Origin of the sequence: Aeromicrobium sp. Leaf291, from assembly GCF_001423365.1 — a bacterium.
Taxonomy (GTDB): domain Bacteria; phylum Actinomycetota; class Actinomycetes; order Propionibacteriales; family Nocardioidaceae; genus Aeromicrobium.
The window spans coordinates 624574-679624 of the sequence record NZ_LMNM01000002.1 but is presented as its reverse complement, the minus strand read 5'-3'; the positions used below and the strand labels follow the sequence as shown (position 1 = coordinate 679624).

The following is a 55051-nucleotide window of genomic DNA, read 5'->3' as shown; positions in this document are numbered from 1 at the left end:
GAGGACGAGGTCGACCATGCCCACGTGGGCGCGCTCGGCCAGGACGTCGCCCAGCAGCTTGCCGGCCACCGGCGCGAGCGGCTCCTCGACGAGGCGCGGGATGATCGCCTCCTCCACGAGCGCGGCCACGTCCTCCGGTCGCACTCGGGTGAGGGCGTGGGCCGTGATCTTCGACCCCTCGCGCACCAGCCGGGCCGCGTGGTCGCCGTCGGCCAGCCAGACACCCGTGCGTCGGGTCAGCTCGGCGGACTCGAGTCGTTCCTTGACGACCTCCGGGCGCAGGAAGTTCTCCGTGACGAACTCCTGCAGGCTGGCCCCGAGCGACGCCTTGCGTCGCGGGATGATCGCCGTGTGCGGGATCGGCAGCCCCAACGGGTGGCGGAACAGCGCCGTGACGGCGAACCAGTCGGCGATCGCGCCGACCATGGCCGCCTCGGACGCGGCGTTCACGTAGCCCCACGCACCGTCGCGCTCCCGCGTCAGCAGGAACACGATCGCGGCGACCACGAGCAGCGACGTCGCGACGACCCGCATCCGGCGCAGGCCACGACGGCGCTCCTCGTCGGCAGCGGGGTCCGACGACAACGCAGGTCCGGTGGGGTCGGTCAGGGAGGTGCTCACGGGCCGAGCGTAGGTGAGCGCGAGGGCGTCGGCCGGTCGAGAGCGCCGAGTCGCTGATCACGCTGCGTAGACTTCTGCCATGAGCTTCAACGAGGGCGCTCGCCTCGACACCAGCCAGGTCACCGGGGGCCGGGCCCGCGGCGGGGCCGTCATCGGCGGGGGTGTCGGCGGCATCGTCGTCCTGCTCATCGGTCTCTTCTTCGGCGTCGACCTGAGCAGCGTCACGGGAGGGTCGAGCAACCCGTTCGACACCAGCCAGGTCGCCGCCCAGGGCGAGGAGTCCACCGAGGACTTCAGCCAGTGCCGGACCGGCGCCGACGCCAACCGCGACGACACCTGCCGGATCATCGGCACCGTCAACAGCGTCCAGGACTACTGGAACGACGCCCTCCCCGCCGACGTCGGCCGTCAGTACCGAGCGGCGCAGACGGTCATCTACTCCGGGAGCACGCAGTCCGCGTGCGGCACCGCCTCGAACCAGACGGGGCCGTTCTACTGCCCGTCCGACGAGCGCGTCTACATGGACGCGACCTTCTTCGAGCTGCTCTCGAGCCGCTTCGGGGCCGACGACGGCGCGCTGGCGCAGGAGTACGTGGTGGCGCACGAGTACGGCCACCACGTGCAGCACGTCCTCGGCCTGCTCGGACGCGCGCAGGAGGGCAGCGGCGCGACCGGTGGCGGGGTGCGGGTCGAGCTCATGGCCGACTGCCTCGCCGGGGTGTGGGCCCACCACGCCGCGACCACCGAGGACGCGGACGGCAACACCCTGCTGAAGCCACTCACGCAGGCCGACGTCCGGTCGGCGCTGTCGGCCGCTGCCGCCGTCGGTGACGACCACATCCAGCAGTCCTCGGGCGCCACGGTGAACCCCGACTCCTGGACGCACGGCTCGAGCGAGCAGCGCCAGCGCTGGTTCCTGCGGGGCTACGAGGGCGGTACCGCCAACCAGTGCGACACCTTCGCCACCGACGACCTGTGACCGCGGCGCACACCCCGGGCCGCTCGCGCATCCGGGCCGAGGTCTGGCTGGTCCTGGGGCTGTCCCTCGGACAGTCCGCGGTGTACGCGGTGCTCAGCCTGGTGGCCGCCCTGACCCGCGGGCCGCTGCGCGACGCGACCGCCACCCTCAACTCCTCGCGCAGCGACCGCGAGTGGCTGGACGTGACCTACCAGCTGCTCGGGATCGGCTTCGCGCTCGTCCCCGTCGCGCTCGCACTCTTCCTGCTTGCCGGTGACGGCCCGGGCGTGCTGCGCAGGCTGGGGCTCACCGGCAGCAGCCGACGTCGCGTGGTGGCCGAGGGCATCGGCCTGACGGCCGTCATCGGGCTCCCCGGCATCGGGCTCTACCTGGCAGGACGTGCGCTGGGCGTCACCGCCGAGGTGCTCACCGTCCCCGAAAACGTGTACTGGTGGACGGCGATCGTGCTCGTCCTGGCCGCCTTCCAGAACGGCGTGCTGGAGGAGGTCGTCATGGTCGGCTACCTCTTCACCCGGCTCCGCCAGCTCGGCTGGGGCCCCTGGGCCGTCATCTGGACGAGCGCCGTGATCCGTGGCAGCTACCACCTCTACCAGGGCTTCGGCCAGGGCCTCGGCAACCTCGTCATGGGTCTGGTGTTCGGCTACTGGTACCACCGGACCCGCCGCCTCGCGCCCCTCGTGGTCGCCCACACACTGCTCGACGTGTTCGCCTTCGTCGGTGTCCTGCTGCTCGGCGACCGGCTGGGACTCCGTTGATGGGCGGGGGGATGAAGATCGAGGTCGCTCCCGGCCTGCCGATCGCGGACCGGGCCGACGACATCGCCCAGGCCCTGCGTGACCACCAGGTCGTGGTCGTCGCCGGGGAGACCGGGTCGGGCAAGACCACGCAGCTGCCGAAGATCGCGCGGCTCCTCGGCCGCGAACGCATCGTGCACACGCAGCCCCGACGGATCGCGGCCCGCTCGGTGGCGGCCCGCATCGCGCAAGAGTGCGAGGTCGAGCTGGGCCAGGAGGTGGGCTACGCCGTCCGGTTCGACGACCGCACGAGCGACGAGACGCAGATCCGGCTGGTCACGGACGGCCTGCTGCTGAGCGAGATCCACCACGACCGTGACCTGCGCCGCTACGACACCGTCATCGTCGACGAGGCCCACGAGCGCAGCCTCGCCATCGACTTCCTGCTGGGATACCTCAAGCAGCTGCTCCCCCGTCGTCCCGACCTGAAGGTCGTGGTCACCTCGGCGACGATCGACGTCGGTCGGTTCTCGGCGATGTTCGACGACGCACCGGTCGTCGAGGTCAGTGGCCGCACGTACCCGGTGGAGGTGCGGTACCGCCCCCTCACCGATCCCGACGACGGCATGCTCGACGGGATCACCGCGGCCATCTCCGAGCTCCCCCGCGAGGGCGACGTGCTGGTCTTCCTGTCCGGGGAGCGCGAGATCCGCGACGCCGCGGCGCACCTCGAGGGTCTGCGCTGGCGCCAGACGGAGATCCTGCCGCTCTACGGGCGGCTGGCGGCCCAGGACCAGGCCAAGATCTTCGCCTCGCACCCGGGGCGTCGCATCGTGCTGGCGACGAACGTCGCGGAGACGTCGCTGACGGTGCCGGGCATCCGCTACGTGGTCGACACCGGCTACGCCCGCATCTCCCGCTACAGCCAGCGGCTGAAGGTCCAGCGGCTGCCGATCGAGCCGGTATCGCGGGCCAGCGCGGCCCAGCGCGCCGGACGGTGCGGTCGTGTGGCGGACGGCATCTGCATCCGGCTCTACGCCGAGGACGACCACGACGGGCGGCCCGAGTACACCGACCCGGAGATCCTGCGCACCAACCTCGCATCCGTCCTGCTGCAGATGGCCGCCCTCGACCTCGGCGACGTCGAGGACTTCCCGTTCCTCGACCCGCCGGACCGCCGTGCCGTCGGGGACGGACGCGCGCTGCTGGCCGAGCTCGGCGCGCTGCAGGAGGGCCGGGACGGACGCCCGCGCCTGTCACGGCTCGGGCGGACGATGTCGCGCCTGCCGACCGACCCTCGCATGGCACGCATGCTCCTGGCCGCGGACCGCCAGGGCTGCCTCGCCGACGTGCTGGTGATCGTCGCCGGACTGTCCATCCAGGACCCGCGCGAGCGACCGGCCGAGCACCAGGCACGGGCCGACCAGCTGCACGCCCGCTTCCGCAGCCCCGACTCGGACTTCCTGTCCTGGCTCGTGCTCTGGGAGTACGTGCGCGAGCGACGTGACGAGCTCAGCAGCAGCGCGTTCCGGCGCCTGTGCCGCGACGAGCTGCTGCACTACCTGCGGATCCGCGAGTGGCAGGACGTGCACGCCCAGCTGCGCCGCACCGTCCGCGACCTCGGGATGAAGCCCGGGAAGGTGGGCGCCGACCCCGCCGACGTGCACCGTGCCCTGCTCACCGGCCTGCTGTCCCACGTGGGCGTGCGTCAGGAGGACTCCAAGGAGTTCCTCGGCGCACGCGGCGCACGCTTCATGGTGTTCCCTGGCTCCGCGCTCGCGCGCAAGCCTCCGCGCTGGGTGGTGGCCGGCGAGCTGGTCGAGACCGGACGTCTGTGGGGGCGCACCGTGGCCCGCGTCGAGCCGGAGTGGGTGGAGAAGGCCGCACCGCACCTGGTCAAGCGCCAGTACGCGGAGCCGCACTGGTCGGCACGCCGCGGTGCGGCCATGGCCAAGGAGCGGGTCACTCTCTACGGGATCCCGCTCGTCGTCGATCGGCTGGTCCCCCTCGGTCGCCACGACCCGGTCCTGGCGCGCGAGCTGTTCGTCCGGCACGCGCTGGTGCAGGGCGAGTGGCGCACGCATCACGGGTTCGTGAAGCGCAACGCCGAGCGCATCGAGGCCGCGGAGGCCGTCGAGGACCGCGTGCGGCGACGTGGGCTGCGGGTCGACGACGAGACCCTCTTCGCGTTCTACGACGAACGGGTCCCGGCCGACGTCGTCTCGGTGCGGCACTTCGACGCGTGGTGGAAGAAGACCTCGCGCGAGACCCCGGACCTGCTCGACCTCGACCCGGACTCGCTCCTGGCCGACGTCGGCGACCTGGAGCGGGACTTCCCCACCACGTGGACGTCGCAGTCGGCCGAGTACCAGGTGTCCTACGCCTTCGAGCCCGGCAGCGACACCGACGGCGTGATCGTCGACGTCCCGGTCGACGCGCTGCTGTCGGTGGACCCGGCCGAGTTCCTGTGGAACGTGCCCGGACACCGCGACGAGCTGGTGGTCGCGCTCGTCCGCTCGTTGCCGAAGCGTCTGCGCCGCGAGCTCGTGCCGGTCCCGGACCACGCCGCTGCGCTGGTCGAGGTGCTGGACCCCTCGGGTGGCCCGCTCCTGGAGCAGCTGGTGCGCGGCATCCGGCAGCGCACGGGCACCCTCGTCACGCCCGACGACTTCGACCTCTCAGCCGTCCCCGAGCACCTGCTGGTCACGTTCCGCGTGGTCGACGACGGCGCCGAGATCGCGCGGGGTCGTGACCTGGAGGCGCTGCGGGCCGAGCTGAGCGACGTCGTGCGTCGCGACCTCGAGCAGGTGGCCGCCGCGGCCGAGCGTACGGGCATCACGTCGTGGGACGTCGGCACGATCGAGCGCACCGTTCCCGCGGGCCAGGTGACTGGCTACCCCGCGCTGGTCGACGCCGGTGCCTCGGTGACTCTCACGGTGCTCGACACCGAGGCAGAGCAGCACGTGGCCATGGTGCGCGCCCAGGCACGGCTGCTGGCCCTGGGCACACCCACGACCACGCCGTCGCTCGGTCGCACCCTCGACCTTCGCCAGAAGCTGTTGCTCGCCTCCTCCCCGTACCGGGACGCCGCGGCCGTGCTCGACGACTGCCGCCTCGCGGCACTCGACGACCTGGTGACCCGGCACGGTGGCCCGGTGTGGGACGAGGCCGCGTTCGCGGCGCTGCGCGAGAAGGCCCGGTCCGAGGTGCACGACGCGACCGCCGCGGTGCTCCGCGACGTGCTGCGCGCCCTCGAGAAGCTCGCCCAGGTGCAGCCCCAGGGTCCGGGCGAGGCCGCGGAGGACGTGCGGGTGCAGGTCAGCTGGCTCGTCCACCCGGGGTTCGTCCGCGAGCTCGGGGTCGGCCAGGTGCGGCGTCTGCACGTCTACCTCGAGGCAGCACGGCGTCGGCTGGCCACTCCTGCGAACGAGCAGCTGCTGCGCGTGCAGGAGCTCGAGGCCGAGTTCCACGACCGGACCGACGGGCTCGGCGACCTGCGTCGGCACGCTGCCGACGTCGAGGAGGTGCGCTGGGCGCTCGAGGAGCTGCGCGTGAGCGTCGTGGCGCAGAACCTCGGGACGTCCCGGCCGGTCTCGGTCAAGCGGCTGCGGCGCATGCTCGACGACCTCGCCGTCTGACGACGACGCCCCGCGACCGAGGTGGTCGCGGGGCGTCGTGGTGGATCGGGTGGGGACGGGCGGTCAGCCGACGCCCATCAGGTCGATGACGAACACGAGGGTCTTGCCCGACAGGCGGTGGCCGCCACCGGCGGGACCATAGGCGAGCTCGGGCGGGCACACGAGCTGGCGGCGTCCGCCGACCTTCATGCCGGGGATGCCCTGCTGCCAGGCGCCGATGAGGCTCGTGAGCGGGAAGCGCGCGGACTGGCCGCGGTCCCAGGAGGCGTCGAACTGCTCACCGGTGTCGAACTCGACGCCGACGTAGTGCACGTCGACGACGCCGCCGGGCGTCGCCTCCGCGCCGTCGCCGACGACGATGTCCTTGATCTGCAGCTCGGTGGGCGCGGGGCCCTCGATGAAGTCCACTTCAGGCTTGGAGGTCATGCCGTCGATCCTCGCACACCGTGCCAGCGCCGCTGCGCGGTCCCGTGGGACGGTCAGTCCTCCACGCCGAGGGCGTCGTTGAGCCGGCCCAGGAGCTGTGCGAAGGTGCGCAGCTCGGTGGGCTCCCAGTGCTCCAAAGCGGCCGCGAGGCGGGCGTGGCTGTTCTCGCGGTAGGCGTCGACGCGGCGCGTGGCCTCCGGCGTCGCCTTCAGCACGTGGGCGCGCCCGTCCTCGGGGTGCGGCGTGCGGTCGACCAGCTGCATCGTCTCCAGCAGTCGGACCGCGCGGCTCACCGTCGACTTGTGCACGTGCAGCGAGTCCGCGAGCTCGGAGGCTCGCACCCCCTCGCCCTCGCCCGTGCCGGCGTCGACGACGGCGAGCAGCAGCACGAAGGTGCTGTAGTCGAGCTCCTCGTGGATCGAGGCCAGGTTGCGCAGCGAGCGCGCACGGACCTGCCGTACCAGCCGTGTCAGCTGGTAGTCGACGTCGAAGTCCGGCGGCAGCTCCCGATCCATGCGCACATCCTAGGTGGGGGTCCTACCGCGGCCTCCCCCGCACACGCCGAGGCCCCGTCACCGCGGTGACGGGGCCTCGGACCCGGGGACGTCGGGTCTCAGCGCAGCTGGGACGACGTGAGGTTCAGCAGTCGTCGAGCGACGATGAGCTGCTGGATCTGCTGCGTGCCCTCGAAGATGTCGAGGATCTTGGAGTCGCGTGACCACTTCTCGAGCAGCTCGGTCTCGCCGTAGCCCAGGGTGCCGGCGAGCTCGACGCAGCGCAGCGTGATCTCGTTGCCGACCCGACCGGCCTTGGCCTTGGACATGGAGGCCTCCATGGAGTTCGGCTTGCGGTTGTCCGCCAGCCAGGCCGCCTCGAGGGTCAGGAGCAGCGCCGCCTCGTAGTCGGCCTCCATCTGCAGGAAGGTCGCCGCCGCGTAGGACTGCGACGTCGCGGGACGGTCGTAGTCGACGACCACGCCCGCATCCTCGAGGAGCTCGCGGGTGAGCTCCAACGCGGCCCGCGTGACGCCGACGGCCATCCCGGCCACGAGCGGCCGGGTGTTGTCGAAGGTCGCCATCGCACCGGCGAAGCCCTGCTTGGTGTCGATCTCCTCGTTGCCGAGGATGTTCGCGGCCGGCACACGGCAGTTGTCGAGCACGATGACGGCCGTGTCGGACGCCCGGATGCCGAGCTTGTGCTCGAGACGCTCGACCCGGATGCCGGGCAGGGTCTTCGGCACCACGAAGCTCTTGATCGCCGCGCGACCGAGCTTGGGGTCGAGCGTGGCCCACACGACCACGGAGTCGGCCCGTTCGCCGGAGGTCACGTAGATCTTCTCGCCGTTGAGGACGTACTCGTCGCCGTCCTTGATCGCCGTGGTGCGGATGGCCGCGGAGTCCGATCCGCAGCCCGGCTCGGTGATCGCCATGGCCGCCCACGTGCCCTTGAACTTCTCGAGCTGCTCGTCGGTCGCGACGGAGGCGATGGCGGAGTTGCCCAGGCCCTGGCGCGGCATCGACAGCAGGAGTCCGACGTCGCCCCAGCACATCTCGATGACGGAGAGGACCGACGAGAGGTTGGTGCCGTTCTTGACGGCGTTCTTGCCCTTGCCCTTGATCTCCTCGTCCTCGGTGCGGCGGACGCCGGCCGCACCGGCGCCCTGGCCCTGGCCGGAGTCGCCCATGCCGTCGATCAGCGAGGCGAGCAGGTCGAGCTCCTTGGGGTAGGAGTGCTCGGCGAGGTCGTACTTGCGGGAGTTGGCGCGCAGGAAGTTGTCGGCGACCTCGTGGGCCTGCTGGACGAACCCGCGGAACTTCTTGGGGGTGTCGAGATTGATCATGATGTGGTCCGCCCTCAGACGAGGACTGCTCCTTCCAGGACTGCGACGGCCCGCAGGTCGCGGTACCACCGCTCCACCGGGTGCTCCTTGACGAAGCCGTGCCCACCGAGCAGCTGGACGCCGTCGGTGCCGATCTTCATGCCGTACTCGCTCGCCAGGCGACGGGCGAGGGCGATCTCGCGGGAGGCGTCGCGACCCTGCTCGGCGCGCGAGGCGGCCTTCAGCGTCACGAGGCGCATGCCCTCGAGCTCGATCGCGATGTTCGCCACCATGAAGGCGACGGCCTGACGGTGGGCGATCGGCTCGCCGAACGCCTCGCGGGTCTTCACGTACTCCTTGACGTAGTCGAGCACCGCGCGTCCGGTGCCGACGGCCAGGGCCGCCCACGCGAGGCGGGAGAGCCGGACGCACTCGCGGTAGTCGTCGGTCGAGCCGAGCAGCGCCGTCTCGGGGACCACGACGCCGTCGAGGCGCAGGCGGGTGAGCCCGGCCGCACGCAGACCCATGGAGGGGTCCGCGGCCAGCGAGATCCCGCTGGTGCCGGACTCCACGACGAACAGCCGCGGGCTGCCGTCGAGGACGGCCCCCACGACGAACAGCTCGGCCTCGGTGCCGCGCACCACGCCGGACTTGATGCCGTCGAGGCGGTAGCCGCCGTCGGTCGCGGTCGCCGTCGTCTGCAGCTCGAACGGGTCGAACAGCGTGCGCGCCTCGGCGATCGCGAGGGCGGCCGCCGGGACGTCGTCGCCGGTGAAGGCCGGCAGGTACGTCTGCTGCTGCTCGTCCGTGCCCCACAGGGAGATGGCCGTGGCGACGGAGGCGGGCGCGAGGCACGCGACGGCCTGGCCCATGTCGCCGTAGGCGAGCGCCTCGTTGACGAGCACGCCCGTGACGGCCGAGCGCTCTTCGGAGAGCCCGCCGAGGGACTCGGGGACGTTCAGCAGCGTGAGGCCGAACTCGGTGGTCTGGTCGAGCACCTCCTTCGGGGTGTCGTCGGCGTTCTCGGCGGCCTCGGCACCGGGGCGCAGGACCTCGGACGCGAACTCGCCGATGACGTCGACCATCATCTGCTGGTCCTCGGTGGGCGTCAGGTCGAACAGACCGCTGTCGCTCGTGGCGTCGAGGCGCTTCGGCTTGCCCGAGCCCTTGACCCGCTTGAACGTGCGGTTGGCGTTGGCCGCGACCTGGAAGCCGGACTTGGCGCCCTGGTAGACGGCGCGCTCGGTGGCCTTGCGCAGGCCGAGCTTGTCGATGGCCGGTGAGCTCGCGATGCGGTTGAGCACCGCAAGACCGATGCCCATGGGGTCTGGTCGGTTCGCCACGGGGTCTCCTTGACAGGGACGAAGGGTGGATCGGGTCGAGAGGGTTTCCCGCCCAGGACGGCTGGGGATGGTGCTGGTGGGGGTCGTGCCGGTGGTGCTGCGTCCGACCGTACTGTAACTGTGAGTTGCAGTACGACGTAGTGATCGTATCCGACGTCACAGGTCGGAGTCCACGCATCGGCGCCAGTGGGTCCGCGATACGTTGTGACGCGTGGCATCGCACCCCTCTTCCCGTCCACTTCCCGACGGCGGCACCGTCCTGCCGATCACCCGGTGGGGCACGCCGGTCATGCACCACGAGCTGAAGGACGTCACCGAGTTCGACGACGCCCTCGCCACGCTCGTGCGCGACATGACCGCGACCATGCACGCCGCGAACGGCGTCGGTCTCGCCGCCAACCAGGTGGGCGTCGACCTCAAGGTGTTCGTCTTCGACTGTCCGGACGACGACGACGTGCGCGTCACGGGCGTCGTGGTGAACCCGGTGCTCACGCTGCCCGCCACGGCGGACCGCAACCTCGACACCGCGGACGAGGGGTGTCTCTCGCTCCCGGGAGCCTTCACGGAGTGCTCGCGTCCCGACGTCGCGAGCGTGACCGGGTTCGACGAGACCGGCCGGCCGGTGGAGTTCCACGGCACCGGGCTGCTCGCCCGCTGCCTGCAGCACGAGACCGACCACCTGTTCGGCACGGTCTTCGGCGACCGTGTGCCGGCCAAGGCGCGCAAGAAGCTCCACAAGCGGCACGACGAGCTCGCCGAGGCCTACCCCGACGACTGGCCGGTCACCCCGGCGTCGATCGAGGAGGACTGACCGCTCCCTGTCGGTCCGTCACCGACCGCGCAGGTGCCAGCACGCCACGGCCACGGACGTCGCCACGTTCAGGCTGTCGATGCCGGCCGCCATCGGGATCGTCACGCGCACGTCGCTGCTGCGTTGCCAGTGCGCCGTCAGCCCCGGGCCCTCGGAGCCCACGACGAGCGCGAGCCGTTCGGGCACCTCGTGCACGTCCTCGAGCGAGACCGCGTCGTCGGCGAGCGTCATGGCGTAGGTCGTGAAGCCGTGCTCGGCGAGCAGGGCCGGCGTGGCGTACCAGTCGTCCGCACGGGCGTGGGGCACCGAGAACACCGCACCCATGGCCACCTTCACGGCGCGTCGGTAGAACGGGTCCGCGCACCGCGGCGAGAGCAGCACGGCGTCGAAGCCGAGAGCGGCCGCGACCCGGAAGACCGCTCCGACGTTGGTGTGGTCGACGAGGTCCTCCAGCACCACGACGCGGTGGGCGGCGGCCAGCACGACCTCGGGCGAGAGGGGTGCGGGTCGACGGATCGCGGCCAGGGCCCCGCGGTGCACGTGGAAGCCCGTGACCTGCTCGATCCGCTTCTCGTCCATGACGAAGCACGGCGCGTCGCTCGCGTCGAGCACGTCGGCGAGACCATCGAGCCAGCGTGGTGCCATGAGGAACGACGCGGCCTCGTGCCCGGCCTCGTGGGCTCGGCGCACGACCTTCTCCCCCTCCGCGAGGTAGATGCCGTGCTCGCTCTCGTGCGCCAGCCGCATCTGCACGTCCCGCAGGTCCAGGTAGTCGCCGAGACGGGGGTCGTCGAGGTCCTCGACGTGCTCGATCCTGGCCACCGCACCACCCTAGGCCGTGCGCCCCGCCCCGATCGCCCCGCACGACCGCCCTGCACGACCGGGGGGTCGTCGCTAGCGTGGAGGCATGAGCCTCGAACGCCCCGTCACCCCCGACCCCTACCCGCTGCTCCCGGCCGCCGCGCCCTTCACCGTCACCAGCGACGACGTGACCGACGGCGCCCCGCTGAAGGACGACCAGGTCAACGCGCACGGCGACACCTCGCCCCAGCTCTCGTGGAGCGGTGCGCCCGAGGGCACGCAGTCCTTCGTCGTCACGTGCTTCGACCCCGACGCGCCGATCGTCTCGGGCTTCTGGCACTGGACGGTCGTCGACGTCCCCGCCGACGTCAAGTCGCTGCCTGCCGGCGCCGGCGCCGACGACGCCTCGCTCCCGGAGGGCGCCTTCCACGTGCGCAACGACGGCGGGACCAAGGCCTTCATGGGTGCGGCCCCGCCCGAGGGTGACCAGCCGCACCGCTACTACTTCGTGGTGCACGCGGTGGGTGAGCCGACTCTGGGCGTCGACGGCGACGCCTCCCCCGCCGTCGTCGGCTTCAACCTGGCCTTCAAGACGCTTGGTCGCGCCATCCTGCACGGCACGTACCAGCACTGACACCGACGACGACGGCCCCGGAGCGAGGTGCTCCGGGGCCGTCGTCGTGCTGCGTGTCCGTCAGGACGTCGGGGTGGGGGGATCCGCCGGGGGCTCGTCGCCACCGAACGTCGGGACGTCGGGCTCCTTGGACGGGCTGACGCCGGGCTTCTCGGCCGCCCGTGCGGCCTCGAGTGCCGCCTGGACGGCCGCCTCGGTGCCCGAGGACGAGGTCCCCGTCTCGATCGGCTCGTCGAGGTCGACCCGCTTCTTGCTGCCGCCGCCGTCGACGGGCACGGTGCCGACCGTCCCGCCGAGGGTGCCGAGCGCCTTGGTGAGCTCGGCCGGGATGATCCAGGTGGAGGCGTTCTCGCCACTCGCGATCTTCGGCAGGGTCTGCAGGTACTGGTACGAGAGCAGCTTCTGGTCGGGGTTGCCGTCGTGGATCGCCTGGAAGACGGTCTCGATGGCCCGGCCCTCGCCCTGCGCGGTGAGGATGGCCGCCTGCTTCTCGCCCTCGGCCGAGAGGATCGAGGCCTGCTTCTGGCCCTCGGCCGTGAGGATGGCGGCCTGCTTCTGGCCCTCGGCCGACAGGATCCGGCTCTGGCGGTCACCCTCGGCGGTCAGGATCGCGGCGCGCTTGTCACGCTCGGCGCGCATCTGCTTCTCCATGGCGTCGATGATCGACGGCGGCGGGTCGATGCCCTTGAGCTCCACGCGGTTCACGCGGATGCCCCACTTGCCGGTGGCGCCGTCGAGCTCGCCGCGCAGGCCGGAGTTGATCTGGTCGCGGCTCGTCAGGGCGTGCTCCAGGCTCATGCCACCGATGATGTTGCGCAGCGTGGTCATGGTCAGCTGCTCGATGGCCTGGATGTAGTGGGCGATCTCGTAGGTCGCGGCCACCGGGTCGGTGACCTGGAAGTAGATGACGGTGTCGATCGAGACCGTCAGGTTGTCCTCGGTGATGACCGGCTGCGGCGGGAACGACACGACCTGCTCACGCAGGTCGATCATGTAGCGCACCTTGTCGATGAAGGGCATGACGATGTTGAGGCCGGCCGTCAGGGTGGTGCGGTACTTGCCGAACCGCTCCACGATGCCGGCTCGGGCCTGCGGGACGATCTTGACCGTCATCGACACGACGACGACGGCGAGGATCGCCAGCAGGACCAGGAAGATGGTCAAGGCGGTCATGCGGTGGGCTCCTTCGAGGTGATGACGGCGGTGGCACCGTCGATGCTGGTCACGACGACCTCGGCGCCCGGCTCGAGCTCCCGGTCGTCGGTGGTGCGGGCCGACCACACCTCGCTGGCGAGGGTGATGCGACCGCCGAACGGGCCGACCGGCTCGAGCACGACGCCGGTGCGGCCCACGAGGGCGTGATGGCCCGTGGTCAGGGTGGGCCCGGCGTGCAGACGTGCGACGATCGGCGGCCGGGCCAGGAAGAGCAGCCCGACGGACACGACACCGAACAGCAGCATGGCCACCCAGAAGGGCGCCCCCACCGCTGCGGCGACGGCTGCGGCCAGCGCGCCGAGGGCGAACATCAGCAGGACGAGGTCGAGGCTGAGCAGCTCGGCCACGGCGAGCAGCACCGCGATCCCGACCCAGGTCACCCAGGCGTTGTCCGTCATCCACTCGATCATCGGTGCCCTCCTGTCGTCGGGGCGGCCCGTCGATCCTGGACCTGGCCCCCCACCGGGTGCGTCACGCTACCAGTCGGATCGCCGTGCAATCACCGCAACGCACGGCGCCCGTACTGGGCGCGACGCGCGGCGTACCGGCCGTCGACGTGGTCGAGCTCGAGGCGCATGCCGAAGGTGTGTCCGAGGGACTCGGCAGTGAGGACCTGCTCGAGCGGGCCGGCGTCGACGATCCTGCCGTCGCGCAGCAGCAGCACGTGCGTGAAGCCCTGCGGGATCTCCTCCACGTGGTGGGACACCATGACGAGCACGGGCGCGCCCTCGGTCGAGGAGAGCAGGTCCAGGCTCGCCAGCAGGTCCTCGCGCGCTCCGAGGTCCAGGCCCGCGCCCGGCTCGTCGAGCAGGAGCAGCTCGGGGTCGGTCATGAGCGCGCGGGCGATCAACGTGCGCTTGCGCTCACCCTCCGACAACGTGCCGAAGGTGCGGTCGGCGAGCCGGGTGATGCCGAGCTCGCCCATGATCTGGTGCGCGCGGGTCAGGTCGTCCTCGTCGTAGGACTCGTTCCACCGGCCGGTGACCGCGTGCGCGGCGGACACCACGACGTCCTCGACGCGCTCGGCGGGAGGAATGCGGTCGGCGATCGCCGTGGCGCTGTGCCCGATGCGGGTCCGCAGGTCGAACACGTCGGTCTGGCCGAGACGCTGCCCGAGGATCTCCGCGGTGCCGGAGGTGGGGTGCAGGTGGGCGCCGACGACCTGCAGGAGCGTGCTCTTGCCCGCCCCGTTGGGGCCCAGGACGACCCAGCGCTCGTCCTCGCCCACCGTCCAGGACACGTCGTCGAGCAGGACCTTGCCAGGCCTCACCACGCTCACCGAGTCGAGCTGGAACGCGGTGGCCATGAGTGGGTCTCCTGCACTGTTCTCGCCGGCGGTCGGCCGCGGCCGTTCGTCCTCGGCCGCGATGCGTCCAACCTATCGCGACGTCCCATGCGCCGAGGCGGCGGCCGGACGATAGCCTCGTGCTCGATGACGCCCCATGTGCCAGCCGTGCACCTGACCTCGCCGACCTTGCTCGTGACGCTCACCGGCCCCGACCGCAGCGGCGTCTCGACCCGGCTCTTCGCGTGCCTGGAGCCGTTCGACGTCGAGGTCGTCGACGTCGAGCAGCTGGTCGTGCGAGGACGCCTGGTGCTGAGCGTCCTCGTCTCGTTGGCGAGCGAGGCGGCAGGGAACGAGCCAGTGGAGCAGGACCCCGCACCCATGGAGCGGTCCTTGCGTGAGGTGGCCGCCGAGCTCGGCATGGACGTCGAGCTCGAGCACGGGGTGGGTGACAACCGCCCGCGCCGCGTCGGGCGAAGCCAGGTGACGGTGCTCGGCCACCCGCTGCGGCCGGCTGCCATGACGGCCCTGACCAGCCGGATCAAGGCCGCCGACGGGAACATCGACCGCATCCTGCGCCTCGCCCGCTACCCGGTGACCGCCCTGCGGCTCGAGGTCTCGGGCGCCGACCCCGACGTGCTGCAGGCCGACCTGGCGGCCGCTGCGTACGAGCACGGCGTCGACATCGCGGTCGAGGAGCGCGGGATCCTGCGCCATGCCCAACGGCTGGTCGTCATGGACGTGGACTCCACGCTGATCCAGGGCGAGGTCATCGAGATGCTGGCCGAGCACGCGGGGTGCGCCGACGAGGTCGCCGCCGTCACCGAGTCGGCCATGCGCGGCGAGATCGACTTCGAGGAGTCGCTGCGTCAGCGCGTCGCGCGTCTGGAGGGCGTGCCCGCCTCGGCTCTCGAGGAGGTCCACGCCGCGCTCACCTACACGCCGGGCGCGCGCACGATGATCCGGAGCCTCAAGCGACTGGGCTACCGCTTCGCCCTCGTGAGCGGCGGCTTCACGCAGATCATCGAGTGGATCGCCGCGGACCTCGGCATCGACTACGTGGCGGCCAACGAGCTCGAGATCGTCGACGGGCGCCTCACCGGCCGGGTCGTCGGCCGGGTGGTCGACCGCGCCGGGAAGGCCGAGGCACTGCGACGCTTCGCCGCGGAGGCGCGGATCGGCATCAAGAACACCGTCGCCGTGGGCGACGGCGCCAACGACCTCGACATGCTGGCGGCCGCGGGCCTCGGCATCGCGTTCAACGCCAAGCCCGTCGTGCGTGACCAGGCACGCACGTCGGTCAACTCGCCGTACCTCGACTCCATCGTCTACCTGCTCGGCATCACGCGCGAGGAGGTCGAGGCCGCCGACGCGGACGAGGACCACGCCGACGGCTCCTGAAGGGTCTCGGACCTTACTCGTCGTCCTCGAGCCGGAACCCGATCTTCATCGTCACCTGGTAGTGGGAGACGGACGTGTCGGTGATCTGGCCGCGGATGCCCTCGACCTCGAACCAGTCGAGGTGGCGCAGCGTCCTTCCGGCCCGCTCGATGCCGTTCTCGATGGCCTCGGTGACGCCGTCCGGGGAGGTGCCGACGATCTCGGTCACGCGGTAGGTGCGGTTGCTCATGGGGACATCATGCCTGCCCGGCGGGACGACCGGGACCGACGTACGCTGGAGGAGTGAACCAGACACCGTCGGACTCCTCGTCAGCAGGCCCAGGACAGCGCCGCGGTGATGCTGCCCAGCGCCGCGACGAGGCGGCCGAGCGCCGCGGTGAGCAGGTCTACTCCATCACGTCGGCGAGCACGGGCCACAGCGACGAGCTCGGCGCACGCGAGCTGCGGTACGCGCTGAGCATGGGCTTCCGCACGCTGTGCTTCATCGGCGGCGTCCTGGTCTGGAACCACGTGCTGTGGCTCGGCGTCCTGCTGTTCGTCGGTGCGGTCTTCCTGCCGTACACCTCGGTCATCCTCGCCAACGCCGGTGTGCGCAGCAAGGCCGACGGGAGCGACCTGATGAAGCCGTCCCCGTTCGGCGAGATCGGCGACGGCGCCCCGCGTGAGTGAGGAGCTGATCTGCTCGTCCAAGGGATGCACGGCCGCAGCGGTGCACCGGATCGAGTGGAACAACCCGAAGATCCACACGCCGGACCGGCGCAAGACCTGGTTGGCGTGCGACGAGCACGAGCCGACGCTGAGGTCGTTCCTGTCGGCGCGCGACTTCTACCGCGACACGCTGCCGCTGCAGGACGACGTCACCCCCGGGTGACCCGCTGCACGTCGCCTAGGGTCGGAGCATGCGTCCGCTCCCCCACCGTGCCGCGGCCCTGCTGCTGATCGCCGCCCTCGCCGCCGGGTGCGGCGGCGACGACGATCCCGCAGCCGCGCCGACGTCGCCTGTCACGTCGTCCGCCGCTCCGTCGCAGACCTCGAGCCCCGGAGCGGGAGAGCCGCTGGGCTCCCCGGTCGTTCCCGAGGGGCAGGACCCGCAGGACTTCCGCGCCGAGGTTGCACTGGACGACGGCGCGCGGGTGGCCGCCTACCTGGTCGCCGGGACCGGTCTGGTGGTCCAGGTGCGGCCCGCCGGCCAGGACGACTGGAGCGCACCGGCCACGCTCGTCGAGTCGTCCGAGGACCCGTGCCAGGGCGTCGAGCTGCAGCAGGCCGGCGGCACGGTGGCCCTGACCGCCGGGTTCGGCCTCTACTGCTACGACGGCGAGCCCCCGCAGCAGGTCGTGGCCGCGGCGCTCGCGGGCGTCACCGACGTGTGGGACGTGCGCACGATCGACGACGTCGACGACTTCGAGTCGGTGACGGTGGCCGGCGACGGCAGCCGCGTCGACTTCGACGGGTCGGGCGGCACGATCACCTGGACGAAGGGCCGCGGCTTCGACTGAGTCGTCCGATCCCTGGTCGCTCGTGCTGCTTCAGCCGCCGATCGACGACATCGGTCGCGTCGGCTGCAGGAAGGTCGGGTCGTCGATCCCGTGCCCGGGCCGCTTGCCCCACATGGCCTCCGACCACCGCCGCGCCAGCTCCTCGTCGTCGGCGCCGTCGCGCAGCGGGCCCCGCAGGTCCGACTCCTCGCGGGCGAACAGGCAGGTGCGCACCTGGCCGTCGGCCGTGAGCCGCACGCGGTTGCACTCCGAGCAGAACGGCCTGGTGACCGAGCCGATGATGCCGACCGTGTGAGGGCCGCCGTCGACGAGGAAGCGCTCCGCCGGAGCGCTCCCGCGTCCGTCGAGCGGCGTGAGCGTGACGTGCTCGGACAGTCGTGTGAGGATCTCGTCGGCCGTGATCATCCGGCTGCGGTCCCAGCCGTGCTGGGCGTCCAGCGGCATCTGCTCGATGAAGCGCAGGTGGTAGTCCCGCTCCATGGCCCAGCGGAGCAGCTCGGGACCCTCGTCCTCGTTGAGGCCCCGCAGCAGCACGGCGTTGATCTTGACCGGTGCGAGACCGGCCTCGGCCGCGGCCTCCAGGCCGGCCACCACGTCGCGGAACCGGTCGCGCAGGGTGATCTTCGAGAACATCTCGGGGTCGGTGGTGTCGAGGCTGACGTTGACCCGGTCGAGCCCGGCGGCGGCCAGGGCCTTCGCCGTGCGGGTCAGGCCGAGGGCGTTCGTCGTGATCGCGGTGCGCGGCGAGCCGGGCATGGCCTTGGTGGCGGCGATGATCGAGGCGAGGCCGCGTCGCAGCAGCGGCTCGCCGCCGGTGAAGCGCACGTCGGTGACGCCGAGCCTGGTCACCGCGACGTGGATGAGGCGCACGACCTCGTCGTCGGTGAGCACCTCCGCGGTGGGCATCCAGTCGAGCCCCTCGGCCGGCATGCAGTACTGGCAGCGCAGGTTGCACCGGTCGGTGAGCGAGACGCGCAGGTCCGTGGCCACACGTCCGTGCCGATCACCGAGGTCCATCGCTCCATCCTAGGGTTCGCAGCCCAGCCCTGCCGGTGGGCGTTCGGTCCGCCCGGCTAGGTTCGGGTCGTGCGGTTCCTGCTCACACCCCGATGGATCGGGTTCTTCCTCGCCGTGCTGGCTCTCGCGGTCGTCTGCGTGCTCATGGGCGACTGGCAGTGGCACAAGCGCGACGTGCGCCACGCCTCCAACGAGCTCGTCGAGAAGCACCTCGCGATCGACCCCGTCCCGCTCGACGAGGTGGTCCCGGCCGGTGGGAAGGTCGCGAAGGACCAGGAGTGGACCCGGGTCCTCGTGGAGGGCCGGTACGACCCGACGTCCCAGGTCACGGTGAAGTTCCGCACCCGTGACGGCCGGCCCGGTGCCGAGGTCGTCACGCCGCTCCTGCTCGACGACGGGACGGCCGTCCTGGTCGACCGCGGCTGGGTGCCGACCGCGAACACCTCGGCCGCCCCCGAGGACGTCCCTGCGCCCCCCACGGGCCGGGTGGAGGTCGAGGGCTGGCTGCGTCCGGACAACGGCGCCGGCGACGAGGCCGTGGTGCCCGTGGACGGACAGGTCCGGTCGATCTCGAGCGTCGGCGTGGGCAGCACGCTGCCGTACCCGGTCCGCTCGGGCTACCTGAACCTGCGCGGCCAGACCGGTGGGACCGGGGGCCTGGAGCTGGAGCCGGAGCCCGATCTCGGCGGCGGGCCGCACTTCTTCTACGGCCTGCAGTGGTGGTTCTTCGCCGCACTGGCGATCGGCGGCTTCGGCTGGTTCGCCCGCGCCGAGTGGCTCGAACGGCGCCGGCCCGATGCCAGGACCGACGATCAGGCCAGGGACACGAGCTCGGCGTAGCCGTCGTTCCAGAGGTCCTCGTCGCCGTCGGGCAGCAGCAGCACCCGGTCGGGGTCGAGCGCGCGGACGGCACCCTCGTCGTGCGACACGAGGACGATCGCGCCCTCGTAGCGGCGGATCGCGTCGAGCACCTCCTCGCGGGACGCGGGGTCGAGGTTGTTCGTCGGCTCGTCCAGCAGCAGCACGTTGGCGCTCGAGACGATGAGGCCGGCGAGGGCCAGTCGCGTCCGCTCGCCACCGGACAGGACCCGGGCGGGCTTCGCGGTGTCGTCGCCGGAGAACAGGAAGGCGCCCAGCACGCTGCGTGCCTGGGTGTCGGTCAGCTCCGGAGCCGTCCGCTGCATGTTCTCGAGGACCGTGCGGTCCATGTCGAGCGTCTCGTGCTCCTGCGCGAAGTACCCGATCTTCAGTCCGTGGCCCGGCAGGATCTTGCCGGTGTCGGACTCCAGGGTCCCGGCGAGCATGCGCAGCAGCGTGGTCTTGCCGGCACCGTTGAGGCCGAGCACGACGACGCGGCTGCCCTTGTCGATCGCCAGGTCGACGCCGGCGAAGATCTCGAGCGCGCCGTAGGACTTGCTGAGCCCCTCGGCCATGAGCGGGGTCTTGCCGCACGCGGCCGGCTTCGGGAAGTCGATCTTGGCGACCTTGTCGGCCTGGCGCACGTCGTCGAGGCCCGACATCATCTGCTCGGCGCGGCGCAGCATCTGCTGGGCCGCGGTGGCCTTGCTGGCCTTGGCCCGCATCCGGTTGCCCTGGGCGACGAGTCGCTCGGCGGTCTTGGTGGTGATCTCGCGCTCCCGCTTGCGACGGGCCTCGTCGGCCTCGCGCTGGCGCAGGTAGTGCTTCCACCCGGTGTTGTAGATGTCGATCGTGGCGCGGTTCGCGTCGAGGTAGAACACCTTGTTCACGGTCTCCTCGACCAGCTCGACGTCGTGGCTGATGATGACCAGCCCGCCGGAGAACGTCTTGAGGAAGCCGCGCAGCCACGTGACGGAGTCCGCGTCGAGGTGGTTGGTCGGCTCGTCCAGCAGCAGGGTGTCGGCGTCGCTGAACAGGATCCGCGCGAGCTCGATGCGTCGACGCTGACCGCCCGACAAGGTCTGGAGCTGCTGGTCCAGGACGCGGTCGGGAAGGCCGAGCGCGTTCGAGATGGTCGCAGCCTCCGCCTCGGCCGCGTAGCCGCCTCCGGCGGAGAACACGTCCTGCGCACGGCCGTAGAGCTTCATGGCGCGCTCGGCGACGTCGGGATCGGCCGAACCCATGTCCAGCTCGGCCTTGCGCATCGTCGAGAGCGCCTCGTCGAGACCACGGGCACCCAGGATGCGGTCACGTGCGGTGATCGACAGGTCGCCGGACTTCGGGTCCTGCGGCAGGTAGCCGATCTTCCCGGAGCTGGTGATGGAGCCCTCGGCGGGCTGGCCGTCACCCGAGAGCATCCGCGTGAGGGTGGTCTTGCCGGCGCCGTTGCGCCCGACCAGACCGACCTTGTCGCCCTTGTCGACACGGAAGGAGACGTTCTGCATGAGGACGCGGGCGCCGAAGCGCAGCGTCACGTCGTGGACGGTGATCATGGGGAGCCTTACAGGTCAGAGGGAGTGCGAGAACGCCGGACGTGGTCCGGTCGTCACTCCCGCTGGTAGTAGCTCACCCGAGGAGTCTACGGGACCGGGTCCGCCGTCCCTGCACTCCACCGACGAGATCTACGTCATCAGGATGTCGAACGGCTCGCAGCCATCGGGGAGCTCGTCGGCGTAGTGCACGTGGTCCCCCTCCCGTCGCTCCAGCACGGCAGCCCGGATCGTCAGGCGGTCCCCCAGCCCGTAGGTGCGACCTTCCCAGGAGACGACGAACGGGTCGGTCCGTACTTCGGTCGACTCGGGCCAGAACACGAGTCGACGTCGCTCGGTACCACCGTCGCGCGACGCCAGTCCCAGGCATCCGCCCACGTCGACGAGCACGCCGGTCACCGGATCGAGGATCTCAGGGGCTCTGGTGCCCGGTTCCAGCACCACCGTGGGATGGCCCGAGCCCTCGACGAGGTCGACGAGTGGCGGTTCAGGGGCCGTCAGCACCGGGATGCCGTACGCGAGTGCGCCCAGCGTGATGGAAGCGAGCAGGAGTGCTGCTCCGCGACGGACCGCGGGCAGGTGCCGCCCGGAGGACGCGAGCGCCGTCCCCAGAGCGACCCCGAGCAGGTGCATGACCGCCGGGTACGCGAGCAGCAGCGTGCAGGACGCCAGAGCAGTCGTCGCGGCGACCGTCACGAGGGTGAGGCGCGCCCCGAAGGCCGCCGTCTGCAGCGCTCCGATGAGCAGACCAGCGACGATCGGCGCCACGATCGCCGCGCGGGTGAAGAGGTCGTCCAGGAAGAAGATGGAGCCCCAGGGCGAGGTCAGCACGGCGAGTGCCGTCGCGGTGCTGGACGCGACGATCAGGGCGACCGACGCGGGCCTGCTCAGCGGCAGGTCGGACGGCGCGTCCTCGGCGTGCCCCGGCTCCTGCATCCGACGAGGATACGGAGTGTTCTGGGGCAAGGGACGTGCATCCGGAACCTGCTGGTACCGGGCGCACACCGGTCCGGGCCGCCGTGACGGGGCACGGCGCCCCTCGTCCGCGCTTCACACGGACCAGGGGGCGACCGGGAGGGTGCTGGTGCTCAGCCGACGTTGAAGCCGAGCGCGCGGAGCATCTCGCGGCCGTCGTCGGTGATCTTGTCCGGACCCCACGGCGGCATCCAGACCCACTCGATGCGGAAGTCGTTGACGATCCCGTCGAGGGCGGCGCGCGTCTGGTCCTCGATCACGTCGGTCAGCGGGCAGGCGGCCGAGGTGAGCGTCATGGAGAGCACGGTGTTGCTGTGCTCGTCGACGTCGGCGCCGTAGACGAGGCCGAGGTCGACCACGTTGATGCCGAGCTCGGGGTCGACGACGTCCTTCATGGCCTCCAGCACGTCCTCGGCCGTGGTGGCACCGGCCGGCGCGGACACGTCGGGCAGGTCGGAGTGGTCAGGGGTGGTGACGGGGTCGCTCATGCGTCCTCCTGCGTGATGAGAGCTTGGCTGGTGGCGTCCTTGAACGCCATCCACGAGAGCAGCGCGCACTTGACGCGTGCCGGGAACTGGGCGACACCGGCGAAGGCGATGCCGTCCTCGAGCACGTCCTCGTCGGGCTCGACGGCACCCTTGCCCTGCATGAGGGCCTGGAACGCGTCGAGCACGGCGAGGGCGTCGTCGACGGGCTTGCCGACCACGAGGTCGTTCATCACCGAGGCCGAGGCCTGGCTGATGGAGCAGCCGACGGCGTCGTAGGACACGTCGGTGACGGTGCTGCCGTCGAGGTGGACCCGCAGCGTGACCTCGTCACCGCAGGTGGGGTTGACGTGGTGCACCTGGGACTCGAACGGGTCACGAAGTCCTGCGCCGTGCTTCTGCTTGTAGTGGTCGAGGATGATCTCCTGGTACAGCGAGTCGACCTGTGTGGCGTCGCTCATGGGTCACCGCCCTCCGAAGTAGCGCTGGGTGTGCCGGACCGCGTCGACGAGCGCGTCGACCTCGGCCTCGGTCGTGTACAGGTAGAACGACGCGCGGGTCGTCGACTGGACACCGAACCTCTGGTGCGCCGGCTTGGCGCAGTGGTGCCCGGCGCGGACCGCAACGCCACGGGAGTCGAGCAGCTGGGCGACGTCGTGGGGGTGCACGTCGTCGAGGGTGAAGCTGATCGCTCCCCCACGCTGCACCGCCTCGGTGGGACCGACGACGGTGAGGCCGTCGACCTCCTGCAGCCGCTGCAGCGCGTACGCCGTGATCGCCTGCTCGTGCGCAGCCACGTTCTCCATGCCGAGGGACGACAGGTAGTCGACCGCGGCACCGAGGCCGACCGCCTGGGCGATCGGCGGCGTGCCGGCCTCGAAGCGGTGCGGCGGAGCGGCGAACGTCGAGCCGGCCATCGTGACCGTCTCGATCATCTCGCCGCCGCCGAGGAACGGGGGCAGCGAGGCGAGCAGGTCGTAGCGGCCCCACAGCACGCCGATGCCGGTGGGCCCGACCATCTTGTGGCCGGTGAAGACCACGAGGTCGGCCCCGAGCGCGGCGACGTCGACCGGCATCTGCGGCACCGCCTGCGAGGCGTCGACCACGACGAGGGCACCCACCTCGTGGGCGCGGGCGACGACGCGCTCGACGGGGTTGATGGTGCCGAGCATGTTCGAGACCCACGTGAGCGAGACGACCTTGGTGCGCTCGGTGACGAGCGACTCGAGGTCGTCGAGGTCGAGGCGACCCTCGTCGGTGACGCCGAACCAGCGCAGCGTGGCGCCGGTGCGCTGGGTGAGCTGCTGCCACGGAACGATGTTGGAGTGGTGCTCCATCTCGGTGATGACGACCTCGTCGCCCTCCCCGACACCGTGCTCGTGCCCCGGGCCGGCGTCGCCGAGCACGCGCGCCACCAGGTTGAGGGCCTCGGACGCGTTCTTGGTGAACACGACCTCCTCGCGACGAGGCGCACCGATGAAGTCGGCCACCTTCGTGCGGCCGAGCTCGAACGCCTCGCTCGCCTCGGCACCCAGCTGGTGCATGGCGCGGGCGACGTTGGCGTTGTGCTGCAGGTAGTGCTGCTCGATGGCGTCGACGACCTGGCGCGGCTTCTGCGACGTGTTGGCGCTGTCGAGGTACACCAGCGGAAGTCCGCCGGCGAGGGTGCGCTCGAGGATCGGGAAGTCCTTGCGGACCGCCTCGACGTCGTAGCCCGCACCGTTCGCCACCGAGGACACGGCAGTGCTCACCGTCATGCTCAGACCGCCGCGGCCTTCACGTACTTGTCGTAGCCCTCGGCCTCGAGCTGGTCGGCCAGCTCGCGGCCGCCGGACTCGGCCAGGCGGCCGGCGACGAAGACGTGCACGTGGTCGGGCTTGATGTACTGCAGGATGCGCGTGTAGTGCGTGATGAGCAGCAGCCCGCGGTCGCCCTGGCCGGTGTACCGGTTGACGCCGTCGGAGACGACCCGCAGGGCGTCGATGTCGAGTCCGGAGTCGGTCTCGTCGAGCACGGCGAACTTCGGGTTGAGCAGCTCCAGCTGGGCGATCTCGTGCCGCTTCTTCTCACCACCGGAGAAGCCCTCGTTGACGCTGCGCTGCGCGAACGTCGGGTCGAGCGTGACGCGCTCCAGGGCGGCGTTGACGTCCTTGACCCACGTGCGCAGCTTGGGAGCCTCGCCGTCGATGGCGGTCTTGGCGGTACGCAGGAAGTTCGCGACCGACACGCCCGGGACCTCCACGGGGTACTGCATGGCCAGGAAGAGCCCGGCCCGCGCACGCTCGTCGACGCTGAGCTCGAGGATGTTCTCGCCGTCGAGCAGCACCTCGCCCTCGGTGACGGTGTACTTGGGGTGACCGGCGATCGAGTAGGCCAGCGTGGACTTGCCCGAGCCGTTCGGGCCCATGATGGCGTGGACCTCGCCGCTGTTGATCGTGAGGTCGACGCCGCGGAGGATCTCCTTGTCGCCCTCCTCGGTCTTGACGGTGACGTGCAGGTTCTTGATCTCGAGGGTGCTCATGTGGTTCAGCTCCTGGTGGGGGCGGAGACGTCGACGAGGACGCGTCCGTCGGTGATGGTCGTGGGGTAGGTGGGCACGGCCTCGGTGGCCGGCAGGTTCAGGGGCGAGCCGGTGCGCACGTCGAACCGCGACCCGTGCAGCCAGCACTCGATCTCACAGCCCTCCACCTCCCCCTCGGAGAGAGGGATGGCGGCGTGCGAGCACTCGTCGCGGATGGCGTAGACGTCGTCGCCGTCGCGCACGAGGGCGATGTCGACGCCGTCGACGGTCACCGGGGTCGCCGTCCCCTCGACGAGGACGTCGAGGGGTGCGGCGAACCGCGGTCCGCCGACCTGCTGGTCGGTCTGCTGCTCGCTCATCGGCTCAGGCACCGGCCTCGGTCGGGGCCTCCGGGCGGCGGTCCAGCTTCGACAGGTCCGCACCGGACAGCTCGTCCTCGATGGCCGCGACGAGCCGCTCCTGCAGCTCGGGCACACCGATCCGACGGATGATGTCGTTGAAGAACCCGTGGACGACGAGACGACGGGCCTCGGACTCCTCGATCCCCCGGCTCTGCAGGTAGAACAGGTGGTTGTCGTCGAAGCGACCCGTGGTGCTGGCGTGACCGGCACCGGCGATGTCACCGGTCTCGATCTCCAGGTTCGGCACGGAGTCGGCCTTGGCGCCGTCGGTCAGGACGAGGTTGTCGTTCTGCTCGAAGGTGTCGATGCCCTCGGCGACCTTGCGGATCAGCACGTTGCCGACCCACACCGTGTGGGCGTCCTGGCCCTGCAGCGCGCCCTTGTACTCGACGTTGCTGCGCGTGCGGGGCGCCGTGTGGTCGATGAACTGGCGGTGCTCGATGTGCTGGCCGGCGTCGGCGAAGTACACGCCGAGCAGCTCGGCGCTGCCGCCAGGACCGGCGTAGTCGACGTTGACGTTGGTGCGCACGAGGTCTCCGCCGAGGGAGACCTCGAAGGCGCGCACCGAGGCGTCGCGCCCGACCCGCACGTTGTACTGGCCGGCGTGGACGGCGTCGTCGGCCCAGTCGTTGACCGTGACGAGGTCGAGCGACCCGCCGTCGGCGACCACGACCTGCGTGAACGCGTCGTACGTGGCGCTGCCGGCGTGGTCCATGACGACCGTGGCCCTGGCGTGCGCGCCGACCCGGACCACGACGTGGCCCCACACCGTGGACTCGACCGAGTCACCGGTGAGCCGCAGACGCACCGGCTCGCTGAGCTCGGTGTCGGCGGGGACGTCGAGCAGCACCGCTCCCCCGGCGTTGGCCACGGCCAGCGCACCCAGACGGTCGAACGGGGCGTTCACGGCGAGCGCCTGCGCCTCCTGCGTGCTGATGCGGGTGAGCGTGACGCCCTCGGGCAGCTGCTCGTCCCACGTGAGCGACGCGTCGGACGGCGAGCCCTCGAGCAGACCGCGCAGCCGCTTGAGCGGCGTGAAGCGCCAGATCTCCTCGAGACCCGTCGGCACCGGGTGCGTGGCGACGTCGTAGGACGGGACAGGGTGCAGGTGAGACTGGACGTGGTCGAGCTCCAGCGCCTGCTCGATGTTCTCGACCGTGCGGTCGGTGTCGGTGAGGGTCATCCGACGGCTCCCTCCATCTGCAGCTCGATGAGACGGTTCAGCTCGAGCGCGTACTCCATGGGGAGCTCGCGCGCGATGGGCTCGACGAAGCCGCGGACGATCATCGCCATGGCCTCGTCCTCCTCCATGCCACGCTGCATGAAGTAGAAGAGCTGGTCGTCGCTGACCTTCGAGACGGTGGCCTCGTGCCCGAGCGTCACGTCGTCCTCGCGGACGTCGACGTACGGGTAGGTGTCGGAACGGCTGATCTGGTCGACCAGCAGCGCGTCGCACTTGACGGTGCTGGCCGAGCCGTGCGCGCCCTCCATGACCTGCAGCAGGCCGCGGTAGGAGGTGCGACCGCCACCGCGTGCCACCGACTTGCTCAGGATCGAGCTCGACGTGTGCGGCGCGGCGTGCACCATCTTGGCGCCGGCGTCCTGGTGCTGACCCTCGCCGGCGAAGGCGATGGACAGCGTCTCGCCGCGGGCGTGCTCGCCCATCAGGTAGACGGCCGGGTACTTCATGGTGACCTTGGAGCCGATGTTGCCGTCGACCCACTCCATCGTGGCGCCGGCCTCGCAGACCGCGCGCTTGGTGACCAGGTTGTACACGTTGTTCGACCAGTTCTGGATCGTCGTGTACCGGACGCGGGCGCCCTTCTTGACGACGATCTCCACGACGGCCGAGTGCAGCGAGTCGCTGGAGTAGATCGGCGCGGTGCAGCCCTCGACGTAGTGGACGTAGGAGTCCTCGTCGGCGATGATCAGCGTCCGCTCGAACTGGCCCATGTTCTCGGTGTTGATCCGGAAGTAGGCCTGCAGCGGGATGTCGACGTGGACGCCCTTGGGCACGTAGATGAACGAGCCGCCGGACCACACGGCCGTGTTGAGCGCCGAGAACTTGTTGTCACCGACGGGGATGACGGTGCCGAAGTACTCCTCGAAGAGCTCGGGGTGCTCCTTCAGCGCGGTGTCGGTGTCGAGGAAGAGGACGCCCTTCTCCTCGAGGTCCTCGCGGATCGAGTGGTAGACGACCTCGGACTCGTACTGCGCGGCGACGCCGGAGACGAGACGCTGCTTCTCGGCCTCGGGGATGCCGAGCCGGTCGTACGTGTTCTTGATGTCCTCGGGCAGGTCGTCCCAGGTGGCGGCCTGCTTCTCCGTGGACCGCACGAAGTACTTGATGTTGTCGAAGTCGATGCCGTCGAGCTCGGCGCCCCAGACGGGCATGGGCTTGCGGCCGAACAGGCGCAGGCCCTTGAGTCGCTGCGCGAGCATCCACTCGGGCTCGTCCTTGAGGCCGGAGATGTTGCGCACGACCTCCTCGGACAGACCGCGCTGGACGTTCGCGCCCTTGTCGTCGGCGTCGGACCAGCCGAACTCGTAACGTCCGACGTCCTTGAGCCCGGGGTTGAGCTCTTCGATCGAGTTGGTCGTCATGACGACACCCTCTCTGTGGTGGGACCAGTGGCTTGGGAAGGGGGATGGGGCAGGTGGGTCGTGCACACGCCGTCGCCGTGGGCGATGGTGGCGAGCCGCTGCACGTGCGAGCCGAGCAGCTCGGCGAACATCGCCGTCTCGGCCTCGCACAGCTGGGGGAACTCCGCGGCCACGTGCGCGACCGGGCAGTGGTGCTGGCAGATCTGGGCGCCGGCCGGCGTGGTGCCGGCCGACGCGGCGAAGCCGTCGGCGCTGAGCGCCTCGGCCAGCACGCGGGGGCGCTCGTCGACCGGTGCGGCGTCGACGAGGGGGCGGTACTTCTCGGTGAGACCACGCAGACGTCGTGCGGCGAACTCGACGACCGCGCCATCTCCGGCGGTCTCGGCGAGGAAGCCGAGGGCGTCGACCGCGAGGTCGTCGTAGGCGTGCGCGAACGTGTCGCGGCCGGCATCGGTGATCATGAAGACCTTGGCCGGACGACCTCGCCCACGGCCCGTGGTGGCACGGGGCTGGCGCTGGGCGACGACCCCGTCGGCCAGGAGGAGGTCGAGGTGGCGACGCACGGCTGCGGGCGTGAGCCCGAGGCGCCGTGCGAGGTCCGCAGCGGTCGACGGACCGTGCTCCAGGATCGACGTCGCCACGCGTTCGCGCGTGGGGGCGTCATCGACGACTGCCGACATCTCCTCCGCACGCATGTATTTCACAACACCAGTGTGCCGTTAATGATTCCCGGCGTTCAACGAAGGTGAGCCTCACTCCGGCTCCGGACCACCGCGGAGCGCGCGACCCGGGCACGGGAACCCGGCCACGCCCGCCGAGCCCGTCGATGGGACTGGGGCCGCGGTCGGGCCGGCCACGGCGCCCATGTCCGTCGACGGGCCTACGCTGACCGACATGGCTGCCAAGGCACCCGCGGTGCTGGTCGACGCGGACGGACGAGAGGTACGCGTCTCGAGCGCGGAGCGCGTGATCTTCCCCGCCTCCGACCACGGACCGGAGATCACCAAGCGCGAGGTCGTCGAGTACTACGTCGCGGTCGCCGACGGCATCGTACGAGCACTGCGGGACCGTCCGACGGCGCTCGAGCGCTGGCCCAAGGGCGTGCTGCCCGGCATGACGCTCACCGCGCGCGACGCCACCCACGGTCGTGGGCCGCAGGGTGATGCGTTCTACCAGAAGCGCCTCATGCGCGGCATGCCCGAGTGGGCCCGCTCGGTCCGGGTGCACTTCCCGTCCGGCCGGGTCGCCGACGAGCTGTGCCCGGACCATGTCGCGGTGGTCGCCTGGGCCGCACAGATGGGCACGGTCACGTTCCACCCCTGGCCCGTGCGTCGTGCCGACGTCGACCGGCCCGACGAGCTGCGCATCGACCTCGACCCGCACGGCGCCACCGGTTTCGCCGACGCCGTCCGCGAGGCCGAGCAGGTGCGGGCCCTGCTGGAGGAGCTGGGCCTGCGCGGATACCCCAAGACCAGCGGGAAGAACGGCGTGCACGTGTACCTGCGCATCGAGCCGCGCTGGACCTTCACCGACGTGCGCCACGCGGCGATCGCGCTGGGCCGCGAGCTCGAGCGCCGCAGCGATCGGCTCACCACCGCCTGGTGGAAGGAGGAGCGCGGCGACCGCATCTTCGTCGACGTCAACCAGAACGCCCGCGACCGCACGATCGCCTCGGCGTACAGCCTGCGCCCGAAGCAGGGCGCACCCGTCTCCTTCCCCCTCTCGTGGGACGGACTCGCCGCGGTGGACGACCCGATGGCCTTCACGCTCCGGACCGTCCCCGACCTGCTGGCGTCCCAGGGCGGCGACGCCTGGGCCGACATCGACACCCAGCCACACTCCCTCGAGCCCCTGCTCGACCTCTGGCGCGCCGACCTCGAGCGCGGGCTCGGCGACATGCCCTACCCGCCGGAGTACCCCAAGATGCCGGGCGAGCCCAAGCGCGTGCAGCCGAGCAAGGACACGCGGAACAAGCAGGGCTGACGACTCCCCTGCAGCCACCGCTGCGCTGCTCCGGCCGGTGCTGGAGGCGGTCCGGGTGGGGCCTCGACGGGTCGGACGCGCCGCGAGTGAGCCACGCTGCCGGCATCGGTGGATCGTCAACGTCAGGAGCGGGCCTGCGGTTGAGATTCCACCGATGCGTCGAGCCCGGCGGGGCATCGGTGGATCCTCAACCTCAGAGGCAGGCCTGCGGTTGAGATTCCACCGATGGGTCGAGCCGGCCGGGGCATCGGTGGATCCTCAACCTCAGGAGCCGACGTGCGGTTGAGATTCCACCGATGGGGGGCCCGGGCGGTGCGTTCTCCACCGAATCCAGCGCCACACGGTGGAGAACGCACCGCACCGTGGCCCATCCTGTGGAGGATCCACCGCCCGGACCGGAGTCGGCGTGCTCGGCCGCCGGCGATGCCCGCTGCTCCGTCGAGGCCCTCTCGGAGACCACGCCCGGACCCAGCCGAGGCAGCGCAGCAGCGAGGGAGCATGGAAGCAAGGAAAGCGAGCGGAGCACGACGCCCACCCGACCCGCAGGACCTCAGCGGTCCGGCCGCTCCCCCGCGACGCACTGCGCCACCAGCTTCTCGATGCGCGAGAGCCGTGTCTCCTCGCGCTTGGCGGTGGCCACCTGCGTGAGGGCGTAGAGCCTCGCGCTGCGGGGCAAGGCGTCCCAGAAGGTCCGGGCCGCGGGGTCGGCGTCCAGACCCCGACGCAGGGCGTCGGGCTCCACACCGTTCTCCGGACCGACGAGGACCGTCCACGAGCCGTCGCCCCGTGCTCCGTCGACCAGCGCCCGCCCCGGGGGTCTCATCCGGCCCTCCGCCTCGAGCCGCTCCACGCGCGCCCGGTTCGACGCCGCCCACGGACTGCCCGGCCGACGCGGCGAGAACCAGATGACCGAGCCGCCGACGCCACCGCCGGAGCGGGCCTGACCGTCGATCCAGCCCCAGCACAGCGCCTCGCAGACCGCGTTCTCGTAGGACAGGGCGTCGTCACCGTCGGCGAGCCGGTCCGGCACCGCGAGCCAGACCCCGCGCGCGTTGGCGTGGTGGTCGGCCAGCCAGGCACCCCAGCGCGACCTCGACCCCGGTGCGAGACGCTCGGCGTCGTCCATGACTCCCACGACTCACAGGTTAGCCACGGAGCCCGACGAGGTCGTGGACGTACGCTGACCGGGTGGAGCTGAGCAGCCGAGCCACCCTGCCCCTGGACGACGACGTCCTGCACGTCGGCGACCCGAAGCTCCTCCGCCAGGACTTCAGCCGCTTCATGCTCCGCCACCGCTTCGGCATGGAGGAGGTCGTCACCAAGCTGACGATCCTGCGCGACGAGTTCGACCTCATGCACGACACGAACCCGATCGAGCACATCGCCTCGCGGCTGAAGTCGCCCGACAGCCTGGCCGAGAAGATGCGGCGGAAGGGCACCCGCCCCACCTACGCCTCGATCCGCGAGACCATCACCGACATCGCCGGCGTCCGCGTCACCTGCAGCTTCGTCTCCGACGTGTACCGCGTCCACGACCTGCTCACCTCCCAGGACGACCTCACGGTGCTCGACGTCCGCGACTACATCGCCGCCCCGAAGAAGAACGGGTACCGGAGCCTGCACACGCTCCTGGAGGTCCCGGTCTACCTGTCCGACGGCCCGGTGCCGGTGACGGTGGAGGTGCAGCTGCGCACCATCGCGATGGACTTCTGGGCCAGCCTCGAGCACAAGATCCACTACAAGTACCGCGGCGCCGTGCCCGACGACCTGGCCGAGCGACTGTGCGACGCCGCCGACTCCGCGCACGCGCTCGACGCACGCATGGAGGCACTCCACGACGAGGTGCGCCACCTGGGCGAGGACGGGGTGGAGACGCTCCCCCGTCAGGTGCGCGAGGACCTGCTGACCGGCGACGAGCTCGTCCCGTCGGAGGCGCTGCTCGAGCAGCTGCGCCGTCTGGCCGCGGACTGATCCGGTCGGGCCCGGCACCGGGACCACGGCAGCCGACCTCGGCTACGTCAGGACGTCACCGAGGTCGTAGGCCACGACCTCCTCGAGCTGCTCGTAGGTGCACGAGCCGGGCTCGCGGTCGGGGCGCCACCGCTTGAACTGCGCGGTGTGCCGGAAGCGACCCTGCTCGCCCCGACCCTCCATGTGCTCGTACCCGACCTCGACGACCCGCTCGGGCCGCAACGGCACGAACGACAGGTCCTTGGTGCCCGTCCAGCGGCTCTGGCCACCGGGCAGCCGTCCGTCGGCGTGCGCCTCCTCGCTCTGCCAGGCACCCCAGGGGTGCTGGTCGAGGTCCGCACGCAACGGGTCCAGCTCGTCCACGAGCTCGGCCCGGCGGGCGGCCGAGAAGGAGGCGCAGACACCCACGTGCTGAAGGCGGCCTTCCTCGGTGAACAGGCCCAGCAGCATCGAGCCGAGCAGCGGCTGCTCGGGCGTGGAGGTCTTGTGCAACCGGTATCCCGCGACGACCACGTCGGCCGTCCGGGCGTGCTTGATCTTCAGCATCGATCGGCCGTTGGGCACGTACGGGCCGTCGAGGCGCTTGGCCATGACCCCGTCGAGGCCCGCCCCCTCGAACTGGTGGAACCAGCGGGTGGCCTCGGCCGTCTCCCCCGTGGTGCGGGTGAGGTGGACGGGAGCGGAGACGTGGGAGAGTGCGCGTTCCAGGGCCGCCCGACGCTCGCCGAGCGGCGTGTCGACGAACGACGTGTCGTCCAGGGCCAGCAGGTCGAAGACCACCAGGCTGGCCGGCGTCTCGCGGGCGAGCATGTCGACCCGCGACGCCGCGGGGTGGATGCGCTGCGACAGCGTGTCGAAGTCGAGCCGGTCACCGACGGCCGTGACGATCTCGCCGTCGACGACGCACCGGTCGGGAAGCTGCTCCAGGACGGCCGCCACGACGTCGGGGAAGTAGCGCGTCAGCGACTTGGTCGAACGGCTCGCGATCTCGACCTCGTCGCCGTCGCGGAAGACGATGGCCCGGAAGCCGTCCCACTTGGGCTCGAAGAGGTAGTCCCCGACCGCTGACGGCACGGCCGCCACGGACTTGGCGAGCATCGGTCGCAGCGGCGGCATGACGGGCAGGTCCACGGGCCCACCCTAGGCCGGGTCGGGGCCGCCTGCGTGGCACGCGATCACTAGACTGTCCTGGTGAACCAGCCCGCCGTCGCCGTCACCGACCTGGTGGTCCGCTACGGCGACGTCACCGCGGTCGACGGCCTCTCGCTCGAGGTCGAGGCCGGGACGGTCACGTCGATCCTCGGTCCCAACGGCGCCGGCAAGACCAGCACCGTCGAGACCTGCGAGGGCTTCCGACGACCCACCTCGGGGCGCGTCAGCGTGCTCGGCCTGGACCCGGTGCGCGACGCGGTGCGCCTGCGCCCGCGCGTCGGCGTCATGCTCCAGGCCGGTGGCGCCTGGTCGGGCGTGCGGGCCGACGAGATGCTGCGTCACATGGCGTCGCTGCACGCCCACCCCCTCGACGTCGACGCCCTCAGCGAGCGGCTCGGCCTGGGCTCGTGCGGTCGCACCGCCTACCGCCGGTTGTCGGGTGGGCAGCAGCAGCGGCTCGGGCTGGCCATGGCCGTGGTCGGACGCCCTGAGCTGGTGTTCCTCGACGAGCCCACCGCCGGCCTGGACCCGCAGTCCCGGCGCGCGACGTGGGACCTGATCGACGAGCTGCGTTCCGGCGGTGTCACGACGGTGCTCACCACCCACTTCATGGACGAGGCCGAGGCCTTGAGCGACGTCGTCCACATCGTCGACGCCGGCCGGGTCATCGCGAGCGGCACCCCCGCCGACCTGTCACGGTCCGGGGCGGAGAACACGGTGCGGTTCACCGCACGGCCGGCGCTCGACGTCGACGCCCTCATGTCGGCCCTACCGCCGGAGAGCAAGGTGCACGAGCAGGCTCCGGGCCAGTACGTCGTCGTCGGCGCCGTCGACCCGGCGCTGCTCGCCACGCTCACCGCCTGGTTCGCCGGGCAGGGCGTCCTCGCGGAGTCCGTGCTCGTCGAGCGCCAGACGCTCGAGGACCGGTTCCTCGACCTGACGGGACGGGCCCTGCGATGAGCCTCGACCTCTCCCCGCGTCCCGGCGCGGCCTCGACCTCGGCCATGGTGGCCGCGCAGACCCGGATGGAGCTGCGCCTGCTGGCCCGCAACGGCGAGCAGCTGCTGATCACGCTGGTCATCCCGCTGCTCCTGCTCGTCGCCGGCACCCGGTCGGGGCGCGTGGTCGACCTCGGCGCAGGACGCCCCATCGACATCGTCACCCCCGGCGTCCTCGGCCTCGCGGTGCTCTCGACGTCGTTCACCTCCGTCGCGATCGCCACGGGCTTCGAACGCCGCTACGGCGTGCTCAAGCGGCTCGGCGCCTCTCCGCTGCCCCGGTGGGGACTGCTCGCCGGCAAGTCGGCGGCCGTCGTGGTCGTCGAGCTCGTCCAGCTGCTCGTGCTCGCGTGCGTCGCCCTGCTGCTCGGGTGGGACCCGGCCGGTGGCGTCGCCCCGTGGGCTTGGCTCGTCCTGCTGGCGGTGCTGGGCACCGCCGCCTTCGGCTCGCTCGGTCTCCTCATCGCGGGAACGCTGCGCGCCGAGGCCACGCTCGCCGTGGCCAACCTGGTGTACGTGCTCCTCCTCGTCGCCGGGGGCCTGCTGGTCCCCCTGTCCCGCTACCCCGACGGCGCGCAGGGCCTGCTCGCCCTGCTTCCCTCGGGCGCCCTCGGCGAGGGCATGCGCTCGGCCTTCGAGGGCGGCACGGTCGACCTGCTCCCCCTCGCGGTGCTCGCGGCGTGGGCCGCCGTGGGCACCGCCCTCACTGCTAGGACCTTCCGATGGGAATGACCTCCACGCCGTCCGGCTACCCGACCCTGGGCCTGCGCCATCCCGACCGTGCCGTCGTGCAGCGGTGGGCCTGGGCGAGCCTCGTCGCGAACACGGTCATCATCCTGACGGGGGGCCTCGTCCGGCTCACCGCGTCGGGGCTCGGCTGCCCGACCTGGCCGCGGTGCACCGAGGAGTCCTTCGTGCCGCACAGCGAGCTGGGCCTGCACGGTCTCATCGAGTTCGGCAACCGGCTGCTGACGTACGTGCTCATCGCGATCGCGATCGGGACCCTCGTGGCCGTCTGGCGCTGGAGCGAGGGTCGCCGCCTCCGCAGGCACGCGGTCGTGCTGGCCGCCGGTGTCCCGTTCCAGGGCGTCATCGGTGGCATCACCGTGCTCACCGACCTCAACCCGTGGATCGTCGCGCTGCACCTCGTGCTCTCGCTGTTCCTCGTCGCGGGGTCCACCTGGCTGCTCCTGCGCGTGCGTGCCGAGGCCGCCTCCACCTCCTCGGTGCTGGTCCGGCGGCTGGTGCTGGCGGTCTACGCGACGCTCTGGGTGGTGGTCTACCTCGGCACCGTCGTCACCGGCAGCGGCCCGCACGCCGGTGACCTCGACGTGCCGCGCAACGGCCTCGACCCCCAGCTGTGGAGCCACGTGCACGCCTGGGCCGTCTACCTGCTCGTCGGGCTGACGGTGGCGACGATCGTCCTCGTGCGTCGAGACCGAGACACGACGTCCCGGACGCCGGCGCTGCAGGCCGCCGTCTGGCTGCTCGTCGCCGAGCTCGGGCAGGGTGTGATCGGGTTCGTGCAGTACTTCACCGACCTGCCGGTCGCCCTGGTGGCGGTGCACCTCGTCGGTGCGGCGGTGCTGGTGGCCGTGGCCACCAGGCTCGTCGTGACCGTCCACCCGTCCCCCTCCGCGCCGCGGCCGCTCGAGCACGAGGCGGTCGTCGGCCGCTCGGCCTGAGGGACGCAGGCCCGGACGGAACCGTTGACGGTGCGGTGCGTCGACCCTAGGTTGACCGCGTGTCCCCGACCCCCGCTCCGACCGACGACGTCATGGCCCCGGACGCCGCGGCCCTGCGTGGCCTCCTGCTCGTCCACGCAGCTCTGCTCGTCGGGGGCGGCGTGGCCCTCTCGCTCCCCGTCCCCGCGCAGGGGTGGGGCATCCTGGTCGTCGTCGTGGCGTACGCGGTGGCTCTCCCGCTGGTCTGCCGGGCGGTCGGCCGGGGCGACTGGGCGGCGCTGGCGATCTTCCTGGTGCCGGTCTCCGTCTTCCAGGTCCTGCCCGACTGGGTGCTCGCGGACCTCGTGGGGACGCTCGCGTTCCCCGATCGCGGTGGCCCGCGGGTCGACGACGTCATCCCGCTCGCGATGGCGGCGATGTGGATCGCCCCGTTGTTCCTCGCCGTGGTCCTGGCACGCCTGAGGCCCGGACGATCGGCACTGGCGGCGCTCGCGGTGTTCGCCGGCGCCGAGCTCCTCGCTCCGGTGGTCGGCCTGTGGGAACCGACGGGTGCGACCACGCGCGTCCTCGGCGTCGCGCTCTACGTCCTGCCCGCCGAGGCGGCGCTCGGCTGGGCCACCGCCACGGCCTTCCTGCTCACCCGCGGACGCCCTCTCGCGCACCGGGTCGCGGGCGCCCTGGCGGTCTCGACCTTCTACCTCGGGGCGCTCGTTCTCGCCCACTTCCTGATCGACGTCGCGGGCTGGCGACTGACCGCCTGACCGCGGTCCCGCCGGGCTCCGCAGCTCAGGCGCGGCCGGGCGACGGCGCGTAGGTCATCGCCAGGCAGCCCTCGGCGTCGGCGTCGGCGGTCACCAGGTGGAAGCCGCAGCGCTCGTAGAACCGCACGCCGGGGCCGTTGTCGGCCATCACCCGCAGGTGCACCGGCACGTCCGGCGGCGCGAGCGCCAGCACGGCTTCCACCAGCGACCACCCGACCCCCGTGCCCCGCACCGCGGGGTCCACCCACATGCCGATCAGCTGCCCGGACCGGTCGAACCCTGCGGTGCCGACGTCCACCCCGGACCGCGTGGCCACGAGCGTCACGACGTCGGCGAGGCGCGCCCGCCAGTGCTGCTCGACGTCGAGCTCGTCGAGCCAGCGGTGCGCGGAGGCCGCGAACGCGGAGGGGTCGCCGCGCAGCGAGGCCTGCCGCACGGTCCGGAACCGTGCCCAGTCGTCGGGACCGAGCCGCTCGACGGTCGTGGTCACCGGAGTCGCAGCCGGTCGGTCGGGAGCGCGACCTCCCGGCGGCCACGCTCGTCGGCAGGCGCACCGACCACGAGCGCCGAGCCGGCATCGGCCACCACGGCCCGGGCCGCGTCGACCTCCACGAGCACCACCCGTCGCTGCGTGCCGTCGTCGTCGAGCAGCAACCAGGTCTCGGCGAGGTAGGACAGCCCGACGTCCTGGAGGACCCTCTCCGCGTCGTCGCGCTCGAGCGGTCCCGCCAGGTCGGTCCCGAGCAGGGTGCAGGGCACCACCAGGTCGCCGGCGGGGCGCAGGTAGCCGACGTGCTCGCCGTCGTCCGGGCGATGGTACGGCTCCCAGGCCGCCGGGATCATCGCAGGAACGGGTCGGCCGCGGCGGCGACGAACAGCAGGGCGAGGTACGCGTTGGAGAAGTGGAAGAGCCGCATGGGCTTGATCACCGAGAGCTCCTCGGACTCCTTGGCACGCGAGCGGAGGTCGTAGGCCTCGACGAGGAAGACGATGCCGAGCACGATCGCCGCACCCGGGTAGAACCAGCCCATGCCGGCGACCGGCCACAGGGCCAGCGAGGTCGCGACCATCACCCACGAGTAGGCGACGATCTGCCGGGAGACCACGGCGGCGCTGGCGACCGACGGCAGCATCGGCACGCCTGCGGCGGCGTAGTCGTCGCGGTAGCGCAGCCCGAGCGACCAGAAGTGCGGCGGCGTCCAGAAGAAGACCACCAGGAACAGCACGACCGGGGGCCACGCGAGCTCGTTCGTGACGGCGGTCCAGCCGATCAGGGCCGGGAAGCACCCGGCCGCCCCGCCCCACACGATGTTCTGCGGCGTGCGGCGCTTGAGGATCATGGTGTAGCCCACGACGTAGAACACGTTCGCGGCCAGTGCCAGCCAGGCCGACAGCCAGTTCACCAGCAGGCCGAGGCCCAGCGTGGAGACCACGGCGAGCGCGAGACCGAACCACAGCGCCCCGGCGGTCGACACGCCGTGCCGCGGGAGCGGACGTCGCGCGGTGCGGCGCATCTTCTGGTCGATGTCGGCGTCGAAGACGTTGTTGAGCGCGTTGGCGCTCCCGGCCGAGAGCGTGCCACCCACCACGGTGGCCACGATCAGCCAGAAGGAGGGGACGTCGCGTGCGGCGAGGAACATCACCGGGACGGTCGTGAGCAGCAGCAGCTCGATGATCCGCGGCTTCATGAGCGCGACGTACGCGTTGACCACGTCGACCGGACCGGACCGGGTCACCTGGGCCGACGTCACCATCCGGGGGCCCTGGCCGAGAGCGGGTCCGGCGTCGGCCGGACCGTCGTCGGAGGGAGCTCCGGAGGGAGGGGTGGCCGAGGACATGTCGCGTCGTCTCAACCTCGGGGCACTCACGTAGCAGAGTCTAGTCGCACGCGAGTAGGGTCGAACCGAGGGCTCCACAGGGCCCCGACAGCCTGATCCGAACCCGATCGCAGGAGCGCCAGACACCGTGACCAGCACCTCCACCACCCTGGACTGGACCGAGCTCGACGCCAAGGCGGTGGACACCGCCCGACTCCTCGCGGCGGACGCCGTCGAGAAGGTCGGCAACGGCCACCCCGGCACCGCCATGAGCCTGGCCCCGGCGGCCTACCTGCTGTACCAGAAGCTGATGCGCCACGACCCCACGGACCCGCAGTGGGTCGGTCGCGACCGGTTCGTGCTCTCGTGCGGCCACTCGAGCCTGACGCAGTACATCCAGCTCTACCTCGCCGGCTACTCGATGACGCTCGACGACCTCAAGAGCCTGCGCACGTGGGGAAGCCAGACACCGGGCCACCCGGAGTACCGCCACACCCCGGGCATCGAGGTCACGACCGGCCCGCTGGGCCAGGGCATCGCCAACGCCGTGGGCATGGCCATGGCCGCCCGCCGCGAGCGTGGGCTGCTCGACCCCGACACCGCCGCCGGCGAGAGCCCCTTCGACCACCAGGTCTACGTGATCGCGTCCGACGGCGACGTGCAGGAGGGTGTCTCCGCCGAGGCCTCCTCCCTCGCCGGGCACCAGAAGCTCGGCAACCTGACCGTGCTCTACGACGCGAACAAGATCTCGATCGAGGACGACACGGACGTGGCGTTCACCGAGGACGTCGCCGCGCGCTACGCCGCCTACGGCTGGCACGTGCAGACGGTCGACTGGACCAACGGCGGCACAGGCTACGAGGAGGACCTGCAGGCGCTCTGGGACGCCTACCAGGCCGCCGAGGCGGTCACCGACAAGCCGTCCTTCATCCAGCTGCACACGATCATCGCGTGGCCGGCCCCGTCGGCGCAGAACACCGGTGCCTCGCACGGGTCCGCCCTCGGCGCCGACGAGATCAAGGCCACGAAGGAGCTGCTGGGCTTCGATCCCGAGCAGTCCTTCGCGGTCGCCGACGACGTCATCGCCCACACGCACGCCGTGCGCGACCGCGGCGCCACGGCGCGCGAGGAGTGGCAGAAGTCGTTCGACGCCTGGGCCACGTCCAACCCCGACGGCGCCGCCCTGCTGCAGCGCCTCACCGACCGGGTCCTGCCCGACGGCTGGGAGTCGGCCCTGCCGACGTTCGAGGCCAGCGAGAAGGGCGTGGCCACCCGCGCGGCGTCCGGCGACGTGCTCACGGCCATCGCGCCCGAGCTCCCCGAGCTGTGGGGCGGGTCCGCCGACCTCGCCGGCTCGAACAACACCACGCCCAAGGGCGAGCCGTCGTTCCTGCCCCCTGAGTGGTCCACCGAGAAGTTCCAGGGCGGCTGGTACGGCCGCGTGCTGCACTTCGGCATCCGTGAGCACGCGATGGGCGCCATCATGAACGGGATGGTCCAGCACGGGCTCACCCGCCCGTACGGCGGCACGTTCCTCGTGTTCAGCGACTACATGCGTCCCGCGGTCCGCCTGGCGGCCCTGCAGGAGCTCCCGGTCACCTATGTCTGGACGCACGACTCCATCGGCCTCGGCGAGGACGGTCCCACCCACCAGCCGATCGAGCACCTGGCAGCCCTGCGCGCCATCCCCGGCCTCGACGTCGTGCGACCCGCCGACGCCAACGAGGTCGCGGTGGCGTGGCGCACGCTCATGGGCATCACCAACCGGCCGGTCGCCCTCGCGCTGAGCCGCCAGAACGTGCCGACCTTCCCCCGCGGCACCGAGGGGTACGCAGCCGCCGACGGGGCCGCCCGTGGCGCCTACGTGCTGCTCGACACCGACGGTGAGCCCGACGTCGTCCTCGTCGGTACCGGCTCTGAGGTCCAGCTCGCCGTTCGGGCCCGCGACCTCCTGGCCGCCGAGGGCATCCAGGCGCGCGTGGTCTCGATGCCGTCGCGCGAGTGGTTCGAGCAGCAGGACTCGGGGTACCGCGACAGCGTGCTCCCCCCGCACCTGCGTGCCCGTGTCGCCGTCGAGGCCGGCGTGTCCTTCGGCTGGCGCGACGTCCTCGGCGACGCCGGCCGGTTCGTCGGCATCGAGCACTTCGGTGCCTCGGCCGACGCCGGGACCCTGTACGAGAAGTTCGGCATCACCGCCGAGGCCGTCGTGGCCTCGGCCAAGGAGTCCATCGAGGCGTCGCAGCACACCGGCGGCGTCCCGTTCTTCGCCCGCCCCTCCGGACCGGTGGGACCGGGCGACAACCAGGACGCGGCCGGTGGCGGGAGCCACCGCCAGTCCTGAGCACGTCACGAGACCTCAACCCCGATCGGGAGACGACCATGAACGAGCGACTGCAGAACCTCAGCGACGCCGGAGTGTCCATCTGGCTGGACGACCTGTCCCGTGAGCGGATCGAGAGCGGCAACCTCGCCGAGCTGATCCGTGACCAGAACGTCGTCGGCGTCACCACCAACCCGACGATCTTCGCGTCGGCGTTGTCCAAGGGCGAGAAGTACGCCGAGCAGGTCAAGGAGCTGAAAGCCGCCGGTGCCGACGTCGACGAGGCGGTCTTCGAGATCACCACCACCGACGTGCAGCAGGCGTGCGACATCTTCACGGGCGTCTACGACGCGACGGGCGGCGTCGACGGACGGGTCTCGATCGAGGTCGAGCCGGGTCTGGCCCGCGACAGCGACGCGACGGCCGCCATGGCGCGCAAGCTCTGGGACCGCGTCGACCGCCCCAACACGCTGATCAAGATCCCCGCCACGCTCGAGGGCCTGCCGGCCATCGCCAAGACCATCGGCCAGGGCATCAGCGTCAACGTCACGCTGATCTTCTCGCTCGAGCGGTACCGCGGGGTCATGGACGCCTACCTCGAGGGTCTCGAGACGGCAGCGGCCGAGGGCCGCGACCTGTCGGCCATCCACTCCGTCGCGTCGTTCTTCATCAGCCGCGTCGACTCCGAGGTCGACAAGCAGCTCGGCGAGGGACACGAGCTGCGCGGCAAGGCCGCCCTGGCCAACGCGCGTCTGGCGTTCGAGGCGTACGAGGAGGTCTTCGGCGGCGAGCGCTTCGCGGCACTGCGCGCCAAGGGCGCCAACCCGCAGCGGCCGCTGTGGGCCTCCACCGGCGTCAAGGACCCCGCCCTGCCCGACACGCTCTACGTGAGCGAGCTGGTCGTCGACGGCACGGTGAACACCATGCCGGAGAAGACGCTCCAGGCGTTCGGCGACCACGGCGAGGTCTCCGGCGACACGGTGCACGGAACCTACGACGACTCGCGGGCGGTCATCGCCGCGCTCGAGGAGGCGGGCGTCTCCTACGACCAGGTGGTCAGGGTCCTCGAGGACGAGGGTCTGGAGAAGTTCGACGCGTCCTGGGCCGAGCTGCTCGAGACCGTCACCGCCGAGCTCGAGAAGGCCTGAGCCGTGTCCCGACCCGACGTCACCCTGACCGTCGGCGACGAGGGGGACCTCGAGGCTGCGCTCGGCGACCTGGTCACCGATCGCTTCGCCTCCCGCCTGCTCGCCGGCGATGCCACCCTGTGGGGCCCGGACGCCGAGTCCGAGGCCTCGAAGCGACTGTCGTGGACGTCGCTGGCCCAGACGTCGCGGCCCCTCGTCGGGCAGATCGAGGCTCTGCGCTCCGAGCTGCACGCGCGCGGGCTCGACCACGTCGTGCTCTGTGGCATGGGTGGGTCGTCGCTGGCGCCCGAGGTCATCTGCGCCGCCGCAGGCGTGGAGCTGACCGTGCTCGACTCCTCCCAGCCCGACATGGTGCGGTCCGCGCTCGCGGACCGTCTGGAGCGCACGGTCGTGGTCGTCTCCAGCAAGTCCGGCGGGACCGTGGAGACCGACAGCCAGCGTCGTGCCTACGAGCAGGCCTTCGACGACGCGGGTCTCTCCCCCGCCGACCATCTCGTGGTGGTCACCGACCCGGGCTCGCCGCTCGACGAGCAGGCCACCGCCGCGGGGTACCGCGTCTTCCACGCCGACCCCGAGGTCGGCGGCCGCTACTCGGCGCTCACTGCGTTCGGGCTGGTGCCCAGCGGCCTCGCCGGCGCCGACGTCGGCGCCCTGCTCGACGAGGCCGAGTCGGCCGGACCAGAGCTGTTCGCCGACGACGCCGCCAACCCCGCGCTGCGCCTCGGTGCGGCACTGGGCGTCGCCAACCGGGCCGCGGTCGACAAGCTCGTCCTGCTCGACCACGACGCCGGCACCTCCGGGGCGTGGGGCGTGGGCGACTGGATCGAGCAGCTGGTGGCCGAGTCGACGGGCAAGCAGGGTCGCGGGATCCTGCCCGTCGTCGTGCCCAGCACGCACGCCGTCAACGTCGACCCCAGCACGCCCGACTCGTTCCTGGTCGTCACGGGCTCCGCCCAGCCCCCCACGAGCACCTCGGGCTGGTCCGCCGGCGTGACCGGTGGCCTCGGCGGCCAGATGCTGCTCTGGGAGGTCGCGGTCAGCGTGGCCGGTGCCCTCATCGGCATCAACCCCTTCGACCAGCCCGACGTCGAGAGCGCCAAGCAGGCCGCGCGCGACAAGCTCAGCGGCGGCTCGGACGACGAGGTCGCGGCCGACGTCACGGACGGACCGGTCAGCGCCTTCGGCACGAGTGCCGACTCCCTGACCGACGCGGTCCAGGGACTCCTCGACCAGCTGGACCCCGAGCACGGCTACGTCGCCGTGCACGCCTACCTCGACCGCTGGGAGCTCAGCGCGTACGCAGGTCTGCGCGAGCTGCTGGCCCGCCGCACGGGACGCCCCGTCACGTTCGGCTGGGGGCCGCGGTTCCTGCACTCCACCGGGCAGTACCACAAGGGTGGCCCGGCCACCGGGGTCTACCTGCAGCTCACGAGCGACGCCGCGCAGGACCTCGCCGTGCCCGGTCGCGACTTCACCTTCGGTGAGTTCATCGCGTCCCAGGCCGCCGGCGACGCGCAGGTGCTCCAGGACCACGGCAGACCTGTGCTCCGGCTCCACCTGGCCGACCCCGAGGCTGCCGCCGCCACCGTGCGCGACCTGCTCGCATGACCGACACGAGCACCGGTTCCAACCCGCTGCGGGACCCGCGCGACCGTCGGCTCCCGAGGATCGCCGGGCCCTGCAGCGTCGTCATGTTCGGCGTCACGGGCGACCTCGCCCGCAAGAAGCTGATCCCGGCGATCTACGACCTCGCGAACCGCGGTCTCCTGCCGCCGGGGTTCGCGCTCGTCGGCTTCGCCCGCCACGACTTCGGCACCCAGCAGTTCGCCGACATGCTCAAGGACTCGGCGAAGGCGGGCGCCCGCACACCCTGGCGCGACACGGTCTGGGCGCAGCTGGAGGCGGGCATCCGCTTCGTGCCCGGTGAGTTCGACGACGACGCCGCCTGGCTCCAGCTGGCCGCCACCATGGCCGAGCTCGACGAGCAGCAGGGCACCGGCGGGAACCACGCCTTCTACCTCTCGATCCCCCCGGGCCTCTTCCCGGTGGTCGTCGGCAAGATCAAGCAGCACGGTCTGGCCGACCAGTCGGGTGGGTGGCGTCGGGTCGTCATCGAGAAGCCGTTCGGCCACGACCTCGAGTCGGCGCGGACGCTCAACTCGCTCGTCTCCGAGGTGTTCCCCCGCGAGAGCGTGTTCCGCATCGACCACTACCTCGGCAAGGAGACGGTGCAGAACATCCTGGCGCTGCGCTTCGCGAACGGGATGTTCGAGCCGCTGTGGAACAGCCACTACGTCGACCACGTGCAGATCACGATGGCCGAGGACATCGGCATCGGCACGCGCGCGGGCTACTACGACGGCATCGGCGCCGCGCGTGACGTGATCCAGAACCACCTTCTCCAGCTCATGGCCCTCATCGCGATGGAGGAGCCCGTCTCCTTCAACGCCGAGAGCCTGCGGATCGAGAAGCAGAAGATCCTGGCCAACGCCCGCCCGGCCACGCCGATGGCCGACCACACGGCCCAGGCCCAGTACACCGCCGGCTGGGCCGGCGGCGAGCACGTCGTCGGCTACCTCGAGGAGCAGGGCATCCCGCAGGAGTCCCGCACGGAGACCTACGCGGCCGTGCGCGTCGACGTGGCCACCCGCCGCTGGGCCGGGGTCCCGTTCTACCTGCGCACGGGCAAGCGGCTCGGTCGTCGGGTCACCGAGGTGGCCGTGGTGTTCAAGGCGGCACCGCACCAGCCGTTCAGCAAGAACGACATCGAGGAGCTCGGCAAGAACGCCCTCGTCATGCGCATCCAGCCCGACGAGGGCGTCACGCTGCGCTTCGGTGCGAAGGTGCCCGGCACCACGATGGAGATCCGTGACGTGCTCATGGACTTCGCCTACGGCGGCGCGTTCGTCGAGAGCAGCCCGGAGGCCTACGAGCGCCTCATCCTCGACGTGCTGCTCGGTGATCCGCCGCTGTTCCCGCAGCAGGAGGAGGTCGAGCTGTCCTGGAAGATCCTCGACCCCGTCATCGAGCACTGGACGCGGCAGCGCTCCATCGACACCTACACGTCGGGGACGTGGGGACCACCGACCGCCGACGCCATGATGGAACGTGACGGCCGCGTCTGGAGGCGACCCTGATGCAGATCAACCTCGACGACACGACCTCACCGGAGATCGCGCGTGCCATGGTGCGCGCGCGAGTCGACTCCGGCAGCCCGGCCATGGACATGGTGCTCACGGCCCTGGTCGTGACCGACGACGAGACCGTGGGCGACGCGCTGCGCACGGCCGCGGTGCTCTCGCGCGAGCACCCGTCACGCGTCATCGGCATCGTCCTGGGCGACGGGCGCGGACACCCGCGGGTCGACGCCACCGTCCGGGTGGGCGAGAACGCCGCCGGCGAGTCGATCCTGCTGCGCCTGTCGGGGCCGCTCACCCGGCACGCCGAGTCCGTGGTGCTGCCGCTGCTGCTCCCCGACTCCCCCGTCGTGGTGTGGTGGCCGGGCAAGCCGCCGGCCTGCCCGTCGCAGGACCCGATCGGTCAGCTGGCCCAGCGCCGATTGACCGATGCCGAGGCGACGGACTCCCCGGTGCGCACGCTCAAGAGCACCGCCCGGAACTACGCCCCGGGCGACACCGACCTGAGCTGGACGCGACTCACGCCCTGGCGCGCCCTGCTGGCCGCCGCCCTCGACCAGGCCACCGGCACCGTGGAGCGTGGTGTCGTCGAGGCCGGGTCCGGCAATCCTGCCGCCACGCTGCTCACCGCCTGGCTGCAGAGCAGGCTCGGCGTCCCGATCACGCAGCGACGCAGCGACACCGAGCAGATCGCGCGGGTCGTGCTCGAGACGGCCACGGGCGACGTGACCATCGAGCGGATCGACGCAGAGTCCTGCCTGTTCTCCATCCCGGGATCGGCACCCCGTCACGTGCCTCTCGGTGCCCGCTCGCTCGCCGAGCTCCTCGCCGAGGACCTGCGGCGGCTCGACGCCGACGACGTGTACCACGAGACGATCACCCACCTGCTGGAGTCCTGATGAGCCCCACGGCACCCGAGCCCGTCACCCACGTCCACCCCGACGCCGAGACCCTCGCCGAGGCGGTGGCGACCCGGCTGGCCGAGCGGGTGGCCGCGGCCCAGGCGGAGGGACGGGTCCCGCACGTGGTGCTCACCGGGGGCACCATCGCCATCGAGATCTACGAGCGGCTCGACGTCGATGCCGCACGCTGGGCCGACGTCGTCTACTGGTTCGGTGACGAGCGGTTCGTCCCGCAGGGGCACGAGGACCGCAACGACCGGCAGGCGCGCGACAGCTTCCTCGACCGGTGCGGCGTCCCGGCCGAGAACGTGCGGTCGATGCCGGCGCACGGCTGCTCCACGTCCATGGCCGAGGCGGCCGACGCCTACGGCGCCACGCTGCCCGACGAGCCGTTCGACGTCGTGCTCCTCGGTCTCGGACCGGACGGGCACGTGGCCTCGCTGTTCCCGGGGTTCACGCAGCTGCACGAGCGGGAGCGCCGGTGCGTCGAGGTGTTCGGGTCACCGAAGCCGCCCCCGGAGCGCATCAGCCTCACCTTCGGCGCCCTCAACCACACCCGGGCCACGTGGTTCCTCGTCTCCGGCGAGGGCAAGGCCGATGCCGTGGCCCGCGCCCGGGCCGGCGAGGGATCGATCGACGAGACTCCCGCACGCGGGGCCCACGGACAGGACGAGACGCTCTGGTTCCTCGACGAGGCTGCGGCGAGCGCTCTGCGATAGCTCGAGCCCGGAACGCGCCGACGCCCCCGTCCGGTGGGACGAGGGCGTCGAGGCAGGACCGTGCCGGAGGCGGGTCAGAAGATGACGTCGCCGGACTTGCGGCGCGCGCGCAGGGAGTCGAGGGCCTCGGTGAGGATCACCTGGGCCTCGTCCTCGCTGCGACGTTCCTTCACGTAGGCCAGGTGCGTCTTGTAGGGCTCCGTCTTGGGCGCCGTCGGACGGTTGTCGGAGTCGGCGCTCGCCGGCATGCCGCACCGCGGGCAGTCCCAGGACTCCGGCGGCTCGGCCTCGAGGGCGAAGTGCAGCAGCGTCTGGTGGTCGTTGATGCAGAAGTACGTGACGGCCTTGCGAGGCGCGGCCTCACCACGCTCCGCCTCCCCCATGGGCCCCGAACCGATGCGGCTGCCGCGGATGGCTCCTGCCGCCATGTCAGTTGCTCACCTTCAGCAGCAGCCCGAGGGCGATGATCGAGATCGCCCAGATGACGGCGATGCCGACGGTGATGCGGTCGAGGTTGCGCTCGGCGACCGAGGAGCCTCCGAGCGAGCTCGAGATGCCGCCGCCGAACATGTCGGACAAGCCGCCGCCGCGCCCCTTGTGCATGAGGATCAGCACGATCATGAGCAGGCTCGCGATCGTCAGCACGGACGAGAACAGGATGATCACAGTGTGGGTCTTCCGTCAGGAGGGCAGGGCCGGCATGTCGTAGAACCGGGCGACGGCGGCGAACTCCTCCGCCTGGAGGCTTGCACCGCCGACCAGGGCGCCGTCCACGTCGGACTTCGCCATGATCGCGGCGATGTTGGCCGCCTTGACCGATCCGCCGTACAGGATACGCACTGCGTCAGCAGCCTCCGACGAGCAGGTCTCCGCCACGCGGGCACGGATGGCCGCGCACACCTCCTGGGCGTCCTCGGGCGTGGCGACCTCGCCGGTGCCGATGGCCCACACGGGCTCGTACGCGACGACCAGCCCGGCGACCTGCTCCGGGGTGAGGCCCGCCAGCGAGCCGTCGACCTGCGCGAGCGTGTGGGCGACGTGCTCACCGGCCTGCCGGACCTCGAGTCCCTCGCCGACGCAGACGATCGGGGTGATGTCGGCGGCGAGCGCGCGCTTGGCCTTGGCGTTCACGACGGCGTCGGTCTCGTGGTGGTACTCGCGACGCTCGGAGTGTCCGACGACCACGTAGGAGCAGCCGAGCTTCGCCAGCATGGCCGCCGTGATCTCACCGGTGTACGCACCGCCGTCGTGCTCGGAGACGTCCTGCGCCCCGTAGCGCAGGGACAGTCGGTCCCCGTCGACGAGTGTCTGGACGCTGCGGATGTCGGTGAACGGCGGGATCACCACGACCTCGGAGCGCGTGCCGTCGTGCTTCTTGTCCTGCAGGGTCCACGCCAGCTTCTGCACCAGGACGACGGCCTCCTGGTGGTTGAGGTTGGACTTCCAGTTGCCCGCCATGAGCGGTGTGCGTGCCATCAGCTGTCGCCTTCCAGGATCTGCAGGCCGGGGAGCGTCTTGCCCTCCAGGTACTCCAGGCTCGCTCCACCCCCGGTGGAGATGTGACCGAACTGGTCGTCGGAGAAGCCGAGGCGGCGCACGGCGGCGGCGGAGTCGCCACCGCCGACGACCGACAGGCCGTCCACCTCGGTGAGGGCCTGCGCGACGGCCTTCGTGCCGGCGGCGAACGCGTCGAACTCGAACACTCCCATCGGGCCGTTCCAGAACACCGTGTGCGCACCCCGCACGACCTCGGCGAAGCGGGCCGCGCTGTCGGGACCGATGTCGAGACCCATCTGGTCGGAGGGGATCGCGTCGGCGGCGACGACGGTGGCCGGCGCGTCGGCGGAGAACTCCGGCGCCACGACCACGTCGGTCGGCAGCACGAGCTCGACACCCTTCGCCTCGGCGCGCTCCACGTACTCACGGGCGACGTCGAGCTGGTCGGCCTCGAGCAGCGAGGAGCCGACGTCGTGGCCGGCGGCCTTGAGGAACGTGAAGACCATGCCACCACCGATGAGCAGGCTGTCGGCCTTGTCGATGAGGTTGTCGATCACACCCAGCTTGTCGGACACCTTGGACCCGCCGAGCACGACCACGTAGGGCCGCTCGGGGGTCTCGGTCAGCCGCTGCAGGACCTCGACCTCGGCCTGCACCAGCCCGCCCACCACGGCGGGGAGCCGCGTGGCGACGTCGTAGACGCTGGCCTGCTTGCGGTGCACGACACCGAAGCCGTCGGAGACGAACACGTCGGCCAGCGCCGCGAGCTGGTCCGCGAAGGCGCCACGAACCGCGTCGTCCTTGCTCGTCTCGCCCTCGTTGAACCGGACGTTCTCGAGCACGGCGACCTGACCGTCCTGCAGCGCCGCGGAGATCCGCTGCGCCTCGACGTCGACGGTGTCGTTGGCGAACAGCACCGGGCTGCCGAGCAGCTCGGCCAGCCGCTCGGCCACCGGGGCCAGGGAGTACGCCGGGTCCGGCGCACCCTTGGGACGACCCAGGTGGGCCATCACGAGCACGCGCGCGCCGGCCTCGGCCAGACGGCGGATGGTCGGCACGCTGGCGCGCACCCGGCCGTCGTCGGTGATGGTGCTGCCGTCGAGCGGGACGTTCAGGTCGCTGCGCACCAGCACCCGCGTGCCGGAGAGGTCCCCGCCGCGCTCGTCGAGCAGGCCGTCGATCGTCTGGGCCGCCACGTCAGAGAGAGGCGCCGACGTGCTTGACGAGGTCGACGAGACGGTTGGAGTAGCCCCACTCGTTGTCGTACCAGCCGACGACCTTGACCTGGTCGCCGATGACCTTCGTCAGGCCCGAGTCGAAGATGCACGACGAGGGGTCGGTGACGATGTCGGTGGAGACGATCGGGTCCTCGGTGTACGTCAGGAAGCCCTTGAGGGGCCCCTCGGCGGCGTCCTTGAGGATCTGGTTGACCTCCTCGACCGACGTCTCGCGCGAGGCGGTGAACGTGAGGTCGGTGGCCGAGCCGGTCGGCACGGGGACGCGCAGCGCGTAGCCGTCGAGCTTGCCCTTGAGCTCGGGGAGCACGAGGCTCACTGCCTTGGCGGCACCCGTCGACGTGGGGACGATGTTCAGCGCGGCGGCGCGCGCGCGGCGCAGGTCGCTGTGCGGTGCGTCCTGGAGGTTCTGGTCCTGCGTGTACGCGTGGATCGTGGTCATCAGGCCACGCTCGATGCCGAGCGCGTCGTTGAGGGCCTTGGCCATGGGCGCGAGGCAGTTGGTGGTGCAGGAGGCGTTGGAGATGACCGTGTGCGCGTCGGCGTCGTAGGTCTCGTGGTTGACGCCCATGACGATCGTGGCGTCCTCGTTCTTCGCGGGCGCCGAGATGATGACCTTCTTCGCACCGCCGTCGACGTGGGCCTTGGCCTTGGTGGCGTCGGTGAAGAAGCCGGTGGACTCCACGACGACGTCGACGCCCACGGAGGCCCAGTCCAGCTTCGCGGGGTCGCGCTCGGCGAAGGCGGCGATGTTCTGGTCGCCGACGGTGATCGAGGTGTCGTCGAAGGACACGTCGGCGTCGAGGCGGCCCAGGATCGAGTCGTACTTGAGGAGCGTCGCGAGCGTCCTGTTGTCGGTCAGGTCGTTGACGGCGACGATCTCGATGTCGGCGCCGGCGGCACGGGCCGCCCGGAAGAAGTTGCGGCCGATGCGGCCGAAGCCGTTGATGCCCACGCGAACGGTCACGATGAAACCTGCTCCTACTGGGGTCGAGGTGATGATCGTCTGCAGCCTATCGAGTCGCCGTGGCTACCGGCGAGTCGCCCGCACGGCGGTGGCCCCGATCTCGTCGTCGGTCACGACCTCGACGGTCCACCGGTCCGGGTCGAAGGCCCCGGCGGTGCTCGGGGCCTGGCGATCGGAGGTCTCGACGAGGACCGTCCCACCGCGCGCCACCCACTCCCCTGCTCGGTCGGCCACGCGGCGGTGCAGGTCGACGCCGTCGGCTCCTCCGTCGAGCGCGGCGTGCGGCTCGTGGTCGCGCGCCTCACGCGGCAGGTGCGCCACCTCGGCGCTCGGCACGTAGGGAGCGTTCACGATTAGGAGGTCCACCTTCCCGCGCAGGTCGACCGGCAGGGCGTCGAACAGGTCGCCGCGATGCACCTCGCCGATGCCGCGCAGGTTCTCGGCCGCACACCCGCACGCCACCTCGTCCAGGTCGGCCGCGTGGAGCTCGACGTCGGGTCGGGCGCGCGCCAGGGCCAGTCCCAGGGCTCCGGACCCGCAGCAGAGGTCGACCACGACGGCGCCGTCGCGGCCCAGCGCGCCCAGCCCCTGCGCGACGAGCAGCGACGACCGCCGACGTGGCACGAACACGCCCGGCCGGAGGCTCACGCGCACCCCGGCGAGCTCGGCCCAGCCCAGCAGCACCTCGAGCGGGGCGCCCTCAGCGCGTCGCCTCACCATCTCGTCGCGCAGGGCCTCGTCGTCGGTGGCCTGCAGGATCAGGTGTGCCTCGTCCTCGGCGAAGACACAGCCCGCGGCTCGCAGCCGTGCGGCGAGAGCCTCGACCGTGGGTCCGGTCCCGGACTCAGGCCTCAGGGAGGGAGTCCTCGTTGACGCTGGCCTCGGTGTCGGGGATGCCGAGGTCGGACGCACGCTTGTCGGCCATGGCGAGGAGGCGGCGGATCCGACCGGCGATCGCGTCCTTCGTGAGCGGCGGCACGTGCAGCTGGCCGAGCTCCTCGAGGCTGGCCTGACGGTGCTCCACGCGCAGGTCGCCGGCCATCTTGAGGTGGTCGGGCACGTCCTCGGCCAGGATCTCGAGCGCGCGCTGGGCGCGTGCGCCGGCGGCGACCGCGGCACGTGCGGAGCGGCGCAGGTTGGCGTCGTCGAAGTTGGCGAGCCGGTTGGCCGTGGCGCGCACCTCGCGCCGCATGCGGCGCTCCTCCCACGCGAGCAGCGTCTCGTGGGCACCGAGGCGGGTGAGCAGGGCGCCGATCGCCTCACCGTCGCGGATGACGACCCGGTCGCCGCCACGCACCTCACGCGCCTTGGCGCTGATGCCGAGACGTCGGGCTGCACCCACCAGGGCGAGGGCGGCCTCGGGTCCGGGGCAGCTCACCTCGAGGGCGGACGACCGACCAGGCTCGGTGAGGGACCCGTGGGCGAGGAACGTGCCGCGCCAGGCCGCCACGGAGTCGCACGACGCACCGGAGACGACCTGCGGCGGCAGACCCCGGACGGGGCGCCCGCTGGCGTCGACCAGACCGGTCTGACGCGCCAGCGCCTCGCCGTCCTTGGCCACCCGCACCACGTAGTGGGTGCCCTTGCGCAGGTTGGTCCCCTGGACGACCAGCACCTCGCTGTCGTGTCCGTAGACCTCCTGGATGTCACGACGCAGCCGACGTGCCACCGCCCCGGTGTCGAGCTCGGCCTCGACGACGATCCGTCCTGCGACGATGTGAAGGCCGCCGGCGAACCGCAGCATCGAGGCCACCTCGGCCTTGCGGCAGCACGCCTTCGAGATCGTCGTGCTCGCGAGCTCCGACTTCACCTGGGCCGTCATCGCCATCCGGGCGTCCTCCAACGTCGTCGCGGGCAGTCAGCCCTCACTGTATGCCCGGGTGCAAGAACCCTTCGAAGGCCTCCGCCAGCCGGCCCGGGTCGTGCTGGTCGGCGCCGGGTCGGGCGGCCACCTCCGCGGCCACCACGCGGGCCCCGAGGGCGCGCGCCGCACGCTCCAGCACACCGTCGTCGTCGACCAGCGAGTGGTCGGCGAGCACCACGTCGATGCGCAGGTCGGGCGCGTGGGCGGCGAGGACGTCGAGGTGGTCGGTGGGCGACAGCCCCTCGGTCTCGCCCTCCTGCTCCTGCAGGTTGAGCACCAGCGCACGGCGTGCCGAGGTGCGTTCGAGGGCGTCGCGGAGCTGCGGGACGAGCAGGTTCGGCATCACGCTGGTGAACCAGGAGCCAGGGCCCACCACGACCCAGTCGGCGTCCTCGACGGCGCGCACCGCCTCCGGGCACGCCGGCGGGTCCTGCGGATCGAGCCGCACTGCCAGGACCTGCCCGTCGACCGAGGCGACCTGCGTCTGGCCCCGCACGACCGTGACGTGGTCCGGGGAGGCGTGCAGGCGCACGTCGGCCTCGATGTCGAGGGGGACGGCCGCCATGGGCAGCACCCGACCCCGTGCCCCGAGCAGGTCTCCGACCAGGTCGAGGCCGGCCACGTGGTCGTCGAGGATGTCCCAGATGGCGGCGATCAGCAGGTTGCCGACGGCGTGCTCGTTCAGGGCGCCGCCGCTCTGGAACCGGTGCTGCAGCACCGTGGCCCACTGACGCCCCCACTGGTCGTCGGCGCAGAGGGCCGCCAGGGCCATGCGCAGGTCACCGGGAGGAAGCACGCCGAGCTCCTCGCGGAGCCGACCGGACGAACCGCCGTTGTCGGCCACGGTGACGATGCCGGTCAGCCGGGTGTGCAGCAGCCGGAGGGCCGACAGGCTGGCCGCCAGCCCGTGACCGCCCCCGAGGGCGACGACCCGCACGCCGCCGTTCGGGGCGGTCGGTGACGTCGGTGCGGCCGACCCGCTCACTCGCGCCCCAGGTCGCGGTGCACCACGAGGGTCCGGACCCCGTGGGACCTCAAGCGCTCCGCGAACGCCTCCGACATGGCCACGCTGCGGTGCCGCCCGCCGGTGCAGCCGATCGCGATCGTGAGGAACCGCTTGTCCTCGTGGAGGAAGCCGTCCGTCAGCATGTCCACGAGGTTCTCGTAGGCGGCGAGGAACTCCGGGGCCTTCGGCTGGCTGAGCACGTAGTCGCTCACCGGCGCGTCGAGGCCGCTCAGCGGTCGCAGCTCGTCGACCCAGTAGGGGTTCGGCAGGAAGCGCATGTCGGCGACCATGTCGGCGTCGATGGGGATGCCGTACTTGAAGCCGAACGACATGACGGACGCACGCAGACCCGTGGCCCCCGGCTCCTCGAAGGCGGCCTGCACCCGGCGGGCGAGCTGGTGGACGTTGAGGTTCGAGGTGTCGACGACGATGTCGGCCCGGCCACGGACGGCACGCAGCAGCTCGCGCTCGCGGTCGAAGCCGTCGAGCAGGCGGCCCTCCATGCTGAGCGGGTGCGGCCGGCGCGCAGCCTCCTGGCGTCGGACGAGGACCTCGTCGGCCGCCTCGAGGTAGAGCACCCGGGCGCGGATGCCACGCTCGCGCAGCGACTCGAGCGCGTCGACCAGCCCGGAGTAGAACGCCCCGGAGCGGGAATCCACGACCACGGCCAGCCGGGCGACGTCGGCGCCCTCCGCGGCGTCGACGGCGCCCTCGATCATCCTGGCCGGGAGGTTGTCGATGACGTAGTAGCCGAGCTTCTCGAGCGCCTTGGCGGCCGTGCCGCGCCCGGCGCCGGTCATGCCGGTCACGAGCACGAACGTGGTCAACGGCGTCATCGGTCCTCCACGATCTCGCCCGTCGCCATGTCGACGGCGGGCCCTGGGGCGTCGGCGGCGAGCGCCGCCACGACGGATTCTGCCGTAGCCCGGCCGAACCCGGGCACCGCGGCCACCTCGTCGACCGTGGCGGCCCGGATCTTCCGGACGGAGCCGAACGCGGCCATCAGCGCCTTGCGCCGCGTGGGGCCGAGGCCCGGGACGTCGTCGAGGGCGCTGCCCGTCATGGCCTTGGCCCGACGCTGTCGGTGGTGGGCGATGGCGAAGCGGTGGGCCTCGTCGCGCACGCGCTGCAGCAGGTACAGCGCCTCGCTCGTGCGCGGGAAGATGACCGGGTCGACGTCGTGCGGCACCCAGATCTCCTCGAGCCGCTTGGCGAGTCCGCAGAGTGCCACGTCGGTGATGCCGAGCTCGTCGAGCGCGGCCTGGGCGGCCGCCACCTGCGGCGGACCGCCGTCGACGACCACCAGGCCCGGTGCGTACGCGAACTTGCGCGGCAGACCGGTCTCGGGATCGATGCCCGGGATCTCGTCGCCCTCCTTGCGGGCCTTGAGCAGCCGCTGGAAGCGTCGGGTGATGACCTCGTGCATGGCCGCGACGTCGCTCTGGCCCTCGTGGCGGATGGTGAAGCGGCGGTACTCGGCCTTGCGGGGAAGGCCGTCCTCGAACACGACCATCGAGGCGACGATCTCGGTGCCCTGGAGGTTGGAGATGTCGTAGCACTCGATGCGCAGCGGAGCCGTGGGCAGCTCGAGGTACTCCTGGATCTCCTCGAGCGCCTTGCTCCGGGCCGTGAGGTCGCCGGCACGCTTGAGCTTGTGGCGCGCCATGACCTGCTGGGCGTTCTGCTCCACCGTCTCGAGCAGCCGCTTCTTGTCGCCCCGCTGCGGCACGCGGATGCGGACCGGTCCCCCACGCAGCTCGGTGAGCAGCTCGGTGACCGCCTCGACGTCGGCCGGCAGCCGCGGCACGAGCACCTGGCGCGGGATCGCCTCGGCGGCGGTGTTCTCGTACAGGGTCATGACGGCACGCTGGACGAGCTCGGGGAAGCCCGCCTCGTCGGCCTTGTCGGCCACCCAGCCGCGCTGGCCGCGGATGCGCCCGCCGCGGACCGAGAAGATCTGCACGGCGACCTCGAGCGGGTCGTCGACGAAGCCGAGGACGTCGGCGTCGGTGCCGTCGCCGAGCACGACCGTCTGCTTCTCGAGGGCGCGGCTCAGGGCACCGAGGTCGTCGCGGAACTTCGCGGCGAGCTCGTACTCCTGGTTGGCCGCAGCCTCCTTCATGCGCTGCTCGATGGAGCGGGTGAACCCGGCGGTCTGCCCGCCCATGAACGCCATGAAGTCGTCGACGATGCCGCGGTGCTCCTCGGGCGTGACCCGCCCGACGCACGGTGCCGCGCACTTGCCGATGTCGCCGAGCAGGCACGGCCGACC

The 55051-nt window shown here is 71.5% G+C and carries 58 protein-coding genes (2 of these 58 running past the window's edge); 22 read left to right on the top strand and 36 right to left on the bottom strand.

Translation table 11 applies throughout. The features are described from left to right. Nucleotides 1–621 carry the beginning of a DUF445 domain-containing protein gene (locus ASF35_RS12885; protein WP_055968137.1) on the bottom strand. It extends 657 nt beyond the left edge of the window, so the window shows 621 of its 1278 coding nt (coding positions 1–621); its start codon is at nucleotides 619–621; the stop codon falls past the left edge of the window. Nucleotides 622–700: 79 nt separating this feature from the next. Here ASF35_RS12885 and ASF35_RS12880 point away from each other — a divergent pair, with 79 nt between their 5' ends. Genes ASF35_RS12880 through hrpA form a run of 3 tightly spaced genes read left to right on the top strand, consistent with a single transcriptional unit; the run spans nucleotide 701 to nucleotide 5972 of the window. Then, on the top strand, nucleotides 701–1600 hold the full coding sequence (locus tag ASF35_RS12880; RefSeq protein WP_055968133.1) for a neutral zinc metallopeptidase: 900 nt from the start codon (nucleotides 701–703) through the stop codon (nucleotides 1598–1600). Next, nucleotides 1597–2355 carry a CPBP family intramembrane glutamic endopeptidase gene (locus ASF35_RS12875; protein ID WP_055968129.1) on the top strand — a complete coding sequence of 253 codons (759 nt, stop codon included), beginning with the start codon at nucleotides 1597–1599 and terminating at the stop codon, nucleotides 2353–2355. The genes ASF35_RS12880 and ASF35_RS12875 overlap by 4 nt, the downstream gene beginning before the upstream one ends. Before the next feature lie 11 nt (nucleotides 2356–2366). Further along, nucleotides 2367–5972, top strand: a complete 3606-nt coding sequence (hrpA, locus tag ASF35_RS12870) for an ATP-dependent RNA helicase HrpA (protein ID WP_055968126.1) — start codon at nucleotides 2367–2369, stop codon at nucleotides 5970–5972. Between the two features lie 63 nt (nucleotides 5973–6035). On the opposite strand, the gene ASF35_RS12865 is transcribed toward hrpA, so the two are convergent. The 4 genes from ASF35_RS12865 to ASF35_RS12850 form a co-directional block, all read right to left on the bottom strand. Then, the gene (locus ASF35_RS12865) at nucleotides 6036–6398 is read right to left on the bottom strand and encodes an FKBP-type peptidyl-prolyl cis-trans isomerase (protein WP_055968123.1); all 363 of its coding nucleotides are present in this window, start codon (nucleotides 6396–6398) and stop codon (nucleotides 6036–6038) included. Nucleotides 6399–6451: 53 nt separating this feature from the next. Next, nucleotides 6452–6913 carry a MarR family winged helix-turn-helix transcriptional regulator gene (locus tag ASF35_RS12860; protein WP_055968120.1) on the bottom strand — a complete coding sequence of 154 codons (462 nt, stop codon included), beginning with the start codon at nucleotides 6911–6913 and terminating at the stop codon, nucleotides 6452–6454. Between the two features lie 98 nt (nucleotides 6914–7011). After that, nucleotides 7012–8238: an acyl-CoA dehydrogenase family protein gene (locus ASF35_RS12855; protein WP_055968117.1), complete on the bottom strand. Its 1227-nt coding sequence runs from the start codon at nucleotides 8236–8238 to the stop codon at nucleotides 7012–7014. A 14-nt stretch (nucleotides 8239–8252) separates the two neighbouring features. Then, nucleotides 8253–9560, bottom strand: coding sequence for an acyl-CoA dehydrogenase family protein (locus tag ASF35_RS12850; protein WP_235492964.1), 1308 nt, complete (start codon nucleotides 9558–9560; stop codon nucleotides 8253–8255). Nucleotides 9561–9771: 211 nt separating this feature from the next. On the opposite strand from ASF35_RS12850, the gene def reads away from it, so the two are divergent. Then, the gene (gene def, locus ASF35_RS12845; protein ID WP_055968109.1) at nucleotides 9772–10371 is read left to right on the top strand and encodes a peptide deformylase; all 600 of its coding nucleotides are present in this window, start codon (nucleotides 9772–9774) and stop codon (nucleotides 10369–10371) included. Nucleotides 10372–10389: 18 nt separating this feature from the next. Here def and ASF35_RS12840 read toward each other — a convergent pair whose 3' ends face one another. Further along, nucleotides 10390–11193, bottom strand: coding sequence for an RNA methyltransferase (locus tag ASF35_RS12840; RefSeq protein WP_055968106.1), 804 nt, complete (start codon nucleotides 11191–11193; stop codon nucleotides 10390–10392). An 85-nt stretch (nucleotides 11194–11278) separates the two neighbouring features. On the opposite strand from ASF35_RS12840, the gene ASF35_RS12835 reads away from it, so the two are divergent. Then, nucleotides 11279–11806, top strand: coding sequence for a YbhB/YbcL family Raf kinase inhibitor-like protein (locus ASF35_RS12835; protein ID WP_055968105.1), 528 nt, complete (start codon nucleotides 11279–11281; stop codon nucleotides 11804–11806). A 60-nt stretch (nucleotides 11807–11866) separates the two neighbouring features. On the opposite strand, the gene ASF35_RS12830 is transcribed toward ASF35_RS12835, so the two are convergent. The 3 genes from ASF35_RS12830 to ASF35_RS12820 form a co-directional block, all read right to left on the bottom strand. Then, nucleotides 11867–12979 (bottom strand): SPFH domain-containing protein, encoded by a 1113-nt coding sequence (locus tag ASF35_RS12830; RefSeq protein ID WP_055968102.1) that lies wholly within the window; start codon nucleotides 12977–12979, stop codon nucleotides 11867–11869. Beyond that, the gene (locus ASF35_RS12825) at nucleotides 12976–13431 is read right to left on the bottom strand and encodes an NfeD family protein (protein WP_235492963.1); all 456 of its coding nucleotides are present in this window, start codon (nucleotides 13429–13431) and stop codon (nucleotides 12976–12978) included. Before ASF35_RS12825 ends, ASF35_RS12830 begins: the two co-directional genes overlap by 4 nt. A gap of 89 nt (nucleotides 13432–13520) precedes the next feature. Further along, nucleotides 13521–14327, bottom strand: a complete 807-nt coding sequence (locus ASF35_RS12820; protein WP_055968099.1) for an ABC transporter ATP-binding protein — start codon at nucleotides 14325–14327, stop codon at nucleotides 13521–13523. Nucleotides 14328–14453: 126 nt separating this feature from the next. On the opposite strand from ASF35_RS12820, the gene serB reads away from it, so the two are divergent. Next, a complete protein-coding gene (serB, locus tag ASF35_RS12815) occupies nucleotides 14454–15707 on the top strand; it encodes a phosphoserine phosphatase SerB (RefSeq protein WP_055968095.1) in 1254 nt (417 codons plus the stop codon). A 13-nt stretch (nucleotides 15708–15720) separates the two neighbouring features. Here the strand turns inward: serB and ASF35_RS12810 are convergent, their stop codons facing one another. Further along, nucleotides 15721–15936: a dodecin gene (locus ASF35_RS12810; RefSeq protein WP_055968093.1), complete on the bottom strand. Its 216-nt coding sequence runs from the start codon at nucleotides 15934–15936 to the stop codon at nucleotides 15721–15723. Nucleotides 15937–15989: 53 nt separating this feature from the next. Here ASF35_RS12810 and ASF35_RS12805 point away from each other — a divergent pair, with 53 nt between their 5' ends. The 3 genes from ASF35_RS12805 to ASF35_RS12795 are packed head-to-tail and all read left to right on the top strand — an operon-like array spanning nucleotide 15990 to nucleotide 17206. After that, on the top strand, nucleotides 15990–16376 hold the full coding sequence (locus ASF35_RS12805; protein WP_055968090.1) for a DUF3099 domain-containing protein: 387 nt from the start codon (nucleotides 15990–15992) through the stop codon (nucleotides 16374–16376). Continuing rightward, nucleotides 16369–16578: a hypothetical protein gene (locus ASF35_RS12800; RefSeq protein ID WP_055968088.1), complete on the top strand. Its 210-nt coding sequence runs from the start codon at nucleotides 16369–16371 to the stop codon at nucleotides 16576–16578. Before ASF35_RS12805 ends, ASF35_RS12800 begins: the two co-directional genes overlap by 8 nt. Before the next feature lie 28 nt (nucleotides 16579–16606). Further along, complete coding sequence (locus ASF35_RS12795; RefSeq protein ID WP_055968086.1) at nucleotides 16607–17206, top strand: hypothetical protein; 600 nt, start codon at nucleotides 16607–16609, stop codon at nucleotides 17204–17206. 30 nt (nucleotides 17207–17236) lie between these two features. Here ASF35_RS12795 and moaA read toward each other — a convergent pair whose 3' ends face one another. Beyond that, nucleotides 17237–18223 (bottom strand): GTP 3',8-cyclase MoaA, encoded by a 987-nt coding sequence (gene moaA, locus ASF35_RS12790; protein ID WP_055968082.1) that lies wholly within the window; start codon nucleotides 18221–18223, stop codon nucleotides 17237–17239. A 69-nt stretch (nucleotides 18224–18292) separates the two neighbouring features. Here moaA and ASF35_RS12785 point away from each other — a divergent pair, with 69 nt between their 5' ends. Beyond that, complete coding sequence (locus tag ASF35_RS12785) at nucleotides 18293–19063, top strand: SURF1 family protein (protein WP_055968078.1); 771 nt, start codon at nucleotides 18293–18295, stop codon at nucleotides 19061–19063. Here the strand turns inward: ASF35_RS12785 and ASF35_RS12780 are convergent. From ASF35_RS12780 to ASF35_RS12735, 10 genes are all read right to left on the bottom strand, one after another. After that, nucleotides 19036–20634, bottom strand: coding sequence for an ABC-F family ATP-binding cassette domain-containing protein (locus ASF35_RS12780; protein ID WP_055968076.1), 1599 nt, complete (start codon nucleotides 20632–20634; stop codon nucleotides 19036–19038). The genes ASF35_RS12785 and ASF35_RS12780 overlap by 28 nt on opposite strands. Before the next feature lie 129 nt (nucleotides 20635–20763). After that, nucleotides 20764–21567, bottom strand: a complete 804-nt coding sequence (locus ASF35_RS12775) for a hypothetical protein (RefSeq protein ID WP_055968074.1) — start codon at nucleotides 21565–21567, stop codon at nucleotides 20764–20766. A gap of 152 nt (nucleotides 21568–21719) precedes the next feature. Beyond that, nucleotides 21720–22094 (bottom strand): metal-sulfur cluster assembly factor, encoded by a 375-nt coding sequence (locus ASF35_RS12770; protein WP_055968071.1) that lies wholly within the window; start codon nucleotides 22092–22094, stop codon nucleotides 21720–21722. Continuing rightward, nucleotides 22091–22552: a Fe-S cluster assembly sulfur transfer protein SufU gene (gene sufU / locus ASF35_RS12765; RefSeq protein WP_055968068.1), complete on the bottom strand. Its 462-nt coding sequence runs from the start codon at nucleotides 22550–22552 to the stop codon at nucleotides 22091–22093. Before sufU ends, ASF35_RS12770 begins: the two co-directional genes overlap by 4 nt. 3 nt (nucleotides 22553–22555) lie before the next feature. Continuing rightward, nucleotides 22556–23842 (bottom strand): cysteine desulfurase, encoded by a 1287-nt coding sequence (locus ASF35_RS12760; RefSeq protein ID WP_304438664.1) that lies wholly within the window; start codon nucleotides 23840–23842, stop codon nucleotides 22556–22558. An 8-nt stretch (nucleotides 23843–23850) separates the two neighbouring features. Beyond that, on the bottom strand, nucleotides 23851–24612 hold the full coding sequence (gene sufC, locus ASF35_RS12755; protein WP_055968063.1) for a Fe-S cluster assembly ATPase SufC: 762 nt from the start codon (nucleotides 24610–24612) through the stop codon (nucleotides 23851–23853). 5 nt (nucleotides 24613–24617) lie between these two features. Next, the gene (locus tag ASF35_RS12750) at nucleotides 24618–24971 is read right to left on the bottom strand and encodes a non-heme iron oxygenase ferredoxin subunit (protein WP_055968598.1); all 354 of its coding nucleotides are present in this window, start codon (nucleotides 24969–24971) and stop codon (nucleotides 24618–24620) included. Between the two features lie 4 nt (nucleotides 24972–24975). After that, nucleotides 24976–26196 (bottom strand): Fe-S cluster assembly protein SufD, encoded by a 1221-nt coding sequence (gene sufD, locus ASF35_RS12745; RefSeq protein ID WP_055968061.1) that lies wholly within the window; start codon nucleotides 26194–26196, stop codon nucleotides 24976–24978. Continuing rightward, nucleotides 26193–27617: a Fe-S cluster assembly protein SufB gene (gene sufB / locus ASF35_RS12740; protein ID WP_055968058.1), complete on the bottom strand. Its 1425-nt coding sequence runs from the start codon at nucleotides 27615–27617 to the stop codon at nucleotides 26193–26195. Before sufB ends, sufD begins: the two co-directional genes overlap by 4 nt. Beyond that, nucleotides 27614–28312, bottom strand: coding sequence for a metalloregulator ArsR/SmtB family transcription factor (locus tag ASF35_RS12735; RefSeq protein ID WP_055968055.1), 699 nt, complete (start codon nucleotides 28310–28312; stop codon nucleotides 27614–27616). Before ASF35_RS12735 ends, sufB begins: the two co-directional genes overlap by 4 nt. A 199-nt stretch (nucleotides 28313–28511) precedes the next feature. Here ASF35_RS12735 and ASF35_RS12730 point away from each other — a divergent pair, with 199 nt between their 5' ends. Next, a complete protein-coding gene (locus ASF35_RS12730) occupies nucleotides 28512–29600 on the top strand; it encodes a DNA polymerase domain-containing protein (protein WP_055968052.1) in 1089 nt (362 codons plus the stop codon). Nucleotides 29601–30150: 550 nt separating this feature from the next. On the opposite strand, the gene ASF35_RS12725 is transcribed toward ASF35_RS12730, so the two are convergent. Further along, entirely contained in the window at nucleotides 30151–30726 is a 576-nt protein-coding gene (locus ASF35_RS12725; RefSeq protein ID WP_055968049.1) for a YdeI family protein, read from the bottom strand. Nucleotides 30727–30788: 62 nt separating this feature from the next. Between ASF35_RS12725 and ASF35_RS12720 the strand changes: the two genes are divergently transcribed. Beyond that, entirely contained in the window at nucleotides 30789–31571 is a 783-nt protein-coding gene (locus tag ASF35_RS12720; RefSeq protein ID WP_235492961.1) for a GTP pyrophosphokinase family protein, read from the top strand. A 42-nt stretch (nucleotides 31572–31613) separates the two neighbouring features. Here ASF35_RS12720 and ASF35_RS12715 read toward each other — a convergent pair whose 3' ends face one another. Next, nucleotides 31614–32702: an ATP-dependent DNA ligase gene (locus tag ASF35_RS12715; RefSeq protein ID WP_055968046.1), complete on the bottom strand. Its 1089-nt coding sequence runs from the start codon at nucleotides 32700–32702 to the stop codon at nucleotides 31614–31616. 60 nt (nucleotides 32703–32762) lie between these two features. Here ASF35_RS12715 and ASF35_RS12710 point away from each other — a divergent pair, with 60 nt between their 5' ends. Genes ASF35_RS12710 through ASF35_RS12695 form a run of 4 tightly spaced genes read left to right on the top strand, consistent with a single transcriptional unit; the run spans nucleotide 32763 to nucleotide 36167 of the window. Continuing rightward, nucleotides 32763–33683 (top strand): ABC transporter ATP-binding protein, encoded by a 921-nt coding sequence (locus tag ASF35_RS12710; protein ID WP_200931764.1) that lies wholly within the window; start codon nucleotides 32763–32765, stop codon nucleotides 33681–33683. Continuing rightward, complete coding sequence (locus ASF35_RS12705; protein ID WP_055968041.1) at nucleotides 33680–34453, top strand: ABC transporter permease; 774 nt, start codon at nucleotides 33680–33682, stop codon at nucleotides 34451–34453. Before ASF35_RS12710 ends, ASF35_RS12705 begins: the two co-directional genes overlap by 4 nt. Then, nucleotides 34444–35406: a heme A synthase gene (locus ASF35_RS12700; protein ID WP_235499153.1), complete on the top strand. Its 963-nt coding sequence runs from the start codon at nucleotides 34444–34446 to the stop codon at nucleotides 35404–35406. The genes ASF35_RS12705 and ASF35_RS12700 overlap by 10 nt, the downstream gene beginning before the upstream one ends. Before the next feature lie 59 nt (nucleotides 35407–35465). Next, nucleotides 35466–36167: a hypothetical protein gene (locus tag ASF35_RS12695; RefSeq protein WP_055968035.1), complete on the top strand. Its 702-nt coding sequence runs from the start codon at nucleotides 35466–35468 to the stop codon at nucleotides 36165–36167. Between the two features lie 25 nt (nucleotides 36168–36192). On the opposite strand, the gene ASF35_RS12690 is transcribed toward ASF35_RS12695, so the two are convergent. The 3 genes from ASF35_RS12690 to ASF35_RS12680 are packed head-to-tail and all read right to left on the bottom strand — an operon-like array spanning nucleotide 36193 to nucleotide 37921. After that, nucleotides 36193–36657 carry a GNAT family N-acetyltransferase gene (locus ASF35_RS12690; protein ID WP_055968032.1) on the bottom strand — a complete coding sequence of 155 codons (465 nt, stop codon included), beginning with the start codon at nucleotides 36655–36657 and terminating at the stop codon, nucleotides 36193–36195. Then, on the bottom strand, nucleotides 36654–37010 hold the full coding sequence (locus ASF35_RS18255) for a hypothetical protein (protein ID WP_055968029.1): 357 nt from the start codon (nucleotides 37008–37010) through the stop codon (nucleotides 36654–36656). The genes ASF35_RS12690 and ASF35_RS18255 overlap by 4 nt, the downstream gene beginning before the upstream one ends. Further along, on the bottom strand, nucleotides 37007–37921 hold the full coding sequence (locus ASF35_RS12680; RefSeq protein ID WP_055968594.1) for a heme o synthase: 915 nt from the start codon (nucleotides 37919–37921) through the stop codon (nucleotides 37007–37009). Before ASF35_RS12680 ends, ASF35_RS18255 begins: the two co-directional genes overlap by 4 nt. A gap of 211 nt (nucleotides 37922–38132) precedes the next feature. On the opposite strand from ASF35_RS12680, the gene tkt reads away from it, so the two are divergent. The 6 genes from tkt to pgl are packed head-to-tail and all read left to right on the top strand — an operon-like array spanning nucleotide 38133 to nucleotide 46210. Then, nucleotides 38133–40325, top strand: coding sequence for a transketolase (gene tkt, locus ASF35_RS12675; RefSeq protein ID WP_055968025.1), 2193 nt, complete (start codon nucleotides 38133–38135; stop codon nucleotides 40323–40325). Nucleotides 40326–40363: 38 nt separating this feature from the next. Next, nucleotides 40364–41452, top strand: coding sequence for a transaldolase (gene tal / locus ASF35_RS12670; protein WP_055968022.1), 1089 nt, complete (start codon nucleotides 40364–40366; stop codon nucleotides 41450–41452). Nucleotides 41453–41455: 3 nt separating this feature from the next. Beyond that, nucleotides 41456–43060, top strand: coding sequence for a glucose-6-phosphate isomerase (locus tag ASF35_RS12665; RefSeq protein WP_055968018.1), 1605 nt, complete (start codon nucleotides 41456–41458; stop codon nucleotides 43058–43060). Further along, complete coding sequence (zwf, locus tag ASF35_RS12660; RefSeq protein WP_055968015.1) at nucleotides 43057–44589, top strand: glucose-6-phosphate dehydrogenase; 1533 nt, start codon at nucleotides 43057–43059, stop codon at nucleotides 44587–44589. Before ASF35_RS12665 ends, zwf begins: the two co-directional genes overlap by 4 nt. Beyond that, a complete protein-coding gene (locus ASF35_RS12655) occupies nucleotides 44589–45488 on the top strand; it encodes a glucose-6-phosphate dehydrogenase assembly protein OpcA (protein ID WP_055968012.1) in 900 nt (299 codons plus the stop codon). Before zwf ends, ASF35_RS12655 begins: the two co-directional genes overlap by 1 nt. After that, nucleotides 45488–46210: a 6-phosphogluconolactonase gene (pgl, locus tag ASF35_RS12650; RefSeq protein WP_055968010.1), complete on the top strand. Its 723-nt coding sequence runs from the start codon at nucleotides 45488–45490 to the stop codon at nucleotides 46208–46210. The genes ASF35_RS12655 and pgl overlap by 1 nt, the downstream gene beginning before the upstream one ends. 74 nt (nucleotides 46211–46284) lie before the next feature. Here the strand turns inward: pgl and ASF35_RS12645 are convergent, their stop codons facing one another. The 10 genes from ASF35_RS12645 to uvrC all read right to left on the bottom strand — a co-directional run. Further along, nucleotides 46285–46638, bottom strand: coding sequence for an RNA polymerase-binding protein RbpA (locus ASF35_RS12645; RefSeq protein WP_056578594.1), 354 nt, complete (start codon nucleotides 46636–46638; stop codon nucleotides 46285–46287). 1 nt (nucleotide 46639) lies between these two features. Next, nucleotides 46640–46876, bottom strand: a complete 237-nt coding sequence (gene secG, locus ASF35_RS12640; protein ID WP_055968002.1) for a preprotein translocase subunit SecG — start codon at nucleotides 46874–46876, stop codon at nucleotides 46640–46642. A 15-nt stretch (nucleotides 46877–46891) separates the two neighbouring features. After that, nucleotides 46892–47686, bottom strand: a complete 795-nt coding sequence (gene tpiA / locus ASF35_RS12635) for a triose-phosphate isomerase (RefSeq protein ID WP_055967999.1) — start codon at nucleotides 47684–47686, stop codon at nucleotides 46892–46894. Then, a complete protein-coding gene (pgk, locus tag ASF35_RS12630) occupies nucleotides 47686–48879 on the bottom strand; it encodes a phosphoglycerate kinase (RefSeq protein ID WP_156366960.1) in 1194 nt (397 codons plus the stop codon). The genes tpiA and pgk overlap by 1 nt, the downstream gene beginning before the upstream one ends. Before the next feature lie 25 nt (nucleotides 48880–48904). Next, a complete protein-coding gene (gene gap, locus ASF35_RS12625; RefSeq protein ID WP_055967993.1) occupies nucleotides 48905–49909 on the bottom strand; it encodes a type I glyceraldehyde-3-phosphate dehydrogenase in 1005 nt (334 codons plus the stop codon). A 63-nt stretch (nucleotides 49910–49972) separates the two neighbouring features. Next, on the bottom strand, nucleotides 49973–50713 hold the full coding sequence (locus ASF35_RS12620) for a putative protein N(5)-glutamine methyltransferase (RefSeq protein WP_235499158.1): 741 nt from the start codon (nucleotides 50711–50713) through the stop codon (nucleotides 49973–49975). 40 nt (nucleotides 50714–50753) lie between these two features. Further along, nucleotides 50754–51737: a DNA-binding protein WhiA gene (whiA, locus tag ASF35_RS12615; RefSeq protein WP_055967991.1), complete on the bottom strand. Its 984-nt coding sequence runs from the start codon at nucleotides 51735–51737 to the stop codon at nucleotides 50754–50756. Nucleotides 51738–51774: 37 nt separating this feature from the next. Then, entirely contained in the window at nucleotides 51775–52758 is a 984-nt protein-coding gene (gene yvcK, locus ASF35_RS12610) for a uridine diphosphate-N-acetylglucosamine-binding protein YvcK (protein ID WP_200914564.1), read from the bottom strand. Next, nucleotides 52755–53615, bottom strand: coding sequence for an RNase adapter RapZ (gene rapZ, locus ASF35_RS12605; RefSeq protein WP_055967989.1), 861 nt, complete (start codon nucleotides 53613–53615; stop codon nucleotides 52755–52757). The genes yvcK and rapZ overlap by 4 nt, the downstream gene beginning before the upstream one ends. Then, on the bottom strand, nucleotides 53612–55051 hold the 3' portion of the coding sequence (gene uvrC / locus ASF35_RS12600; RefSeq protein ID WP_055967986.1) for an excinuclease ABC subunit UvrC. It continues 501 nt past the right edge of the window; 1440 of the gene's 1941 nt are visible here — the last part of the coding sequence; its start codon lies off the right edge, out of view; its stop codon occupies nucleotides 53612–53614. Before uvrC ends, rapZ begins: the two co-directional genes overlap by 4 nt.

Excerpts from the sequence above, each read along its gene's own strand:
- ASF35_RS12880 (WP_055968133.1), top strand. The coding sequence starts at position 701 with ATGAGCTTCAACGAGGGCGCTCGCCTCGACACCAGCCAGGTCACCGGG.
- hrpA (WP_055968126.1), top strand. The coding sequence starts at position 2,367 with ATGAAGATCGAGGTCGCTCCCGGCCTGCCGATCGCGGACCGGGCCGAC.
- ASF35_RS12865 (WP_055968123.1), bottom strand. The coding sequence starts at position 6,398 with ATGACCTCCAAGCCTGAAGTGGACTTCATCGAGGGCCCCGCGCCCACC.
- ASF35_RS12860 (WP_055968120.1), bottom strand. The coding sequence starts at position 6,913 with ATGGATCGGGAGCTGCCGCCGGACTTCGACGTCGACTACCAGCTGACA.
- ASF35_RS12855 (WP_055968117.1), bottom strand. The coding sequence starts at position 8,238 with ATGATCAATCTCGACACCCCCAAGAAGTTCCGCGGGTTCGTCCAGCAG.
- ASF35_RS12835 (WP_055968105.1), top strand. The coding sequence starts at position 11,279 with ATGAGCCTCGAACGCCCCGTCACCCCCGACCCCTACCCGCTGCTCCCG.
- ASF35_RS12830 (WP_055968102.1), bottom strand. The coding sequence starts at position 12,979 with ATGACCGCCTTGACCATCTTCCTGGTCCTGCTGGCGATCCTCGCCGTC.
- ASF35_RS12825 (WP_235492963.1), bottom strand. The coding sequence starts at position 13,431 with ATGATCGAGTGGATGACGGACAACGCCTGGGTGACCTGGGTCGGGATC.
- ASF35_RS12820 (WP_055968099.1), bottom strand. The coding sequence starts at position 14,327 with ATGGCCACCGCGTTCCAGCTCGACTCGGTGAGCGTGGTGAGGCCTGGC.
- serB (WP_055968095.1), top strand. The coding sequence starts at position 14,454 with ATGACGCCCCATGTGCCAGCCGTGCACCTGACCTCGCCGACCTTGCTC.
- ASF35_RS12810 (WP_055968093.1), bottom strand. The coding sequence starts at position 15,936 with ATGAGCAACCGCACCTACCGCGTGACCGAGATCGTCGGCACCTCCCCG.
- ASF35_RS12795 (WP_055968086.1), top strand. The coding sequence starts at position 16,607 with ATGCGTCCGCTCCCCCACCGTGCCGCGGCCCTGCTGCTGATCGCCGCC.
- moaA (WP_055968082.1), bottom strand. The coding sequence starts at position 18,223 with ATGGACCTCGGTGATCGGCACGGACGTGTGGCCACGGACCTGCGCGTC.
- ASF35_RS12780 (WP_055968076.1), bottom strand. The coding sequence starts at position 20,634 with ATGATCACCGTCCACGACGTGACGCTGCGCTTCGGCGCCCGCGTCCTC.
- ASF35_RS12775 (WP_055968074.1), bottom strand. The coding sequence starts at position 21,567 with ATGCAGGAGCCGGGGCACGCCGAGGACGCGCCGTCCGACCTGCCGCTG.
- ASF35_RS12770 (WP_055968071.1), bottom strand. The coding sequence starts at position 22,094 with ATGAGCGACCCCGTCACCACCCCTGACCACTCCGACCTGCCCGACGTG.
- sufU (WP_055968068.1), bottom strand. The coding sequence starts at position 22,552 with ATGAGCGACGCCACACAGGTCGACTCGCTGTACCAGGAGATCATCCTC.
- sufC (WP_055968063.1), bottom strand. The coding sequence starts at position 24,612 with ATGAGCACCCTCGAGATCAAGAACCTGCACGTCACCGTCAAGACCGAG.
- ASF35_RS12750 (WP_055968598.1), bottom strand. The coding sequence starts at position 24,971 with ATGAGCGAGCAGCAGACCGACCAGCAGGTCGGCGGACCGCGGTTCGCC.
- sufD (WP_055968061.1), bottom strand. The coding sequence starts at position 26,196 with ATGACCCTCACCGACACCGACCGCACGGTCGAGAACATCGAGCAGGCG.
- sufB (WP_055968058.1), bottom strand. The coding sequence starts at position 27,617 with ATGACGACCAACTCGATCGAAGAGCTCAACCCCGGGCTCAAGGACGTC.
- ASF35_RS12735 (WP_055968055.1), bottom strand. The coding sequence starts at position 28,312 with ATGCGTGCGGAGGAGATGTCGGCAGTCGTCGATGACGCCCCCACGCGC.
- ASF35_RS12730 (WP_055968052.1), top strand. The coding sequence starts at position 28,512 with ATGGCTGCCAAGGCACCCGCGGTGCTGGTCGACGCGGACGGACGAGAG.
- ASF35_RS12725 (WP_055968049.1), bottom strand. The coding sequence starts at position 30,726 with ATGGACGACGCCGAGCGTCTCGCACCGGGGTCGAGGTCGCGCTGGGGT.
- ASF35_RS12705 (WP_055968041.1), top strand. The coding sequence starts at position 33,680 with ATGAGCCTCGACCTCTCCCCGCGTCCCGGCGCGGCCTCGACCTCGGCC.
- ASF35_RS12700 (WP_235499153.1), top strand. The coding sequence starts at position 34,444 with ATGGGAATGACCTCCACGCCGTCCGGCTACCCGACCCTGGGCCTGCGC.
- ASF35_RS18255 (WP_055968029.1), bottom strand. The coding sequence starts at position 37,010 with ATGATCCCGGCGGCCTGGGAGCCGTACCATCGCCCGGACGACGGCGAG.
- ASF35_RS12680 (WP_055968594.1), bottom strand. The coding sequence starts at position 37,921 with ATGGTGACGTCGGCCCAGGTGACCCGGTCCGGTCCGGTCGACGTGGTC.
- tal (WP_055968022.1), top strand. The coding sequence starts at position 40,364 with ATGAACGAGCGACTGCAGAACCTCAGCGACGCCGGAGTGTCCATCTGG.
- zwf (WP_055968015.1), top strand. The coding sequence starts at position 43,057 with ATGACCGACACGAGCACCGGTTCCAACCCGCTGCGGGACCCGCGCGAC.
- ASF35_RS12655 (WP_055968012.1), top strand. The coding sequence starts at position 44,589 with ATGCAGATCAACCTCGACGACACGACCTCACCGGAGATCGCGCGTGCC.
- pgl (WP_055968010.1), top strand. The coding sequence starts at position 45,488 with ATGAGCCCCACGGCACCCGAGCCCGTCACCCACGTCCACCCCGACGCC.
- ASF35_RS12645 (WP_056578594.1), bottom strand. The coding sequence starts at position 46,638 with ATGGCGGCAGGAGCCATCCGCGGCAGCCGCATCGGTTCGGGGCCCATG.
- tpiA (WP_055967999.1), bottom strand. The coding sequence starts at position 47,686 with ATGGCACGCACACCGCTCATGGCGGGCAACTGGAAGTCCAACCTCAAC.
- whiA (WP_055967991.1), bottom strand. The coding sequence starts at position 51,737 with ATGGCGATGACGGCCCAGGTGAAGTCGGAGCTCGCGAGCACGACGATC.
- rapZ (WP_055967989.1), bottom strand. The coding sequence starts at position 53,615 with ATGACGCCGTTGACCACGTTCGTGCTCGTGACCGGCATGACCGGCGCC.